Source organism: Stenotrophomonas rhizophila, from assembly GCF_007667275.1.
Classification (GTDB): domain Bacteria; phylum Pseudomonadota; class Gammaproteobacteria; order Xanthomonadales; family Xanthomonadaceae; genus Stenotrophomonas; species Stenotrophomonas maltophilia_AE.
Genome location: NZ_VDQT01000004.1, coordinates 114,433 through 170,529, shown reverse-complemented (window position 1 = coordinate 170,529; position 56,097 = coordinate 114,433). Strand labels below are relative to the sequence as shown.

Genomic DNA, 56,097 nt, shown 5'->3' with positions numbered 1-56,097 from the left:
AAGCAGCAGATCATTGCCGAGGTGGATTACTCCGCCGCCGCGCTGACCCTGTACGAAGGCGCCATCCACATGGTGCAGTCCACCCCGTACCAGGTGGAGCGGCTGGACTGGGAAGGCCGCAAGGCCTACGTCACCCGCACCCACGTGGACTACTACACCGACAGCATCGACTTCACCAAGCTCAAGGTGCTGGACCGCTTCGATGGCTGCATCGCCGGCCAGGGCGATTCGCACCATGGCGAAGTGCATGTGGTGCGGCGCGTGGCCGGCTACAAGAAGATCCGCTATTACACCCACGAAAACATCGGCTACGGCCCGGTCAACCTGCCCGACCAGGAACTGCACACCACTGCGGTGTGGTGGCAGCTGCCGCAGGGCCTGCTGCTGACTGCCTTCGACAGCAAACAGGAAGCGCTGGATGGTTTCCTTGGTGCAGCGTACGCGCTGCACATCGTGGCCACGGTGGCGGTGATGGCCGATGCGCGCGACCTGCAGAAGGCGGTGGGCAATGGCGACGGTGCATGGTTCGCGGTGGCCGACCAGAGCGGGCGTGGCCAGCTGCGTGGCGCCGAGTTCGATGCCAGCGCGATCGAGCTGCAGCAGCAGTTCGTGCCCACCGTGTACCTGTACGACAACTTCCCCGGTGGCGTGGGCCTGAGCGAGCCGCTGTGGCTGCGCCAGGCCGAACTGCTGCAGCGCGCGCAGGAACTGGTGCAGCGCTGCGACTGCAAGGCCGGCTGCCCGGCCTGCGTGGGTCCGGTGCTGGCCGGGCAGGAAGACGATGCCACCACGCCCAAGGCGCTGGCATTGAAGGTCCTGGCCCTGTTCGACGCGCATGCGTTGCCGGCGACCGCCGCTGCACCGCAGGATGCCGACGTGGTGCCGTTTTGAGCCTGAGCCTGGACAAGCTGCGCCTGCTGCGGCGCCAGGCCGGTGATGCCTCGCCGCCCCCGGCGGCGGCCGACGCGCCTGGTACGGCACCGGCACCGCCCGCGCCGGTGGCCGCCAACGACGCGCAGGCACGCCGGGCGGCACCGGACTCGGTGTTTGCCTGGGTGGAACAGGAAATCCGCCACAAGCCCACCGGCCCGGCAACGGCGGAACCCGCGCCGCCTGCGCCCGCATTGCGCAAGCCCGACGTGGGCGGCCTGCACCGGTTGCTGGGGCTGCGCGATCGTGGCGGCGCAGGTGCGCGGCCGCGCGCCAGCGCGCAGGACCGCCACGTCCCGGGCGAGGAGATCGCACCCGGGCTGTTCCTGATCGAATCCTTCCTGCCGCAGGCGATTCCGCTGCAGCCGTTGTCGCTGGCATTCGCCCGGCGCGAGGGCGAAGCGGTGGCGCCGCAGGACCTGATGTTCTTCGACACCGAGACCACCGGCCTGGCCGGCGGTACCGGCACCCGCGCGTTCATGATCGGCGCGGCCGACTGGCATGCCGATCCCGCGCGTGGCCAAGGGCTGCGCATCCGCCAGCTGTTGATGACCACGATGGCGGCCGAAACGGCCATGCTGCGCGAGTTTTCCAGCTGGCTGCGGCCCAGCACGGTGTTTTCCAGCTATAACGGCCGCTGCTATGACGCGCCGCTGCTGAAAACCCGCTACCGGTTGGCGCGGCAACGCTGTCCGATCACCCCGCTGGACCACGTCGATCTGCTCTTCCCCACCCGCCGCCGGTACCGCGGCACCTGGGAAAACTGCCGGCTGGCAACCATCGAACGCCAGCTGCTGCAGATCGTGCGCGAAGACGACCTGCCCGGCTCCGAAGCCCCGGCCGCATGGTTGAACTACCTGCGCGGCGGCAGCGCGGTGAACCTGCGCCGGGTGGCCGAGCACAATCACCAGGACGTGGTGACCCTGTCACTGCTGATGCTGCGGCTGGTGGCCGAGGAGCAGCGCGAGCGGGAAACGCTGGCACTGTCTGCGCTCTCGCCGAGCGGCTGACTGGCTGAGGGGCGCAGGCGGCGCGCGTATTCATCGCGTTGACGCCCCATGCAGGCGGGGCCGTGCAAGCTTGGCCCATATCCCGCGTAAGGAGTGCACCATGCGTCTGCCCCTGTTGATGTTGCTCGGTTGTGCCCTGCCGCTGGCCGCGTGCAGCAGCCCGCCACCGAAGACCGCCGACGAACCGCCGCAGGCGGTGGTGGACCCGGTGCCGGCCGGTTCCGAAGGCGTGACCCCGTGCCGTCAGGAAGCTTTCAACGGCCTGGTCGGCAAAGTCGCCGATGCAGCGACGGTAGAGAAGGCGGTCAAGGACAGCGGCGCCAAGCATGCCCGCATCGTGAAGCCCAACATGGCCGTCACCATGGATTTCCGCGAAGACCGAGTGACCATCCAGGTCGACGCGGATAACCGCATCACCGGCATCGGCTGCAACTGAGGTAGAGCCACGCCCTGCGTGGCTGCGCGCCCCCCCCGCCAAGGTGCGGCCACGCCCTGCGTGGCCACACCTGGACGCCTTACCGCACCCGCTGCGCCGTACCGTTGGCCAGGGCCTGGTCGATGGCACTGCGCACATCGCGCGCCACCTTCGCCGACGCCACACTCTGGCGTGCCGCCAACGCCTCCTGCTGGCGGGCCAAGCCCTCCTGCTGGAGCGCAAGCTGGGCCTGTTGTGCGGCAGCCTGCTCGATCTGCTGCTGGCGGGCCTGATCGTCGCGCGCCTGCGCGGGCTGCTGGCGGGCCTGCCCGCTGGCGCGACGTGCAACCGCCGCAGCGTCCACCGTGCTGCGCCCGGAGCGCGCTGCCTGGTTTGCCATTTCCGCAGCGTCGGCCGCCATGACCTCCCGGCTTGCGGCAAGCGCGTCCAGGCTGACCTGCTGCGCGATGGTCGAGATGCGCTCGCCCAGGCGACCCTGCTGCTCGCCCAGCCGGCCCTGCTGTTCACCCAGTTCGCCCTGCGCGCGGCCGAGCGCCGCGACCTCCTTCTGCGACTGGCTGAGCGAGCGGATCAGCGCCGGATCGCGGATCACGTAACGTTCGTTGCCGCGGCGCACCCACAGCACCGATTCACCCTTGCCGGTATCGCGCTGCGACTGCTTCAGGTCGGCCATCGACGCGTCCACGAAGTTGTCCTCGCCCATGCGCAACACGTAGGCCTGCGACGATTGGTGCGACAGATCGAGGCGACCATGGGTGACCAGCGTGGTGCTGCTGCCGGTGTGGTTGACCTGAGTGCTGCCCACTGGATCCGGATGCGGCGCTGCTGGCGCGCGGGGTGCAGCAGGTGCCGAAGGCACGGCCGGTGCAGCGGGTGCCGCTGCCGGGCGCGGGGCGGCGGCGGGGCGCGGTATCGGGGCCGGCGTGGGTGCCGCCGGTGCCTTGGGCGCGGTGGGCACCGGCGGCAGTGCCGGGGCGGCGGCCAGCGCGGGCGGTGCCGGCGGTACCGGCGGTACCGCCGCGACCAGCCGCAGCGGGGCGACACCGACCAGTACGAACACGGCCGTCACCGCCACCGATACCGCGCGCGGCAGCGAGCCGGTCTGTTGCAGGGTCAGCAGCCGACGCTTCAGGCTGCGGAAGTTCGGCGATGCACTGGCCACGCCTACCGCCGGACGCGGCGCCACGCCCAGCTGCACCAGCAGGCGGCCATAGTCATGGCGGCAGTGGCCATGCCCTGCCACCACGGCGCTGTCGCAGGCCTCTTCGCGCGCCAGCGCGTACTCGCGCGCCGCCAGGTGTATCAAGGGATGGAAGAACAGCAGGTGCTGCGCCAGCGCGGGCAGCAGCCCCCACCACAGGTCGCGGCGTTGCAGATGCACCAGTTCATGTGTCAGCGCCATGTCCAGATCATCCGCCGCCATCGCCGGCAGCTCACGTGCCGGCAGCAGCAACACCGGATTCCAGGGCCCGATCAGCTGCGGCGAGGTGATCTGCGCGGAAATCTTCAGCTGCGGCGGGCGTGCCAGTCCATGCGCTTCTGCAGCCAGCTGCAGCGCCTGCTGCAGGTTGGAATCCGTGCACGCCGCGGCACTGCGCACCAGCGCGCGGCTCTGCCGATACGCGCGCAGGCTGTGCAGCAGCATCACCAGCACACCGGCCGCCCACAGCGCGAGCAGCGCCGTTTGCCAGGACAGCGTGGGCACCAGCGCGGTCGTGGCCGCTGGCGGCGCCACGTCGACCATCGCCCCGGTCAGTTCCATCTGCACCGGCACCATCGGCTGCGCAGCCATCGTGGCGGTGTCGATGCCCGGCGCGGGCAGCACCGCCAGTTCCAGCGGACTGCTCCAGACCAGCCCCAGCACTGCCTGCAGCGCAACCAGCCACCACAGCCGGCAGCGCGTGGCTGCGGGCAGGCGCGGCAGCAGCCGGCACACGCCCCACACCAGTGCCACCAGCACCGCACTCTGCACGGAGGTCCAGGCCAGGCGGGTCAGCAGTTCCATCATCGTGGTATCCATGGCTCAGCCCTCCCGCTTGCGCGACTGCAGCTGCGCGACCAGCGCTTCCAGCTCGGCCAGTTCGCTGTCGCTGACGTCGGCCTTGTGCGACATGAACGCCACGAATGGCGACACCGACCCCTGCAGGGTCTTCTCCACGAAGCTGGCCACCGCCCCCTGGACCACGCTGTCCTGTTCGCCGGTGGCCGAGTAGCGGTACACGCCCTCGACCTGCTGGCGCTGCAGGTAAGACTTGCCGCGCAGGCGTTCCATCATGGTCAGCACGGTGGAGCGGGCCAGGCCACGCTCCTCGCCGAAGCCGGCCGCCACTTCCCCGACGCTGGCGTCGTCCTGTTCCGCTATGTACTGCAGCAGGGCCAGTTCCTGGTCCCCGATGGTCTTGCCGCGCATGGCACACTCCGTTGACTACACGTGTAGCCACGGTGCCAGTGACTACACGTGTCGTCAAGTGCCGGAGGGCGCGCGCCGACGAACGGTAGCGCGGCTCTGGATAGCCCGTTACGCCTGCAGGTCCTTTTCGACCGACGCTGCTGAGGCGTTCTCCGCCTTCGCCAACTGTTTGCCCCCGTGATAGCCGAAGACAAACAGGCCGAAAGCGATCGATAAGGCTGCAAGGATTACTTTGCCCTCTTTGCGGCTTGCCATTGACACTCTCCCTTTCCGTGTGAAGTCCTGGACCTGCCGGCGTTTACGCATGCATGGCAGTCGAGGCTATCGTATTCATCGATACGTTTGTATCAGGCAATTCCCATGCATGAGCCGATGGCCCCCAATAGCGCCACCGGTTGTCCTGCTCACCCTCGCGGGCCGCCCATGACGGGCAGTATCACGCCGCTGATGTAGCTGGCGGTGATCGGGGAGGCCAGGAACACATACGCCGGCGACAGTTCCTCCGGCTGCGCGGGGCGGCCCATGTCGCTGTCCTTGCCGAATTCGGCCACGTCCGGTGCCTGCTTGTCGGCCGGGTTGAGCGGCGTCCACACCGGTCCCGGCGCGACCGCGTTGACCCGGATGCCGCGTGGCAGCAGCTGGCTGGCCAGGGCCTTGGTAAAGGCGTGGATGGCGCCCTTGGTGGCGGAATAGTCGATCAGCGCCTTGCTCCCGAACAGGCCGGTCTCCGACCCGCTGTTGATGATGCAGCCGCCTTCCTGCAGGTGCGGCAGCACTGCACGCGCCATCTGGATGTAGCCGCCGATGTTGGTCTGCAAGGTTTCCTGCAGGTGCTCGTCTTCCAGGTCTTCCAGGCGCTCGCAGTGCAGCTGGAACGCCGCGTTGTTGACCAGGATGTCGATGCCGCCGAACGCCTTGGCTACCTGTTTGACCGCCTTGTTGCAGAATTTCGGATCGCGCACGTCGCCGGCGATGACCACGCAGCGGGTGCCTTCGGCTTCCACGTGCTGGCGCGTGACGTCGGCGTCCTCCTTTTCGTCCAGGTGCAACACCGCCACGTCCGCACCTTCGCGGGCGAACAGCACCGCTACCGCGCGGCCGATGCCGGAGTCGGCGCCGGTGATGATCGCGCGCTTGCCCTGCAGCTTGCCGCTGCCCACGTAGTCGGGCGCGAGGAAGCGCGGGGCGAGGTCCAGTTCGTGCTCGTTGCCGGGCTTGGCAATGTGCTGGGCCGGCATGGTCTCCGGCTGCTTGCGGCTACCGGCCTGGGTGGCCTTCTTCGCCGCCTTCTTGCTGGCCTTCTTCGCCGCAGCGCGCGCGTCCTTGGCCTTTTCCTGGTCCTGCAGGCGACGCTGGCGTGCCGCCACACGGGCCGCGCGCGGGTCGGTGGCGGCCGCCTTGCGGGTGGCGGTCTTGACCACCGGAGTGCGCTCGCGGACGGGCTTCGCATCCTGGGCGATGGGCTTGGAGGCGGCGGTTTTGCGGGTCTTTCTGGCGGTGGCCATGATGTGCTCCTTCAACGCGTGGCCCGTGCCGGGAGGAAGTGGCAGGGCACAGGCAGTGTGGCCAACCGCACCGTCGCAGCCGGTGAATGGCATGTCGCCACACTGTGTATGGCTTCATCCGCCGCATACGCGCGCGGCGGCATCGTGGGCACCAGAATCCCGCTGGAGTGCTGCCATGTTGCGTCCCCTGTTTGCCGTTGCCGCTTTGACCGTCCTGTCCGCCTGCAGCAGTACGCCGGTCGCGCAGGTGCAGCCCATTGATGGCGTCATTTCGGGCCAGTGCCACGTGGACAAGGTGCGCGGCGCCGTCGGCCTGGCCGCATCGGCCGCCACCGTCGAACGCGCGCGGGTGGACAGCGACAGCCTCGAGGTGGTGGTGGTGCGCGGGCAGCGCGCGGAGAGTGGTGCCACCGCGAGTGGTGCGGCGAGCGCTACGCCGGGTCCGGAAAGTGGGGGGGAGCGGCTGACCATCGAGACCGGGCGTACCAACAACATCACCGCCGTGTTCTGCGGTTGATCGAGGTTGATGGGCGCGGTTGGACCGCTTGGGCCGACCAACGGTCGGCGCTACCGCGGCGGTCGGGGACGTTTTCCCGTGACGGCGGTGGGCGTGTCCGGTGACGGTTGTGGACGTTATCGCGGTGGCCGTGGCCGCAGCGGGATCAGCGGGCCTTGCGGGTCTTTTTCCTTGCCATGCGCAGGAACTTGAGCGTGGCCTGCTCCCATTGGCGGTCGCCGCGCAGGGTGGCCAGCTTCACCAATGAGCCGGCGCGCCAGCCGTCGAACACGCTGGGGTCGATGTAGGCCTTGCGGCACACGGCCGGCGTGTTGCCGAGGCGTGCGGCCACCTGGCAGATGACCTCCTTCTGCAGCGCGGCCAGCGCGCGCTCGCTGGGCGACTCCGGCAGCGCGGTGGCCGCGAAATGGCGCAGCGCCGCCACGGTGCCGCCCCAGGTGCGGAAGTCCTTGGCACTGAAGTCCTCGCCCATCGCGTCGCGCAGGTAGGCGTTGACCTGGCCCGAGTCCACCGGCTGGATGGTGCCGTCGTCGTCGCGGTACTGGAACAGGGCCTGGCCCGGCAACTGCTGGCAGCGTCGGATCAGCTCGACCAGGCGCTGGTCGTTGATCTCCACCTCGTGCTCCTGGCCCGACTTGCCCCGGAAGCGCATGCGTGCGCGCCCGCCGCGCACCAGCTCCAGGTGGCGGTTGCGCAATGTGGTCAGCCCATACGAACGGTTGTCGCGGGCGTACTCGGGGTTGCCCACGCGGACCAGGGTCTCGGCCAGCAGCGCCACCACGATGGCCAGCACCTTGTCCTGCGGCAGCCCCGGCAGCTTGAGGTCGCGGCGCAGGCGCCGCCGCAGTGTTGGCAGCGCCTGGCCGAAGGCGATCACCCGGTCGAACTTGCCATCGCCGCGCACCCGCGCCCAGTCCGCGTGGTATCGGTACTGCTTGCGCCGCCGCGCGTCGCGCCCGGTAGCCTGCAGGTGGCCGTTGTCCAATGCGCAGATCCAGACCTCGGTGTAGGCCGGGGGGATGGCGAGTGCGCGGATCCGGGCCAGGGTGGCCGCGTCGCGCACTGCGTGCCCGTCCGCATCGCGGTAACTGAAACCTTTGCCGGCCTTGCGCCGGGCGATGCCGGGCTGGTCGTCGCTGACATAGCGCAGGCCGGCCTGGCGGGCGGCGGCGACTTCGGGGGTGGCAAGGCGTGCGGGCATGGAGGCAGCGGCGGGAACGGGCCTGCAGTGTGGTCGGTGGCGCGGCGATGCCGCGTCAATAACAGAAGACAAACACCTCACGCGGCGGCTCGGGATATGCTCTTGCCCTTCCTGGTTTCCAACCTTCCGGAGTCTCGATGTCGTCCTTGTCGTCCCGCCGCGTGCTGCCCTCCATCGCTCCCAGACTCCTGGGCGCTCTCCTGCTCCCGACCGTGCTGTTGCTGGGCGCCTGCAAGGCCCCGCCGATGGACGAACAGGACGCGGCAGGTGCCCACGCACAGAAGGCGGCAGAAGAAGCCGCCGCTCCCGCCGATGCCACCGCGGGCAAAGCCACTGAAGCGCCACCGGTCGGCAACTGCGACGCCAACCAGGTACAGAGCCTGATCGGCCAGGCCTATTCCGAGGAAATCGGTGGCCAGGCGCAGCAGGATGCCAATGCCCGCGAACTGCGCGTGCTCAAGCCCACCGATATGACCACCATGGAATTCGTGGGCGAACGCCTGAACGTTGAAGTGGACGAAAAGGGTGTTGTCACCGGCGTGCGCTGCGGCTGAATTGGCGGCACGGAAACCGGGCGGAACGCCCGGTTTCCAACGGGTTTGGTTGCGCCTGCAACGGTGTATTGCGGCGTTGCAGCAACTGTGCTCTAGTCGAAGCATCCGGTGCCTCCAGATGCGCTCGACGGATTGAGCGGGGACGAGTGTCGCCGCTCACCCGACTTAGAGGCAGAGATGGCCCCCCGCAACCGCCAAGGGCTTTACGACCCGCAAGACGAACGCGATGCCTGTGGTTTCGGCATGGTCGCGCAACTGGATGACCAGCCGTCCCGGCTGCTGGTCGACACCGCGATTGCCGCGCTTTCGCGCATGACCCATCGTGGCGGCGTCGCCGCCGACGGCATCACCGGTGACGGCTGCGGCCTGCTGCTGCGCCGCCCGGACGCCTTCCTGAAAGCCCTCGCTGCCGAAGCCGGCATCCAGCTCGGTACGCGCCATGCTGCCGGCGTGGTGTTCCTGCCGCACGATGCGGCCGCCGCGCAGGCCTGCCGCGACACCCTCGAACAGCAGCTGCGCGATGCCGGCTGCCAGCCGCTGGGTTGGCGCGTGGTGCCCACCGACCCCAGCGTGTGTGGCCAGCTTGCGCGCGACACCCTGCCGCAGATCGAACAGGTATTCGTCGACGCCGGCCACGGCCAGGACGAAGCCGCCTTCACCCTGGCCCTGTTCCTGGCCCGTCGCCGCAGCGAACAGCAGCTGCGCGAACACGCCGACTACTACGTCACCACGCTCAGCCCGAATGCGATCAGCTACAAGGGAATGGTGCTGCCGGACAAGCTGAGCCGGTTCTACCCGGACCTGCAGCGCAACGACCTGGCCTCCAGCGCGATCGTGTTCCACCAGCGCTTCTCCACCAACACGCTGCCGCGCTGGCCGCTGGCGCATCCGTTCCGCATGCTCGCCCACAACGGCGAGATCAACACCATCGAAGGCAACCGGCGCTGGGCGCAGGCGCGCAGCAAGGTGTGGAAGACCCCGCGTTTCGACATCGCCGAGTTCGACCCGGTGATCTCCATGCACGGCTCGGATTCGCAGAGCCTGGACAACATGCTGGAGCTGATGGTCAGCGCCGGCATGGACCTGATCCAGGCGCTGCGCATCCTGGTGCCGCCGGCGACCCAGTCGCTGGAGTTCAAGGACGCCGACCTGGCCGCGTTCTACGAGTTCTACGGCCTCAACAGCGAGCCGTGGGACGGGCCGGCCGGCATCGTCGCCTGCGATGGCCGCTATGCGGCCTGCACGCTGGACCGCAACGGACTGCGCCCGGCGCGCTGGATGCTCACCTCCGACCGCCACTTCCTGGTCGCCTCCGAAGCCGGCGTGTGGGAAGTCCCGGCCGAGCGCGTAGTGCGCAAGGGCAAGCTGGGCCCGGGTGAGATGATGGCCATCGACCTCAAACGCGGCGACCTGCTGGATTCGGATGCCATCGACCGCATCAACCGCGGCCGCGCGCCGTACAAGCAGTGGCTGCAGCAGGGCGTGACCTACCTGCAGACCGAGCTGATCGACCCGTCGCTGGTGGAGGAGCCGTTCGACGAGCGCACCCTGCGCAGCTACCACAAGCTGTTCCAGCTCAGCACCGAGGAAGTGGAGCAGATCCTGCGCCCGCTGGCCGAGACCGAGCAGGAAGCCACCGGTTCGATGGGCGATGACACCCCGATGGCGGTGCTCAGCCAGCAGAGCCGTCCGCTGTACGACTATTTCCGCCAGGCCTTCGCGCAGGTCACCAACCCGCCGATCGACCCGCTGCGGGAAGACTGCGTGATGTCGCTCACCACCCAGCTCGGCAAGGAGACCAACATCTTCCATGCCGGCGCGGAGACGGTGAACCACGTCATCCTCAATTCGCCGGTGCTCAGCCAGCGCAAGCTGCGCCAGCTGATCAAGATGCCGCAGTACGTGGACCGCAACCGGCTCATCGACCTGTCCTACAGCCTGGACGAAGGGCTGAAGGCCGGTATCGAACGCATCTGCGCCGAAGCCGAAGCGGCCGCGCGCGAAGGCATCGTCATGCTGCTGCTCAGCGACCGCTACCCGGTGGCCGACCGGCCGATGGTGCATGCGCTGCTGGCCACCAGTGCGGTGCACCACCACCTCTCCAACGCCGGGCTGCGTTGCGACGTCAACCTGATCCTGGAAACCGGCACCGCGCGCGACCCGCACCACATGGCCTGCCTGCTCGGCTTCGGCGCCACGGCGGTGTATCCGTACCTGGCCTACCAGACCCTGTTCGACCTGGGACGGCGCGGCATCCTGCAGCTGAAGAAGGGCGGCGAGCAGTCGCAGATCGGTCGCAGCTACCGCAAGGGCATCTACAAGGGCCTGTCCAAGATCATCTCCAAGATGGGCATTTGTACCGTGGCCAGTTACCGCGGCGCGCAGCTGTTCGAGATCGTCGGCCTGGATGACGAAGTGGTCGACCTGTGCTTCCCCGAGACCCCGTCGCGGGTGGCGGGCGTGGGCTTCGCACGGCTGGACGACGAGGCCCGCGAACTCACCGTGCGCGCCTGGAACGACCTGCTGCGCCCGGACGTGGGCGGCGTGCTGAAGTACGTGCACGGCGGCGAGTACCACATGTACAACCCGGACGTGGTCATGACCCTGCAGCGCGCCGCGCGCAGCGGGGAGGCGGCCGACTGGCAGCGCTACTGCGAAGCGGTGCACGGCCGGCCGGTCTCGGCCCTGCGCGACCTGCTGCAGCTCAAGGCGGCGCCGACGCCGACCCCGCTGGATGAAGTGGCCCCGGCCGAAGACCTGTTCCGCCGCTTCGATACCGCCGCGATCAGCCTCGGCGCGCTCTCGCCTGAAGCGCACGAAGCACTGGCCATCGCCATGAACCGGCTGGGCGGGCGCAGCAACTCCGGCGAAGGCGGCGAAGATCCGGTCCGCTACGGTACGAACAAGCGCAGCAAGATCAAGCAGGTGGCCTCGGGCCGCTTCGGCGTCACCGCCGAATACCTGGTGAATGCCGAAGTGCTGCAGATCAAGGTGGCCCAGGGCGCCAAGCCCGGCGAAGGCGGGCAGCTGCCCGGCCACAAGGTCAACGAGCTGATCGCGCGGCTGCGCTATGCCAAACCGGGCATCGGCCTGATCTCACCGCCGCCGCACCACGACATCTATTCGATCGAAGACCTGGCCCAGCTGATCTACGACCTCAAGCAGGTCAATCCGGATGCGCTGGTCTCGGTGAAACTGGTCTCGCATGCCGGCGTGGGCACCATTGCCGCGGGCGTGGTCAAGGCCGGTGCCGACCTGATCACCGTGTCCGGCCATGACGGCGGAACCGGTGCCAGCCCGGTCAGCTCGATCCGCTATGCGGGCGTGCCGTGGGAACTGGGCGTGGCCGAATCGCACCAGGCCCTGGTGGCCAACGACCTGCGTGGGCGCACCCTGCTGCAGACCGATGGCGGCCTGAAAACCGGGCTGGACGTGATCAAGGCGGCACTGCTGGGCGCGGACAGCTTCGGCTTCGGCACCGCGCCGATGATCGTGCTGGGCTGCAAGTACCTGCGCATCTGCCACCTCAACAACTGCGCCACCGGCGTGGCCACCCAGGACGAGCGCCTGCGCGCGCAGTACTTCACCGGCCTGCCCGAACGCGTGGAGAACTTCTTCCGGCTGCTGGCCGAGGAAGTGCGCGGCTGGCTGTCGTACCTCGGCGTGCGTTCGCTGGATGAAATCGTCGGCCGTACCGACCTGCTGCAGCAGCTGGAGGTGGCACCGCGCCCGGGGGTCAAGGTCGACCTGTCGCGCCTGCTCAACCCGGCGCAGTACGGCGGCAGCCACTGTGCCGCGCAGCGCCTGTACGAGTCGCCGGACAGCCTGGCCACGCAGATGGACGGCCTGTTGGCCCCGGCCATCGCCGGCAAGCTGGGCGGCGAACACCGCTTCCTGATCCACAACACCGACCGCTCGATCGGCACCCGCCTGTCCGGCGCGATCGCCCGCGCGCATGGCAACCAGGGCATGAGCGATGCACCGCTGACCCTGCGCTTCCGCGGTACGGCCGGGCAGAGCTTCGGCGCGTTCAATGTCGGCGGCCTGCAGCTGGAGGTCGAAGGCGAAGCCAACGACTACGTCGGCAAGGGCATGGCCGGCGGCCGCCTGGTCGTGCGCCCGCCGCGCGGTGCACGCTTCGAGGCACGCAATACGGCGATCATCGGCAACACCTGCCTGTACGGCGCCACCGGTGGCGAGCTGTTTGCTGCCGGTCGCGCCGGCGAGCGCTTCGGCGTGCGCAACTCCGGCGCGCTGGCGGTGATCGAGGGCGCCGGCGACCACTGCTGCGAGTACATGACCGACGGCATCGTGCTGGTGCTGGGCAAGGTGGGGTTGAACTTCGGTGCCGGCTTCACCGGCGGCCTGGCCTACGTGCTGGATATCGACCGCGACTTCGTGGACCGCTACAACCACGAACTGATCGACATCCACCGCATTTCCGCCGAAGGCTTCGAGAACCATCGCCAGCACCTGCACACGCTGATCAGCCGCCACCGCGAGCTCACCGGCAGCATCTGGGCGCAGCAGATCCTCGACGAGTTCCGCGACTACGTCGGCAAGTTCTGGCTGGTCAAACCCAAGGCCGCGAGCATCGAATCGCTCACCGATTCGCTGCGCCGCGCCGCGTGACGCCACGCCGGTTTCCGGACCGGCCCACTATTCGGTAGCGCCGGCCGTTGGCCGGCACCAGGAAATTCCAGGGCCTACACATGAGCCGCAAGCACGCTTTCCAGTTCCTCGACCTGCCCCGGACCATGCCGCAGCGCATCCCGGTGGAACTGCGCACCTCCGGCGACTGGGGCGAGCTGTACGGCAAGTTCGGCAAGGAAGACGCCCAGTACCAGTCCGGTCGCTGCCTGGACTGCGGCAACCCGTACTGCAGCTGGAAGTGCCCGGTACACAACGCCATTCCACAGTGGCTGCAGCTGGTGCAGGAAAACCGCATCCATGAAGCGGCCACGCTGTGCCATTCCACCAACCCGCTGCCGGAAGTGTGCGGCCGCGTGTGCCCGCAGGACCGCCTGTGCGAAGGCAGCTGCACGCTGGAGGAATTCGGCGCGGTCACCATCGGCGCGGTGGAGAAGTACATCGTCGACACCGCCCTGGCCACGGGTTGGCGCCCGGACATGACGGCGGTGGAAAGCACCGGCAAGCGGGTGGCGGTGATTGGTGCCGGCCCGGCCGGGCTGGCCTGCGCCGACCGGCTGGCGCACGCCGGCGTGCAGGCGGTCGTGTACGACCGCTACGAACAGATTGGCGGCCTGCTGCAGTTCGGCATTCCCAGCTTCAAGCTCGACAAGTCGGTGATCAGCCGCCGCCGCAACGTGCTCGAAGGCATGGGCGTGCAGTTCCGGCTGGGCGTGGAGATCGGCCGCGACGTCACCCTGGATACGCTGCTGGCCGACTACGACGCGGTGTTCGTCGGCACCGGTGCGTACCGTTACACCGATGGCGGCCTGCCCGGCCAGGACCTGAAGAACGTGCTGCCGGCGCTGCCGTTCCTGGTGCAGAACAGCCGCATCGTGAGCGGCAGCGACGCACACGGCCGGCCGATTGCCGGTTGGGAAGACACCCTGGCCCTGCCCGACCTGGAAGGCAAGCGCGTGGTGGTGCTGGGCGGCGGCGACACCGGCATGGACTGCGTGCGCAGCGCGGTGCGCCTGGGCGCGGCGCGGGTGACCTGCGCGTACCGCCGCGACGAGGCCAGCATGCCGGGCTCGGCGCGCGAAGTGGCCAATGCCCGCGAAGAAGGCGTGCGCTTCCTGTTCAACCGCCAGCCGCTGTCGATCGAGGCCGGTGCCGACGACGAAGCGATCGGCGTGACCGTGGTGGAAACCCATCTGGGCGAACCGGACGCGCAGGGCCGGCGCAGCGCGGTGCCGATCGAGGGCAGCGAATCGCTGCTGGAAGCGGACGTGGTGATCATCGCCTTCGGGTTCTCACCCACCGCACCGGAGTGGCTCACCGCGCAGGGCGTGGAAGCCGGCAGCAATGGCCGCATCCTCGCCGGCGGCGGCGGCCGCCTGCCGTTCCAGACCGCCCACCCGAAGCTGTTTGCCGGCGGCGACGCGGTACGCGGTGCGGACCTGGTGGTGACCGCCGTGGCCGAAGGCCGTGATGCGGCGGCAAGCATCGTGACGTTGATCAGCGCGTAGCGCCGGCGGATAGCCGTGGGCCGGCCAACGGCCGGCGCTACCGGTGAGTGCTGCCGGCGGGCAGACGCTACGGGTGATGACGACCAGGGCGGGTAGCGCCGGCCGTTGGCCGGCCCACGCAGCGCTGGAATCAGGCGGCTGCCCGCAAACCAGCGCGTTCGATCTCCAATGCCAACAGCAACTGGATCTCATCCAGCTGGCTGCGGATGCGGGCATTGCTGGCGGCATCGCCATGGTCGCATTCGATGTGCGCATCCAGCATGCGGGCCAGCCCCACCAGCAGCACATCGGCGTCGCCGCTGGCGGCATGGCGCAGCAGGCGCCCCAGCGCGCGGATGCGGGCACTGCGATCGTGGGCCAGCGTCTGCACCGGCGAAACGGTAGGGGAAGCGGTCAAGGGCATGTGGGGAAACCTGGGTGGCGTAGGGTGGACGCCAATGTCGGTTATGACCCCTATGGGCGCCCATGCAACTTTTACGAAAAGGTGTGAAGGCGGATGAGCGCTGGGTGGTCGGGCATTGCGTGGGACACGCGTGGCGTGTCCCACGTAGCGTTGGCGATCCAGGCAACCCAAAATGCGCCATAGAATGTCGCTTCCGGCTTAACCAAGGATCCCCATGCGCATCGGCCTGGCCGCCAATCGGCTGCACCACCACGACAAGCACGCCGCCCTGTTCCGCTGGCTGCGCGCCAGCGACAGCGGGCTGCGCGAGCTGGGCGTCGAGCTGCATGCGGTCGGGCGCACTTACGACGCGATCCAGCGGCTGGGCTTCCTGCCCGACTTCCCGACCCTGCGCCGCTATCCCAACGGCCGCGAAGGCGGGCTGATGAAGCTGGTCGCCGAAGTGGTCGGCATGGGCACGCCCGAGCGCACCCTCGACGGCGCGATCTACCTGATGGATCCGGTCGACCCCTCCTCGGTGTTCCCCGAAGCCACCGCGCTCAAGCGCCAGTGCGTCATCCACGGCAAGCCGTTCATTTCCACCGTGGCCACCGCGCGCGACTGGGTGGAGGTAGAGCGCGTGCACGCCGGCTTGTCCGCTGACCCGGGCGCCCATGACCTGCATGCCTTCGAACAGCACACGCTGGCGCTGATTGCCCACGATGCGATGAAGCCCGCCATGCTGGCCTTCGCCGACGAGCATTTCGACCTGCTGTCGCGGTTCCGCAGCCGCGTCGGTACCGGCACCACCGGCCAGCGCCTGAACGAACTTGCCTGGAGCCGCGGCTGGGCCCGGGACCAGGAATGGGTCACCCGCTATCAAAGCGGGCCGATGGGCGGCGACGCGCAGATCGCCGACCAGGTGCTCGAGGGTCGCTGCCAGCGCGCGATCTTCTTCGAAGACCCGCACGTGGCGCGCCAGCACGAGGCCGACATCCAGCTGCTGGAGCGCGCGGTCACCACCGTGACCGATCAGGCGGTCTGCATCACCGCACCGCGCGTGGCGGCGCGTTGGGCGCAGGCGGCCGCGCTGCGCGCGCAGCCGTCGCGCTGATCGCGCGGCTCCCCGCGCGCCGCATCGTCTGATTCCCGGCAGGCGCCCACCGTCGCTGGCTGCGTGTCGCCGGGGGCGGCGAAACCGTGCACGCCCTGTCCCCGTCGCCAGTCGCTGTGGCCACTGCTGCCATCGGCACTGGCGATATAGCTGCCGCGCCAATGGTCATCGCTTTCGCGTCGATCCATCCCGTGCGTGGCGATGCTGCCCTGGCGCCGCCCGGTTTCGCGGAACAGCAGGCGGAAGCGCTTGCGGTGGAACACGCTGCCATACAACCCGCCGCTGACCTCCACCCGTGTGCGTTCGCGCGCTGGCAGCGGCCGCAGGGGCCCTTGGCCGGTACGCCACTGCACGCATTCGGCCACGCCCTCCACGCGCGTGCCACTCTGCGACAGCATCACCAGGTACACCGCGTCGGCCGCGCCCCCCGGCGCAAGGCGGGTCAGGGTCCAGACCCCGGACACATCCGGCACGCGCGTCCGCAGCAGCGCTACCGTGCCAAGCACGGCCGCGGCAAGCACATTGGTAAGCACGTCGAAGGCAACCGATGCCATCGTCGACATGGGCGTTCCGGGTGGCGGCAGAAGCCGCCAGATTCCCGCGCGTCAGGCAGCGATCCCATGCAACAAGGTCGAAAGCAGCCACGCAGGGCGTGGCTCTACGACCGGGTGCGCGTAGTGCCACGCCCTGCGTGGCAAACCCCACCGAAGCAGGCTTACAGCAGCTGCCGCAGCATCGCCTTGAGCCGGCGACCTTCCAGCTGGAAGTAATCCCGCTCGGCACGCCAGGCTGGGAAACGCTGCTCCACTTCGGCCCAGAACGCCGGCGAGTGATTGGCCTGGATCAGGTGGCAGAGCTCGTGCACCAGCACGTATTCGAACGCCGACGGCCGCCCCAGCACCAGCGCAAGGTCCAGTGCCATGCTGCCGTCCGGCGCCAGCGAACCCCACTGCGAGGACATCACCTTCAGCCGCAACCGCGCCGGCGCGCGTGGCAGGCTGGGCAGGTAACGCGGCAGCCACTGGCCCACGTCGGCGCGGGTCTGCGCTTCGTAGAAGTCGCGCAGGGTGCGCTTCACCGTGGCATCGGTGCCCCGTGCGGGCAGGTGCATGCAGGCCCCGTCGTCGTCGAGCAGCAGGCGCGCATAGCGCCCGGTTTCCCAGCGCAGCGGCAACAGCTCGCCACGCAGGGGCAGCAGTCCCGATTCCCCGATCACCAGCGGCGGCGGCAGGTTCTGTGCCTGGTAGTTGCGCAGCTGGGTGGACAACCAGTCGCGGTGCTGCTGCAGGAACCGTTCGCCCATCGCCAGGCTGGCGCGTGGCGGCAGGGTCAGGCGCACGCCGCGTTCGTCCACGCTGAGCTTGATCCGGCGCGCGCGCGGGTCGCGAACGCGCAGCACGTCGATCTCCGCGTCGTCCTCCAGGCGCAGGCGCACGGTGTCGCGCTGCAGGGTCGGGGCGGCAGCCGGGGAGATCAGGCGGCGGAGGAATCCGGGCATGGGTACAGCATAGCGCTCGTGCTGGCGGGCAGATGACTGGGGACCCATCTGCGTAGAGCGGGGCTCTGCCCCGCTGACCGGATGACGTGCAGCGGGGCAGAGCCCCGCTCTACGGCGTGGGGGATGGTCAATCCGCCTTGCTGAGCTTGAAGGCTTCTTCCAGCAGCAGGAACAGGCGGCGCACCTCGCCGCTCTGCAGGGCGAAGCGGGCGTCCAGTTCAGCGCGGCGTCCGTCTTCGTCGGCGTGCTCGAGCTGGTCCAGGGCACCGTCGAGGAACTTCAGCTTGCGCACGATCAGGTCGTCGCCGAGCACGAACGACAGGTTGTCCTCGAACACCAGGGCCAGTTTGGTGACCTGCTTGCCGGCGTCCAGGTGCTTGTCGATCTCGTCGCAGCGCAGTTCCTGGTGCTGGCACTTGACCACCGCCCCGCCCTCGGCCGGGTCCTTCATTTCGCACTCTTCGCCCAGGCTCAGCCCGGTCGGCAGCGGCTCGCCGGCAATCCACCCGGTCAGGATCGAGCGCGGCGCCACTTCGGCGTTCAGCGGCATGGCCGGGAAACTGCCGAGCAGCCCGCGGATGTCGGACATCATGTTCTCGCCCTTCTTGCTGCTCGAGCAGTCCACCGCCACGAAGCCGTGGGTCAGGTCGACCAGGGCGTCGGTACGCGAGCTCTTCACGAAGGCGCGCGGCATCAGTTCGTGCAGCAGGTCGTCCTTCATGCGCTTGCGCTCGCGGCCACCCGGCTTGCGTCCTTCTTTTTCCTCGATTTCCTCCAGCTTGCGCGCCAGCAGGTCGTTGACCACCGCACCCGGCAGGATCTTGTCCTCACCGCCCACGGTCAGCCACAGCGCGTCGCCGACGCGGTGCGAGAACACGGCCTTTTCCTCCCGGCCGAACGGGGAAATGAAACCGCGCGACGACATTTCAAGCGGTCCCACCGGCTTGAGCAGGACCTGCGGCAGCAGGGTGTCGACCTCGGAAAAATCGGTGGCGGCGGGGAAGCGGAACAGCGTCAGGTTGCGAAAGAACATGGAGATCCGGAATGAAGTCGTGAAGGGAAGTGGCGACGGCAGCCGCGTGGCGCTCAGGCCAGGGCGCGGGCCTCGCCAGGGTCGGAAGCCGCGTCGGTCCAGGCCGACGCGGCACTGGGCGCGGGCGGGGTGCGGCCCAACGCCATGAAATCGAACAGGGCCGGGTCGGCCAGCTGCGAGGGATGGATGTTGCCCAGCGCACGCGCGATCTGGTCGATGCGCCCGGGGTGCTGCTGCTCCCACTGCTGCAGCATCTGCGCCACCTGTCGGCGTTGCAGGGTGTCCTGGCTGCCGCACAGCGTACACGGGATGATCGGAAACGCGCGCGCGTCGGCGTAGGCCTGGATGTCGCTCTCGCTGACATACGCCAGCGGGCGGATCACCACGTGACGGCCATCGTCGCTGCGCAGTTTCGGCGGCATCGCCGACAGCTTGGCGTGGTGGAACAGGTTGAGGAAGAAGGTGGCCACGCTGTCGTCACGGTGGTGGCCGAGCGCGATCTTGCTGAAGCCGTTTTCGGCCGCGTGCCGGTACAGCGCGCCACGGCGCAGGCGCGAGCACAGCGAACACATCGTGCGCCCTTCCGGGATCACCCGGCTGACCACCGAATAGGTGTCCTGTTCGATGATCTGGTACGCCACGCCGATCGAGGCCAGGTAGTCGGGCAACACCTGCGCGGGGAAGCCGGGTTGCTTCTGGTCCAGGTTCACCGCCACCAGTTCGAATGCCACCGGCGCCTTCTTCTGCAGCTGCAGCAGCACGTCCAGCAGGGTGTAGCTGTCCTTGCCGCCGGACAGGCAGACCATGATGCGGTCGCCGTCCTCGATCATGCCGAAGTCGGCGATCGCCTGGCCTACCTGGCGGCGCAGCCGACGCGCCAGCCTGTCCTGCGCGGCCGCGTCCACGCGCGGCGCGCGGGGGGCGGGATCGGGCAGCGGCAGGACGACGGACATCCCTGCATTCTACCGGCTCGCGGCCACGGCCATCGGTGCCTGGACGTGACTGCGTTCACTCCCGGTCGCCGTGCCGGGTGTGTATGCTCCGTCTCTGTGGATACCTATACGCCCGAGCAGATCACCCAGCGACTTGTCGTGCTCCGGCAGGAGCACCGCGAGCTGGACGTCACCATCGAGCGCATGGCCGCCAATGGCCATGACGAGTTCGAAGCCAAGCGCCTGAAGCGGCGCAAGCTGCAGTTGAAGGACTGCATCGCCAAGCTGGAAGACATGCTGATCCCGGACGAGCCGGCGTAAACAGGCAATCAGGCGTTCACGCGGACACGCATGGCGTGTCGCTACGCCGCTGTCGGCCCGTGCGGATGCGCCACGCATGTCCGTGCAGGGACGGCGACCAACGCCCAGCGTAGGGACACGCCATGCGTGTCCACGCGGCATGTGGCGACCGGTAACGGTCGCCACCTCCTTCAATCCTGGGTAACAGGTTCCTCGGGTTTTGCCGCTTCCGGGCTGACCCGCTCGATGGTGTGGCGCAGCTCGCGACCGAGGATGAACTTCGCATCCTTGGCCCAGCCATCCAGGCGCTCGTCGAACATCAACTTGCTGTTTTCGTCCGGCCACACCAGGCGCAGCTCGCGCATCTTCTGGATGAAGCCACGGAACAGGGTGCGGTCGAAGAACTCCGGCGCGGCCGGTGCGTACAACAGGCTCAAGCGCTGCGCGGCCTGCTGGCACAGGCTTTCCAGCTCGGCCGCGCCCAGCGTACCCGGGCCGTTCTTCACCAGCACCGAAATGGCGATGTAATAGCGCTCGAATGCCTGCTGCAGCGAATGGCCGATGGCACGCAGGCGGAACACTTCGTCGGTCTGCCCCGTGTTACGCGCCAGGATGCCGCCGTCGTCGTCGTTCACGTTCTGCAGCAGGCCTTCGCGCACGAATACCGCGATGGTCTGTTCGATGCGCTGGGCGAACTGGTCCTCGGTCCACGGCAGGAACAGCTCGGCCTGCAGGAACGGGTACACCGTACGACCCAGCTGCACCAGCCCGGTGCGGCTCATGCGGCGGTTGTTCTGGAAGCAGCACGCCACCCACGACGATGCGGTGAACAGGTGGATGACGTTGTTGCGGAAGTAGCTCAACAGCACCGCGGTGTCGCCGCTCACGCTGAGCACATCGCCCAGCGGGTGCTTGACCCGGGTCAGGACGTTGATTTCCTCGGCATGCGCGATGATCCGTTCCGGCGAATGCGGGGTCACGGTGACCCGGTCCGAGTACGGCATTTCGGCCAGCAGGGTCTTGCACAGTTCGATCTGCGCGATGAGGTCGGCTTCGCCCATCGCATGCTTGGGCGTGGACAGCAGCGCCAGCGCCAGCAGGTTGATCGGATTGACGTCGGCCGCGCCGTTGATGTGCACCTGGATGCGTTCGGCCAGATGGTCCACCGTGCCCGACAGCCACGCCGGCTTCTCGTCTTCGCCGACCGGCGCGCCGTCCCATTCCGGTGCCTGGCGGGCCAGCACGTCGTTGAGCGCGATCGGCTCGCCGAAGTTCACCACCACCTGCCCGTAGTTCTGCTTGAGCACCTTGGGAATGGACCACAGCAGCTGCCAGATCGATTCCTTTTCCTTCGGCCGCCCGGACAGTTCGTCCAGGTAGCTGCCGCCTTCCATCAGCTTTTCGTAGCCGATGTACACCGGCTGGAACAGCACCGGCTTGCGCGGCTGGCGCAGGAACGCACGCAGCGTCATCGAGATCATGCCGCCCTTGGGCTGCAGCAGGCGCCCGGTGCGCGAGCGCCCGCCTTCGACGAAGTACTCGATCGAGTAGCCACCGGCCACCAGCTGCGCCACGTATTCGCTCAGCACCGCCGAGTACAGCGCATTGCCGCGGATCGAGCGGCGGATGAAGAACGCGCCGCCCTTGCGCAGCAGCGTGCCCACCACCGGCAGGTTCAGGTTGATGCCGGCCACGATGTGCGGCGGCACGATGCCACGGTCGTACAGCAGGTAGGACAGCAGCAGGTAGTCCATGTGGCTGCGGTGGCTGGGCACGTAGACCACTTCATGGCCCGGTGCGGCGGCCTTGAACTTGTCCAGGTGGTGCACCAGCACGCCGGCGTAGATCCGGTTCCAGACATGGCTGAGCATGAAGCTGGCCGAACGCACCACCGGGCTGGAATAGTCGGCGGCGATTTCCCAGGCGTAGGCGTGGGCCTTCTTCCAGGCATCGGCCGGCTTGGAGTTGTCCCGCTTGGCCTGCGACGCGATGGCCTCGCGCACCGTGTCCGCTTCCAGCACCTTGTCCACCAGCAGGCGGCGGGTGGACAGGTCCGGCCCGATCACCGATTCGCGGATGCGGCGGAAGTGGGTGCGCAGGACGCGCTGGAGCTTGCGCACCGTGCGTTCGGGGTCCAGCCCCTCGTCCACGGTGGCGCGCAGCGAGATCGGCGGCGCGAAGCGCACGATGGTGCTGCGGCCGTTGAGCAGCACCGCCAGCAGGCGGCGGAAGCGGCCCACCAGCGCCCAGTTTTCCGAGAACAGCACTGCGAACCAGCCGCTCTGCTTGTCCGGCGCACGGCCGACGAAGATCGACACCGGGACCAGGTTCACGTCCAGCTCGCCGCGGGCGCGGTGGGCCTGCAGCACCTTGGCCAGGGAATCGGAGTGGGTCTTGGCGCCCCGCTGTTCAGGGATCAGCGAGTTGCTGCTGCTCCGCCGCGACAGCGCCAGGTAGGCGCGCCTGCGCCCGGTCGGGTCGCCAGCGATGGGCACCAGCGGTGACGGCAGGCCAGCCTCGCGGCAGGCCTTGTCCAGGATCAGCGCGTTGGAGAGGCCGTAGTCTTCCAGCACGTACACCACCGGGCGGCCGTCATCGTACTGGCCGGGGTGTTCGGGTTCGATCTTCAGCGCCAGCCACGGTTCGACCAGCCGGCCGAGCAGGCGCGCCCACCAGGGGCGGCGGCCGGACGGGGTGCGGGCGACCGCGGCGACCGGGCTGGGAACGATCGCCGCGGGATCGGCAGGGTCCACCGACGCGCTCACGGCGTCGGGCGACGCGGACGGGGCGTCCGGCGTCCTGGGCGGCTCTTCGCCGGGAAAAGGCAGGGGATTCTGGTTCGGCATCGGCTTCATTATGGCTTAGCCGGTGCGGAAGCACCGTCCTTGACGTCCGCGTCGCCCTCTGCTTCGGCAGCATTCCGCGCGTCTTGTTCAGCTTTCGCGGCCTCGGCGGAGGCTGCGTCGGCCGCAGCCAGCAGCGCGTCGGTCTCTTCCAGGGTGCGCGACAGATACCAGTGGCCGTCGCGGCGGGTCATGCGCACCTGGGCTTCGATCTGTTCGCCGGCCAACGGGTACTGGATCCGCAGCACGGCGGTGTCGCCCTGCTGCGACACCACTTCGCCACGCAGTCCCGTCATGGCCTCGTCGAGCGACAGCCCGTAGCTGGCCAAGGCGGTCTTGAAGGCCTTGGCGAACGGCGCCAGCCGGCGCAGGCTGTCTTCCATGCCGGCCGCCTGCAGCTGGGCGTCGGTGGACAGCCCGGCGGTGCGTGCGGTGGCGGTCAGCAGGGTGATCGTGGTCCGGGCGCGCTGCTTGTCGGTCAGCGGCGCGGCGGCGGCCCAGCGGCTCAGCGCGTCCACCACCTGGCTGTAGTGGGCGCGTTCGGTGTCGCTGTAGTCGGTCTGGTTGCGCAGGTACTGCACGCCGAACAACCCCATCGAGTGGGCGGCCTGGCGCACCCCGGTGGCCTGCCCGGCAATCTGCGCGTCGAACGAGCGCTGCAGGCGCTGCGCTGCGTCCGGCGCGGACAGCGCGGCCAGCATCGGCAGCAGTTGTCCGTCCAGCGGCAGGTCGGTCAGCGGCCAGCGGCTGTGGCCGTTGGCCCAGGCGGCCTGCAGGCGGGTGTACTGGGCCGGCGGCACCGATGCGCGGGCATAGCCGATCAGGTCGTTGTCGGCGACGTGGCGGGCGATCTGCTGCAGCGCCGCGACCGGTTCGGCCGCCGGCGCGTCCGGATCGATCGCATCGCGCTTGCACGCCCCCAGGGCCAGCAGGCCACACAGCGACAGTGACATCACCCAGGGTCGGTAGCGCCCTGTCATCAATGGCATGGACATGAATTCGGACTTCCCCGGACCGGTCCGCATCTTGCGGCCTGCGCCCCCGCAGCGGCAAGCCACCCTGCCCGCCGCGGCAGGCAGGGTGGCTACAACCGCTTGTTTTCATTGAGGTTCAGTCACGCATCCAGGTGGCCTGGAGGAAATCGCGCACATAGCCCTGCGACAACCGCGCATAGACACCGGGCAGGCCCGGCAGCGCACAGCCTTCACCCCAGCTCACCGTGCCCATGACCGTCCAGCGACCCTTGCGCTGCACCAGCAACGGCCCACCGGAGTCGCCCTGGCAGCTGTCGATGCCCTCCGCGCCGGCACAGATCACCGTGCCTGCCTGCAGGTCGGGGTAGGCCTCGCGACAGGCATTGAAGGGGACGAACGGGGTCTGCACGGTCTGCAGCACGGTGGGCCGGGCGTCGCCGGGAAACTCGGTCACGCCCCAGCCGATCACGGTGAAGTCGCGCCCCGGGCGCAGGTAGGCGCTGTCCCGCCCGAGCATCGGTTCAGCCGGTTCCACGCCCTTGACCGGCCGTTTGAGCTGGACCAGCGCCACGTCGTTGAGCAGGTCACGGGCGTCGAACGCCGGGTGGACATGGATCGCCTTGATGTTGGACACGCGGCGGCGCGGCGTGGTCTTCAGGGTGTGCTCCCCGACCAGCACCGCCAGCTGCGGCGGCAGCAGGCCGTCCACGCAGTGCGCGGCGGTCAGCACCCAGGAGGGCGAGATCAGGGTGGCCCCGCAGCGATGGCGCTCGCGGTCGTTGTCGCCGCGCTGCAGCGACTGCAGGCTGGCCATGAACGGGTATTGGCCGGGTTCGGCGTCGGTGCCGCCGATGATGCGCGGGGTGGCCTCCGGCACGGGTGCGGCGAGTGCGGGAAGGGAAACAGCGGAGAACATCAGGCCGAACATCCAGGCCGGCCGGTAACAGGTACGCATGCAGCAACTCCTTTGCGGAAAATGGAAACGACAGGCACGACGCCAGGGCGCGTGCCAGTTCGATTCGACGGCAAAGGAGCGGGCAGGACTGCGTGGTCTGTCCCGTTTCCGCGGCAGCGCACACGCGCTGGCGATTGATGGATCCTTTTCTGCAAACCAGCGCACTACTGAACCGGGATGGCGTTCCATCCCGGCGCGCGCAGGACGCGCAGGTCAGCGCCGCGCGCTGCGGATCTCGTCCTGGATGGCCAGGGCGGCGGAACGCGGGTCGCCGGCGAGCCGGATCGGGCGGCCGACCACGATCGCATCGGCGCCGTCGGCGAACGCCTGGGCCACGCCCACGGTGCGCTTCTGGTCGTCGCCGACCGGGCCGCCGGGGCGGATGCCCGGGCACACGATGGAGAAGCCGGTGCCGGTGGCGGCGCGGATCGGGCCGGCTTCCTGGCCCGAGGCGATCACCCCGTCGATGCCCGCGGCCTGGGCGGCCAGCGCGCGCTCGACCACCACCTCCACCGGTTCACGGTCGATGCCCATGCCGCGCAGGTCGTCACGGCCCATCGAGGTCAGCACGGTCACCGCCAGCAGGCGCATGTCGCTGCCGTTGGCGGCGGCGCAGGCCTCCATCATCGCCGGGTGCCAGCCGTGGATGGTGGCGTAGCTCACCGGCCACTGCGACAGGCGCTTGATCACCGCCGCGGCGGTGGCCGGGATGTCGAAGAACTTCAGGTCGACGAACACGCGCTTGTCGCGTGCGGCGAGCGCGTCGAGCACCTGGAAGTACTCGCCCGAGGCCAGCAGTTCCATGCCGATCTTGTAGAACGACACCGCATCGCCCAACCGGTCGACCCAGGCCAGCGCCTGGTCGCGGTCGGGCACATCGAGGGCGAAGATCAGGCGCTCGTCGTCGCGCAGCGGCAGCGGGGCGCGGCTCACGGGGCGACGTCCAGGGCGGCGCGCTTGGCTTCGTGGCGGGCCTGGCGCGACTGCGAATAGTCGTTGTTGAACTGCGCCGGTTCGAAGCCGCCGTAGGTCGGGTTGGGCAGCATCCACCAGCGCTCGCCGAACCAGTCGTGGTACTGCTGCTGCAGGGCGTCGCGCGCGTCGTTGGTGTTGGCGGTGACTTCGACGAAGTCGCCGAGCTGGTCGCCGAACTGCATCAGCACACGGTACTGCTGGCCCGCCAGGCGGCGGCGGCAGTTCTTTTCGCTGCCGGCCTGCTCGCAGTCCTTGACCACCGTGCCCAGCCCCAGGAACACGCTGTCATCGGCCACCGGCAGGCCTTCGGCACGCAGGTTGGCCAGGGTGGCGTCCTTGAGGTGCACGGCGCGGTTGGAGATGTACAGCAGGGTCACGCCTTTGGCATTGGCCGCTTTGGCGAAATCGACCACGCCGGGGATGGCCTTGGCCTTCTTTTCGGCCACCCACTGGTCCCAGCTCATTTCGTCGTACTCGCCACCGTCGCGGACCAGGCGCGCCTGGTACGGCGAGTTGTCCAGCACGGTTTCGTCCACGTCCAGCACCACCGCCGGCTTCAGGCCCTTGGCCGGGTTGCCGCGCTCTTCCGGCACCAGCGCGTCCCAGTGGGCTTCCTTCAGCGCCTTGTCCAGGTGATCGGCGGCGGCGCGGTAGGTCTGCTCGGTGATCGCCCGGTATTCCTGCGAACGCTGCATCCACAGCACCGCGTTGAGGTTGTCGTTGCCGGCCACGGCGGTATCGGCCTGGGCGGCGGGGGCGGTGGCAGCGGCTGCCGGGGCCGGCGCGGCGGCTTCAGCGGGGGTTTCGGTGCGCTTGCATGCACCCAGCGCCATCACGGCACAGGCAAGCACGGACAGGGAAACGGCGGTACGACGCATGGGAATCACCAGAACTGAGTGGCGCCAGTTTACCGGCTTGGCCTGCTGCGTTCATGCCGGTGGCGGGGCTCGGCTATGCTGCTGGCCCCTGAAACACCCCGGAGCCCGCCATGACCGACGACACCCAGACCCCCGCCCTGCCCGTGCTGACCGCGGCCCAGGCCCGCGCCCTGGGCTGCCTGATCGAGAAGGAGGCCACCACCCCGGACGCCTACCCGCTCACCGTGAACGCCACCCAGGTGGCGGCAAACCAGAAGACCGCGCGCGAACCGGTGCTGCAGCTGTCGGCCGGCGACGTCCACCATGCGCTGCGCCAGCTGGAGACGCTGGGGCTGGCCCGGCAACAGTTTTCCTCGCGCGCCGAGCGCTACGAGCACCGCGCCGGCAGCGCGCTGGACCTGACCCGGCAGCAGCTGGCGATCCTGGGCCTGCTGCTGCTGCGCGGCCCGCAGACGGTGAACGAACTGCTCACCCGCGCCGAACGCCTGTTCCAGTTCCAGGATGCGGACGAAGTGCGCCATCACGTGGAGCGGATGATCCAGCGTGGACTGGCGGTGCAGGTTCCGCGTGCGGGTGGGCAGCGCGAAGATCGCTACATGCACCTGCTGGCCGGACCGGTGGACGTGCAGGCGCTGGCGGAGCAGTACCGGTCGACGCCGTCAGCCGGTGGTGGCAATGCGGGGCTCGAAGCACGCGTGCAGGAGCTGGAAACCACGGTGGCTGCGCTGCAGGAACAGTTGGCCGAGTTGCGCGGGCAACTGGGCGGGTGAGATTGCGTGGGACACGCATGGCGTGTCCCACGCAATTGGTGGACAACCGTCAAACCTGCGGCGCCCCCGGTGTGGCAAACAGGAGCAGCACTTCTTCATCGCGCGGCGCCGGCAGGCGCACATCGCCACGGTCTTCCATGCCCAGCTTGCGCAGCAGCGCGGCCGAACGCAGGTTTTCCGGCGCGACGATGCCATACAGGTCCGGGTAGCCGAGCATGTCGCGCGCGTAATGCATCACCCCGCGTGCGGCCTCGAACGCGTAGCCATGGCCTTCGTACTGCGACAGCAGCGCATAGCCCACGTCCGGCGCGGGCAGCCCGTCGCGGCGCACCAACCCGGCGTTGCCCATCCACGCACCATCGCTGCGGCGGATGATCGCGTACATGCCGAACCCGTTGAGCGTGTAACTGCCCAGCACCCGCTCGGCGGTGTAATCGCGCGCCTGCGCCAGCGTGCGCACGCCCCGGTCGGCGATATGCCGGATGAAGCCAGGCTCGTTGAGCAGCGCCAGCATGTCCGCCGCGTCATGGTCGGGATCGATCAGGCGCAGGTGCAGGCGTTCGGTCTGGATCACGGCGGACATGGAAAGCCTCGGCTAGTCGAACAATGCTTCAATCGCCGCCAGGCCGGCGCTGGCGCGCTCCTTCTTGCGCGCCGCATCGGCCACCGGATCGGCACCGTCGCGCTGCATTTCCTCGGCCGGAATCTCGTCGAAGAAACGGCTCGGCTTGAGCCGCACGTGTTCACCGAACTTGCGGGTCAGCTTGCTGTGGCTCATCCACAACTGCACCTTGGCCCGGGTGATGCCCACGTACAGCAGGCGCCGTTCTTCCTGCAGGTTGCCTTCGTCCAGGCTGACCTGGTGCGGCAGCACGCCGTCTTCGCAGCCGACGATGAACACATACGGGAACTCCAGGCCCTTGGACGCATGCAGGGTCATCATCCGCACCTGGTTGCCGCCGTCGTCCTTGTCGTTGCGCGACAACAGCGCCAGCTGCGCGGCGAGGTCGGCGGTGGACGCGCCGCGCGGGCCGCCTTCGAACCACTGCGCCAGTTCTTCCAGGTTGGCCAGGCGGCGCTGGTAGACCGATTCTTCCTTGCAGGTGCTGCGCAGTTCGGACACCAGGCCGGAGTCCTTGACCAGCTTGCGCACCAGGTCGCCCGAGCTCAGCTTGGGCATCTCCGCGCGCAGGTCGCGCAGGATGTCGGTGAAGCGGCTGAGGCTGTTGGCCGCGCGCGGCGGCAGCTGCGACAGCGCGCCGATCGCTTCGGCGGCATGCGCCATCGGCAGCTCCTTGTCCGACGCCAGCTCGGCCAGCTTGGCCAGCGTACCGGCGCCCACTTCTCGCTTGGGCGACTGCACCGCGCGCATGAACGCGGTGTCGTCGTCGGGATTCACCAGCAGGCGCAGCCACGACAGCGTGTCCTTGACCTCCTGCCGCTCCAGGAACGCGGTGCCGCCGGTGATGTGGTACGGCGCGCGCACCAGCTGAAGCGCCTTTTCCAGCGGCCGCGACTGGAAGTTGCCGCGGAACAGGATGCAGAAATCGCTCCACGGAACCTGTTTGGAGGTGGCCAGGTAGGAGATCTCGGCCGCGACCTTCTCCGCCTCGTGTTCGCTGTTGCGGCACTCCCACACCCGGATGCGCTCGCCGTCGGCCTGGTCGCTCCACAGCTTCTTGAGATGTTCGTGCGGATTGTTGGCGATCAGGGCGTTGGCCGCGCGCAGCACGCGGTTGGAGCAGCGGTAGTTCTGTTCCAGCTTGATGATTTCCAGCGCCGGGTAATCGCGCGCCATCTGCTGCAGGTTTTCCGGGTTGGCACCGCGCCAGGCATAGATCGACTGGTCGTCGTCGCCCACACAGGTGAAGTTGCCGGCGCTGCCGGCCAGCTGCTTGAGCAGCCGGTACTGCGCATCGTTGGTGTCCTGGCATTCGTCGACCAGCAGGTAGCCGATCCGCTCGCGCCAGGCCAGCGCGATCTCCGGGTTTTCTTCCAGCACCTGCACCGGCAGCCGGATCAGGTCGTCGAAATCCACCGCGTTGAAGGCGGTCAGGCGCAGCTGGTAGCGCTCGTACACGCTGGCCGCTTCCTTCTCGCGGTTGCTGCGTGCCGCCGCCATGGCCTGCTCGGGCGAAAGACCGGCGTTCTTGGCCCGCGAGATCAGGTTCTTCACGTCCTCGATGTCGTCCGGCTTGGCCCCGTACATCAGGTCTTTCACCTGCGCGGTGGCATCGTCGGCGTCGAAGATCGAGAAGCCGCGCTTGAGCCCCACCGCCGCATGTTCGATCTGCAGGAACTTCAGGCCCAGCGCATGGAACGTGCAGATGGTGACGTCTTCGGCGTCGCCGCCGTGCAGGCGCTTGGCCACGCGCTCGCGCATTTCCTTGGCGGATTTGTTGGTGAAGGTGATCGCCGCGATGCGCTTGGCCGGGTATCGCCGGGTGCTGATCAGCTGGGCAATCTTTTCCACGATCACGCGGGTCTTGCCACTGCCCGCACCAGCCAGTACCAGCAGGGGACCTTCGCAGTGCAGCACTGCCGCGCGTTGGGGGGGATTGAGACCGTGCATGCCTGCTCCGTGGATGCGGCATTGTAACGGGCGGCGGCCAGCACCGGGTCGTCGCGGACTCCCCTTCCCGGGACAGGACTTGACCCACCCCGCTGGCTGCGCTATTCAGCGGTGACTCGACGCATGGGAAGCAGTCGCATGACCCGAATCCGGAATCTCCTTGCCGTTGCCATCGCCGCCGCGGCGCTGGTCACCACCGCGGCCGGCGCCGCACCAGCGCACGATGTCGATCCCCGCGCCCAGGAAGTGATCAGTTCCCCGGGCTTCCTCACCGCCCACCCCGACCTGCGCTTCCGCCTGCTCGGCCAGGAAGCGCAGAAACGCGGTCGCCTGGGCGAAGCCCGTGGCTATTACCAGCAGGCTGCCCGCTACGCCGACAAGCCGTCGCAGGCGGCGCTGGCCGAGCTGGTCTGGGCGGGGCAGGACGAGGGTCCCGACCACGCGCTGGGCTACGTATGGATGGACCTGGCCGCCGAGCGTGGCGGCGAGTTCCTGCTGGCCCGGCGCGAGGCCTACTGGAATGCGCTGACGCCGGAAGAGCGCGAGCGCGCCGTGCGCGAAGGCCGCGTCCTGTACGCCGAATACGGTGATCCAGCGGCGCGCCCGCGGCAGGAACGCGAGATGCGCGCGGTGCGCCAGAACGTGACCGGCAGCCGCACCGGCGATGCGGGACTGCTGCGCACCCAGGCCAAGGGCAACATCGGCATGCGCCAGATGGACCCGGCAATCTACTGGCAGGACCGGTTCTGGGAACCGGCCGCGTACTGGCAGTGGCAGCAGGAGGTCATCGAGGCAATCGGCCCCTAGGGCGGGCAGGCGTCTAGAATTGGCGCATGGCCAAGCTCTATTTCTACTATTCGGCGATGAACGCCGGCAAGACCACCACGCTGCTGCAGTCGGCGCACAACTACCGCGAGCGCGGCATGCGCGTGGCGATCCTGACCCCGCGCCTGGACGACCGCGCCGGGCGTGGCGTGGTGGCGTCGCGGATCGGGCTGAAGGCCGACGGCGTGGCCTTCGACCGCGACACCGACCTGGAGCGGCTGATCCGCGACGACCTGGCCGCGCACGGGCCGCTCGGCTGCGTGCTCGTGGACGAGGCGCAGTTCCTCAGCCGCAGCCAGGTCTGGCAGCTCAGCGAGGTGGTCGACCAGCTGCGCATTCCGGTGCTCTGCTATGGGCTGCGTACCGACTTCCGCGGCGAGCTGTTCGAAGGCAGCCAGTACCTGCTGGCCTGGGCCGACGAGATGCAGGAGATCAAGACCATCTGCCACAGCGGCAAGAAGGCCACCATGACCGTGCGCGTGGACGAACACGGCCACGCGGTACAGGACGGCCCGCAGGTGGAGATCGGCGGCAACGAACGCTACGTGTCGGTCAGCCGCGCCGAGTTCAAGAAGATCACCCGCGGCGAAGGCAGGATCGACCCTGCCCAGGCGCGTCTACCCTTGTAGACGCGCCGGTAGGTACCGACCGTTGGTCGGTACACCTTTTCAATACAACGTCCGCTCCGGCGCCCCCGCCGGCGGCGGGCTGTACTGGTAAAGCCAGGTTTCGGTCAGGGTCTTGCCACCGCTGCGCAGATACAGGCGGATGTCGATCTGGTCGGTGCTGTTGTCGGGCGGCACCAGGTCGAACATGGCGCGGTAACCCTTGATCTCGCGCAGGGGGCGGGCCGAAACGGTCTCGGTGCGGCCGCGGCTGGCCTGGACCACGGCCTCCACCTCGCCCTTGTCGATCAGCGCGGCCAGCTCGCCGCCGGCGAAATCCACCGCGAAGCGCCACGAGAAATACTCGCGCTTCTTGCCGATCACCCCGCCCAGGCCGGTGCGGGTGGCCACGGCCTGGGCCAGCGGTGGGCGTGCCGGCGGTTCGGCGCCCCAGTACAGGCGATAGCCCAGCAGCATTTCCTGGCCCGGCTGCGGTTTCGCTTCCGGATTCCAGAACGCCACGATGTTGTCGAAGGTCTCGTCCACGGTGGGGATCTCCACCAGCTGCACCGAGCCCTTGCCCCACTGGCCCTTCGGCTCCACCCACAGGCACGGGCGCTTCTCGTAGAACACGCCGTCGTCCTGGTAATGGTCGAAATTGCGGTCGCGCTGCAGCAGGCCGAACCCACGCGGGTTGCTGTCAACGAACATGTTGAAGCGCAGCTGGCGCGGGTTGGACAGCGGGCGCCAGATCCATTCGCCCGAACCGGTCCACATCGAAAGGCCGTCGGTGTCGTGGATCTCCGGGCGCCAGTCCCAGGCCATGCGGCGGTCGTTCTCGCCCACCTGGTACATGCTGGTGCACGGCGCGATGCCGAGCCGTTCGATGGCCTTGCGCGGGTACAGCGCCACGTCCACGTCCATCAGCAGAACGTCACCGTTGGTGATGGCGAAGCGGTAGGCGCCGGCGACGCTGGGCGAATCCAGCAGCGCGTACACCACCAGCGTATTGGAGTCCTTGGCGGGCTGCTCCAGGAAGTAGGCGATGAAATCCGGGAATTCTTCCGGGCGGTCCATGCCGGTATCGATCGCCAGTCCGCGCGCGGACTGGCCGTACTGGCCTTCCTTGCCCACCGCGCGGAAATAGCTGGCGCCCAGGAACGCGGCGAAGTCGCGGTCGGTGTCCTGGCGGGTATTGAGGCGGAAGCCGGCAAAGCCCAGGTCGGCCGGCAGCTGCCCGTCCTTCAGGCCGCTCTTGCCGTAGTTGAAGGCCGCCGGGTCGTAGGCCAGTTCCTGTGCCATGCCATCGACCACGTCGAACATGCGCACCGGCGAGTGGAAGTACAGGCCGAGGTGGAAGAACTTGGCCTGGAAGCGGCCGGGCTGGTCGGCCCACAGCGCGTGGTCCTGGCGGTAGCTGATCGACTGGTACTGGTCCCAGTCCAGCGCCTCCAGCGGCCCCGGCAGGGTGCGCCGGTGGGTCTTGTAGGCGGCCTCGGACAGCGCGCGCGCCTGGCCTTTGAGCACGGCGAAGTCGAACGGCTGCGGCTGGCCGAGCCGGCGCAGGCCCACCTGGCTGCCCTGCGCGGCGCAGGCCGGCAGCGCGGGGAAACCGATGGCGGCCAGGGCCAGGGAGGCGTTGCGGAGGAAGTCGCGTCGTTGCATGCGGGCAGCGATGGCAGGAAAGGGCCGGCCATCATAGGCATGACCACGTTAATTCGCCGCTGTCGCGCGCGGTGGTCGTTCAGCCGGACGCCGGGCGCCGCGCGCCACGCCCGGCGTACAGGCCTGCAGCAGCTGTTCGATCTGCCGGGCCACGCAACCGCCCTGCGGCCGCTGCGCGCGTACCTCGGCCTGCAGCGCCAGCAGCGCCGCACGCCCGCGCGCGGGGGACTGCGCGCAGTCCAGCTGGCCCAGCGATGCGCGCGCCAACCAGCGCAGCTGCACGCTGCGCGGGTCCATCGCATCGCCGTCGCGGAGGGGCTGCAGTGCGCGCCGGGCCTCCACCGGCTGGTCCATGCGCAGCAGGTTGCGCCCCCATGCCAGCTGCACCGCCTGCTGCTGCAGGCGCGCGTCCGGGCCGTTGCGGGTGGTCTGCCGCATCAATGCCGCCAGGCGGTCGCCGGCCTGCCAAGGGTCGACATGCTCGCCGACGATCTCGGCCATGCGACGGTCTGCGCGCAGCACCTCCAGGTCACCGTCGCCGCGCTGGGCGGCCTGCCATTGCCGCCCTTCGCGCAGGGCGGCCAGGCCGTCCTGCCAGCGCCCGCCGTCGGCCAGCGCGCTGCCGTAGTCGTACAGCCCCTGCGGGAGCAACCCGATGGCGTCCGGCTGCCGCCAGATCGCCACTGCGCGCCCGAACGCATCCACCGCCGCAGCGGTATCGCCGCGTTCCAGCGCTGCACGTCCCAAGGCGTGCCAGGTCTGCCCGGTGTCGCGGTGCTGCTCGCCCAGCGCCTTGCGGGTGAGCTGGTGGACCTGCAGCATTGCCTGCCGGGCCTGCGCCAGGTCGCCCCGCTGCAGCGCCAGGCTGGCGCGCAGGCGGCGGATGGTCAGCGTCTCCGGGTGATCCTCGCCATACAGCGCCACTGCGTCGGCCCAGGCCTCGCCCAAGCTGCGTTCGGCACCGTCCAGGTCGCCCTGCGCGGCCAGGGTCTCGCCCAGGTGGCGATGCAGCGTGACCCGCTGCGGGTGGCGGTCGCTGGTCCGCTCCTGCAGCAGTTGCAGGGCCTGGCGGTAGCCGGCCAGCGCAGCCGGCGCGTTGCCGACGTCGTTTTCCAGCGCGGCCAGATCGGCCAGGCTTTCGGCGGTGCCGGTGGTGTCGTGCGCTACTTCGCGGCGCAGCGACAACGCCCGCTCGAACGCCGCGCGTGCCTCGTCACGGTAGCCCAGCAGTTGCTGGCAGCGGCCCAGCTGTGCGTGGAACTCGGCCACCAGCGAGGGCAGTGCCTGCTGCTGTTCGCCGGCCAGCGCCTGCAGCGGCGTCATGTGCCCCACGCACTCGCGCGACCGCCCCAGCATGCGCAGCGCGCGACCGCGCTGGGTCACGGCCTCCAGCTGCATGTCCGGCGGAACGTCTTTCACCTGCTCCAGCAGCGCGCGCTGCCGGTCCAGGGTTTCCAGCGCCAGTGCGTAGTCGCCCATGCCGATCCGCAGCCGTCCGATCACGCCTTCCAGGTTGGCCAGCGGCAGGGGCTGGTCGGCCAGTTCGGCCTCGCCGCGCTGCTGCCCGGTCGCCAGCAGCTGGCGTACGTCGAAGCTGCCATGGCGCACGCCGGCGGCGCGGTCGAACAGGCCGATGGTGAAATCCTGCATGGCCTGGGCGCGCGCGATCTCGCGCCGGGCCTGTTGCATCTGCCACAACGCCAGCGCCGCCAGCGCCACCAGGACCACCGCGACCACGGCCGCAAGCGCCACGCCCCAGCGGTGCCGGCCCAGGTACTTGCGCAGCCGGTACAGCGCGCGCTGCGGGCGCGCCTGGATCGGACGGCCCTCGAGGAAGCGCTGCAGGTCCTGGGCCAGCGCCTCCACCGAGGCATAGCGCTGCGCCGGCTCCTTCTGCAGGGCCTTCAGCAGGACCGTGTCCAGGTCGCCGCGCAGGCGCCGGGCCAGTCGCCGCGCCGCCGGCGTGACCGCCGCATCGGTGATGTCGCCGCGCAGCAGCACGCTGGACGCGCGGGGCGCATCAACTTCCAGGATCGACCGCTCCCATTCGGCGTCGCTGACCCGGCGCAGGCGGTATGGCTTGCGCCCGGTGATCACCTCGAACAGCACCACGCCGAGCGAGTACACGTCGGTCAGCGTGGTCACCGGGGCGCCCCGCACCTGCTCCGGTGCGGCGTAGTGCAGGGTGAAGGCACGCGCTTCGGTGGGCGGGTGCGCGGCGTTGGCGCGCGCCTGCTCGTCGTCGAGCAGTTTGGCGATGCCGAAATCCAGCAGCTTCACTTCGCCCGCGGTGGTGACCAGGATGTTGGACGGCTTCAGGTCGCGGTGCACGATCAGGTTGGCGTGCGCGTGGCTGACCACCGCGCACACCTGCAGCATCAGCTGCAGGCGGCGTTCCAGCGGCAGCTGCAGGCGCTGGCAGTAGTCGGTGATCGGTTCGCCTTCCACGTAGGCCAGGGCCAGGTAAGGCTGGCCCTGCAGGTCCACGCCGGCGTCGAGCAGCTGCGCCAGGTGCGGGTGCTGCAGGCGCGCCAGGATCTCGCGTTCGCGGCTGAAGCGCTGGCGCAGCCCGGGATCGGCATAGCCGCTGCGCAGCAGCTTCAGCGCCACCTGGCGCTGGTACAGGCCATCGGCGCGTTCGGCCAGCCACACTTCGCCCATGCCGCCTTCGCCCAGTTGCCGCAGCAGCCGGTACGGGCCGATATGGGTGCCGGCGCGACTGTCCTCGGGGGCGGCGGTCCACAGCGGCTGGGCCATGAAGTCCTGGCTTTCCTGCTCGTGCGCCAGCAGCCGCTCCAGGTCATCGGCCAGCGTGGCATCGGCCGCACGCAGTTGCGCCAGGCGCGCGCTGCGCTGGTCGGAGGGCATTTCCAGCAACTGATCCAGCAGCGAGGAGAGCTGCCGCCAGCGCACTGCATCCATCGTCCCTTCCCCGGGCCTCGTGTTACCGCGCTGCCTATTCGACCGCCGTGCTCAGTCCTCGCGGACCGAGGCCAACAGGAACATCCGCGCCTTCTGCCAGTCGCGGCGGATGCTGCGCTCTGAACGCTGGCACAGGTCGGCGATTTCCTGCTCGGACAGCCCGGCGAAGTACCGCAGCTCCACCACCTTGGCCAGGTGGTTGTCCACCGCCTGCAGGCGCGCCAACGCGACGTCCAGCGCCAGCAGGTCTTCGTCCAGGCGCACGCCGCTGCTGCTGTTTTCGGGAATCTCCGCAACCCGCTTGAGGTCGCCGCCGCGCTTGCGCGCCAGCCGGTTGCGCGCGTAATCGACCACCACGCTGCGCATCGCCGAGGCGGCATAGGCGAAGAAGTGTGCCCGGTCCTCGAACCGCGCCGCGCCACGTGCGCCCAGCAGTTTGAGGTAGGACTCATGCACTAGCGAGGTCGCATCCAGGGTCCGACCCTGCTGCCCGGCCAGCTGGCGCCGGGCCATGCTGTGCAGTTCCTGGTACAGCAGGGTGAGCACCCGGTCCAGCGAGGCGCGGTCGCCCGCCCGGGCTGAATCCAGCCATACGGTGATATCCGGGCTTTCGTCCATCGCACACCCCCGCCGGTGACGTTGGGCCGACTATAGCGCCGGTTTCCGTCCGTGCGTATGCCGGTTCAGCGCTGGCAGTGGCCGCACCAGACGCTGGCGCGCTGGCCGATGGTCGCGTGGCGCAGCAGCCGCCCGCATTGCCGGCAGGGTTCGCCTTCGCGCCCATAGACCAGCAGTTCCTGCTCGAAATAGCCCGGCGCGCCATCGGGATTGATGAAATCGCGCAGGGTGGTGCCGCCGCGGGTGATGGCGTACGCCAGGATCTGCTTCACCGCCGTGGCCAGGCGCTGGTAGCGCTCCCGCGAAATCTTCCCTGCCTCGCGCAGCGGGTTGATCCCGGCCATGAACAGGCTTTCGGCCGCGTAGATGTTGCCCACGCCGACCACGATGCCCTGGTCCATCAGGAAGGTCTTCACCGGCGCCCGGCGGCCCCGGCTGCGCTGGAACAGGTACTCGCCGTCGAACGCGTCGTCCAGCGGTTCCGGGCCCAGACCGGCCAGCAGATCGTGGGTTGCTCCCGCCGGCTGCCACAACAGGCTGCCGAACCGGCGCGGGTCGTTGAAGCGCAGCAGGCGGCCGTTGTCCAGGCTGATGTCGACATGGTCGTGCGCCCGCACCGGGGTGTCGCCGGGCAGCACGCGGAGGCTGCCGGACATCCCCAGGTGCAGCACCGCACTGCCGATGGCGGTATCCAGCAGCAGGTATTTGGCGCGGCGGCGCACGCCTTCGATGGCCTGCCCGGGGAGCAGCTGGCTGATTTCGCCGGGGATCGGCCAGCGCAGGTCGGGCCGGCGCAGGATCACGCCGTGGATGCTGCGGCCTTCCAGGTGCGGGGCCAGGCCGCGGCGGGTGGTTTCTACTTCGGGAAGTTCGGGCATGGGGAAAGGAAAGGCAGGGTCGGTTGCCGCAGCGGGGCAGAGCCCCGCTCTACCCGATTGGCGGGCATGTGCGCGGCGTCATCGGGGTGGGGCGGACAGTTCCTTCGCGCTCAGGGAGCCGTCGCGGTTGGCGTCCTGTTTGTGGAAGCGGTCGATGATGGTCTGGCGCTGCTGCTCGCGGGTGATCGGCCTGCCCTTGCCGCCCGGCAGTTCGTCGGCGCTGAGCACGCCATCGCCATTCCGGTCCATGCGGTCGAAGGCGTACATCATCCAGGCGACGTACTCGTCGACGCTGACCTTGCCGTCGCCGTCGCTGTCCATGCGCTGCAGGTAGGTGCCGGTGTCGGCTACCTGCGCCTGCGCGCCCAGCGCGAACAGCAGCAGCGCGGCGCAGGAAAAACGCCGCGCAGGGCGGCGTTTTCCGGAAACGGTGGACGGGCGCACCGCTCAGTGCGCCGTCAGCGCGTAGCCCTTCAGGCGCGCTGCGTAATTCTGCAGCGCGGCGATGCCGCTGGCCTCGGCTTCGTGGCACCAGGCCTGCAACAGCTTCAGGCGTTCGGCGGCATCGTTGCCGCGGGCTTCGAGCAGGGCCGCCAGGCGCGCGCGGTGTTCGACCAGCACGCGGATGCGCGGGCGCTGTTCCACCCAGCTGCTGAGCTCGGCACGGCAATCGGGCTTGAGCCAGCGGCCATCGTTGACCAGGCCACGGCGCATGCGGCGCGGCAGCAGCTGGCGCAGCTTGGCACCGGCCATCGCCGCTTCCTCGCGCAGCGCCGGCACGAACACGTTGCGCTGGTAATCGGTCATCGCCTGGAAGCGGTGCGAGAGCAGTGCCTTGAGGGTTTCGGCATCGGGCACGGCAATGTTCGGGCGCACGTCCATGCTCGGCGCCACGCGCAGCACCTTGGCCAGGCCCACGGCCTGCAGGCCGCGGATGGCTGCCCAGCCGATGTCGAATTCCCAGCGGCGCATCGAGAAGCGCGCCGAGCTGGGGAAGGCATGGTGGTTGTTGTGCAGTTCTTCGCCGCCGATCCAGAACGCCCACGGGGTGAGGTTGGTCGAGGTGTCGGCCGATTCGAAATTGCGATAGCCCCACCAGTGACCCAGTCCATTGACCACGCCGGCGGCCCAGAACGGGATCCACGCCATCTGGATTGCCCACAGCGCAACGCCCGGCAGGCCGAACAGCAGCAGGTTCAACGCGAACAGCGCGACCGGGCCCAGGTTGGCGTGCGGGGTGTAGAGGTGGCGCTCGATCCAGTCTTCCGGGGCGCCACGGCCGTACTGCTCGATGTCCGCGCGCATGCCGCGGGCTTCGCGGTACAGCTCCACGCCGCGCCAGAACACGGTGCCGATGCCCTTGGTGACCGGGCTGTGCGGATCTTCCTCGGTTTCCACCTTGGCGTGGTGCTTGCGGTGGATGGCCACCCACTCCTTGGTGATCATGGAGGTGGTGAGCCAGGTCCAGAAGCGGAAGAAGTGCGCGATGACCGGGTGGAAGTCCACGCCACGGTGGGCCTGGCTGCGATGCAGGTACAGCGTGACGGCAAAGATGGTGAGCTGGGTGAACACCAGCAGCACCAGGCCCATGCCCCACCAGCCGAGGCCGACGACACCGCCGGTCAGGAAGTTGAGGAGGGTATCGAGCATCGCAGGACTCCGGGCCGCAACGGCCAGCAGGGAAACGGGTTTACAGGTAGGTCCATCATGGGGCCAGACGTTGCAAACTTCATCCGTCTGATGCGATTTTTGCGCAGTCATTCAGTTGATTTCCCCCTTCGTGAGCATTGCCCCCGCATTCATGACCGTCGCTACCCCTCCCCCGGCCGCTGCGTCCGCCGCCCCGTTGATTGAACTGGACCGGGCCTGCGTCATCCGCGGCCAGGTCCGGGTCCTGCACGACCTCAGCCTGCGTATCGCACAGGGCCAGCACACGGCGCTGCTGGGCCCGAACGGCTGCGGCAAATCCTCTTTCATCAAGCTGATCACCCGTGAGCTGTACCCGCTGGCGCACGCCGACGGCACGGTGGCGGTGCGCGTGCTGGGCCAGAACCGCTGGCAGGTGGACCGGCTGCGTTCGCAGCTGGGTATCGTCACCGGCGACCTGAGCAGCAACCTGGCCGACATGCCGGGCCTGACCGTGGAAGAAGCGGTGCTGTCCGGGTTCTTCGCCAGCTTCGTGGTGCCGGCATTCCGCGAGGTGACCGACGACATGCGCGCGCGGGTGCGTGAAACCCTGGCCCTCACCGGCGCACTGCCGTTGCTGCAGCGCGGCTACGCCGAGCTGTCCGCCGGCGAAACCCGTCGCGTGCTGATCGCGCGTGCGCTGGTCAACCGCCCGCAGGCGCTGCTGCTGGACGAACCCTCCACCGGGCTGGACCTGGTGGCCCGCCAGCACCTGGTGGCCACCATGCGCACGTTGGCCGCGCAGGGCATCACCCTGGTGCTGGTGACCCACCACATCGAAGAAGTGATTCCGGAAATCGAACGCGTAGTGCTGCTGCGCGGTGGCCGGATCGCCGCCGACGGCACGCGCGCGGAGCTGCTGCGCGATGGGCCGCTGTCCGAGGTGTTTGGTGGCCCCATCCAGGTGCTGGAGCACGAAGGCCGGCTGACCGCGTTCGCCGGGTAAAACAGCCACGCAGGGCGTGGCGCTACACGCCCTGCGCTGCTTCCCTGCCTAGAACCGCACCGCTACCGCGCGGCGTTCGATCGGCGCCATCCGGCCCTGGTCCTGCAGCTGCAGGTCACGCAACTCGAAAGGCGCGCCGTAGCCATTGGGCAGCGCGACCTCGTCGAAGGCCAGCAGCAGCTCACCGCTGCCGGCAGCGTCGAACCACGCAGCGCTGTGTGCCTGCGCCACCGGGCGCAGGCTGCCGCCCGGGGCGGTGGCGTACAGGGTGCCGCGGGCTTCGTACCGGCCCGGCGCGCCTATCTGCAGCGGCAACCGCACCTGGCGCTGCGCCGCGTCCACCTCGGCCTGGCCGCTGAAGCGCGCGGTCGCCCGCGCCACCGCGAACGCCACCTTGGCGTCGCGCTGCACGCCCTGCGCGCTCACGAAGGCCTGCAGCTCCCACAATCCCTCGGTGGTGCCGATGTCCTCCGGAACGGTCACCTGCGCGCGCAGGCCGTCCCTGGCGGCCACCAGCGGCACCGGCCAGCTGCGGCCGTCCGGCGCCACCAGCAGCGCCTCGCCGGCGGCCGGCAGCGCGCGCGGCACCGGGCGCCCGGCCGCGCGTGCCGCATTGCCGCCGTCGTTCTGCAGCCGCGCGGTCACCCCCACACGGCCGCCGGCCAGCACCTGCTGGCGGTCGGCCTGCAGCTGCAGCGCGATCGGGCTGTTGGGCTCAAGCACCTGCACCACATAGCGGCCCTGGGCCTGCGCCGCCTGCAGGCGGTAGCTGCCCACCGCCTTACTGGCGCCGGTACGCGCCATCGCGCTGCCCTCGTTTACGCCCATGCCCGCCGCGCGCAGCTGCTGCGCGTCGGCCACCGCGTCCAACGCCAGGGCGCCATCGGGGGCGCGCACCTGCAGCTGCTCCACCTCCAGCGCGCGGGCGCCCTGCACCGGGCTGACCTGGATCACCGCGTCGGGGGCGGTCAGCGGCAACTCCAGGCCACGTTGCAGGGTGGCCGCATCCACGGTGTCCCAGTAGCTGCGGCTGAGCGCGGCCTGGGGTGCCGGCGCCTCCAGCGCCTGCTCCGGGTCCAGCGCCCAGGCAAAGCGCACCGGGGCGCGTTCAACGGTGGTATCGGGCATCGGCGCGCGTTCCACGCGCGGGGCGACCTGGTCGGTGCCGCGCGCCGCCTGCAGGGGTTGTGCGGCCTGCAGCGGCAGCGCGAACAGCGCCGAGGCCACGGCCATGGCAAGCATCAATCGAGACGTCATGGGGTGCTCCTCAGAGGGTCAGGTCGTTGCGCAGGATCGCGCCCAGGCCGAAGCAGTCGCGCCGGCTCTGGTTGTGGCTGAGCGGTTCGGCGCCCTTGGTACGCGCCTTGTCGGTGAACAGCAGCGTGCCGGCGGCCTTCTGGCTGCTGCATTCGAGGAAGCCGTCGGAACAGCTGTCGAGCCAGTTCTGGGTGAGTTCCAGCCCAACGTTCTGCGCGTAACCGCCGCAGTAGCTGTTGCTGTCCCACACCGCCGACTCCACGTCCGAGCCGACCACCGCGCGGAACGGCTTGGGCAGCGCCGGGCGCCCCACCGTGCCGTAGAGGTTCTGCGCGTTGTAGGTGGCCATCCAGCCCACCTGCTGCATGCGCACCGCGTCGTTCTGGTAGCCCAGCAGCCAGCCCACCGAGGCTTCGAACACGTTGCCGTTGAGCACTGCGTCGGCCAGCGGCGTCCCGGCCGACGAGGGCGCCAGCGCGGTGACCTTGCTGATGGTCTGGATCAGCTTCGGGTAGCGGCTGTCGTAGGTCGGGTTGGACAGGATCCAGCGCACTACGTTGCCGCCGTTGGAATGGGTGATCACCACCAGCCGGGTGATGCCCTTGTTGTTGATGAAGGTGGTCAGCTGGCCGGCCAGGCAACCAGCTGCTTCCGGCTTCCACATGTACTGTTCGAAATCGCAGTTGACCACGGTGTAATTGGCGCTGTTGGGCAGCCCTTGGCGCACCGTGTCGATGATGCCCGGCTGCCAGTACTCGGCGCGGGCATCGGTCTGCTTGCCGGTACCGTGCACGAAGGCCACGCCGACCACGTCGGCCGCCTGTGCGCCGCCACTGGCCAGCATGACTCCCAGGGCCAGGCCGATGGCCTTCCCTACTGCATTGCTCTGCATTCTGCGTCTCCGTTCAGGCAGGTAGCGGGGCCACGCTCCGCGCTGCCGGGTGATCCCCCTGGGCGTTGGCACTGCTCCGCCATCGACTCGGCCTATCCATATCCGGATGACGGCGGGTAGCGCCGATGCAGAAGCTATGCCGGCTGACGCTCGCAGTCCGTGACCCAGTACCGGGTTCGTGGCATTTGAAACCAATCCCACCGGTGCGCCGCAGTGCGCCATGCCGGGTCTGGCGGCATGACCTGCGGCCGCTGGCAGGCGACCGCGAAGCTGCGATCATGCGGGCGTCACATTCCTGGGATCCACCGATGCACGCTGCCGCTTCCGCCTCCTTCCTGCGCCCCCTGCTGGCCACCGCCGTGCTGGCGGCCCTTGTCGGCTGTAGCAGCGTGGCCGCGCCGACGACGCCGGTGGAGGCCTCGGTGGTGACCAAGGCGGTGGGCTACCTGCCGGCCGACGCGGTCCCCGGCAGCCTGGCGCTGGTGCCGGCACCGCCAGCGGCCGGCTCGGCAGGATTCGCGCTGGACGAACAGGTCAGCCGCGAGGCGCGCGCCCTGCGCGGCAGCCCTCGCTTCGCGCAGGCGCACCGCGATGCCGAACTCGGGTTTCCGGACGGCGCGAACCAGTTCGCCTGCGCGATCGGGCTGGACGTGGATGCGCATAAGACGCCGGCGCTGTACCGCCTGCTCGAGCGCAGCCGCATTGATGCCAGCGCCGCCACCCGCGCCGCCAAGCACCACTACCAGCGCCCTCGCCCGTTCATGGTCAACGGCGAGCCGACCTGCACGCCGGAGGATGAGGACGGGCTGCGGAAGAATGGTTCGTACCCGTCCGGGCACACCTCGATCGGCTGGGCCTGGGCCCTGATCCTGTCGGAGATCGTGCCCGAGCGTGCCGATGCCATCCAGGCGCGCGGCCGCAATTACGGCGAAAGCCGCCTGGTGTGCAACGTGCACTGGCAGAGCGACATCCTCGAAGGCCGCTTCATGGGCGCGGCCGCGGTGGCACGCCTGCACGACAACGCCGAGTTCAACCGCGACCTGCTGGCGGCGCGGAAGGAGATCGCGACGGCGAGAAAGGCGGGGGCGAGTGTCGGCCGTGACTGCGCGGCGGAAGAGACGGTGCTGAAGATCCGACCTGCCAGCGCGTTGTGATGTTGGGTAACCCGGTAATGATGTATCCGGGTCTTATCCCGTTCGCCAGCAATCCGTAGTGCCACGCCATGCGTGGCAACCGCGCAACGCGCGGCTCACGTATCCGAACCCATATCAACGCGGCGTGGGTGGACTTACCGACGCTTACTTCCGTCCGAAGCCGTCCTTCAGGTGTACAGGAGGTCGGAACGGAGTGCCTTTCTGCGTTTCAGGTCATGCGTTACCGGGCGTTGCACCGTTATCGGCGGTCGTTTGGGAACCGACCCTACCGCGCAGGCAACACGTCGAAATGGAATGAAAAACGGCGCGGATTTCTCCGCGCCGTTTCCCTTTCATCCCATCAACCGCATCATCAGAACTTCGCGGTGAACTCCACGCCGAAGGTGCGCGGCTCGTTGAGGAAGCCGGTCAGGTTGTTGAAGTCGATCGCACCCACCACGCGGGTCTGGTTGGTCAGGTTGCGACCGAACACGGCGACGTCGTACTGGCCGTAGTCCCAGTTGTAGCCCAGGCGCAGGCCACCTTCCAGCGACGAGCGGCTGCGGAACTCCGGCGACTCGTACAGGAAGAAGTTCACCGCGCTGCGGTAGGCCCAGTCGGTGTACACGTACAGCTCGCTGGCATCGGTGACCGGGAAACCGGCACGCAGGGTCAGGTTGTGGATCCACTTCGGTGCCTGCGGCAGCGGATTGCCATTGACCAGCGCGTAGGTGCCGCCGTTGATCACCGTGGTCGGATCGGTGATGGTGCAGCCGCCACCGCAGATCGCCACCGCCAGGTCGCGGTCCTTGATCTCGGTGTCGTTGTAGCTGCTGCCCAGGGTGAGCAGGACGTGGTCGGTGAGGTAGGCCTCGAAGTCCAGCTCGGCGCCCTGGCCGATGGTCTTGTCGGCATTGAGCAGGGTGGCAGTGTTGTTGCTGCCGCCCACCGCGATCAGCTGCTGGCCGTCGACGTTGTAGCGGAAGATGTTGAAGCCCAGGCGCGCGCGACGGTCGAACAGGTCGGCCTTGACGCCCACCTCATACGAAATCACCTTCTCCGAGTCGGCCTGCGACACGCCACCGAAGGCCAGGCGGCCCTGGATGGACGGCGCGCGGAAGCCCTTGGCCACGCGGGCGTAGGTGTTGACGTTGTCGGTGATCTGGTAGACACCGCTCAGGTCCCAGCTGACATCGTCGACATCGGTGTTGGCGACGTACGGACCGCTCACCGGCGTGCCGCCCGGAACCGCCTGCAGCACGCTGGCGGTGAAGTCCTTCTCGTCCTGCGTGTAACGCACGCCACCGCGCAGCTTGAACTTGTCGGTCACGTCGAAGTCGCCGGACGCGAAGACCGCCCACGCCTTGTTGCGCTGGCTCTGCACGGCGTGGCCGGTCTGCGGGTTGCCCGGGGTCAGCGAGTCGTAGTTGAAGCTGTCGATGGTGACGTCTTCATCGAAGTAGAACACGCCGGCCTGCCAATCGAAGCGACCCCATTCGTTGGATTCCACGCGGAATTCCTGGGTCCACTGGCGGTGGTGCGGCAGGCCGTCGGCCGATTCGGACGGGAACGGGATGAAGCCCGGGCCGTAGTTGCCCGCGCCCAGGAAGCTGGCGCCGTAGCCGCCGTCGATATCGCCATGGTTGAGCGACTCGGCGGTTTCATAGCCGGTGATCGAGTGCAGGGTGACCCGGCCCAGGTTCCACTGCAGGCGCGCGCTGCTGCCCCAGGTTTCGAGCTCGGAGAAGTTCACGCCGTCGTTGGAGACCTTGTCGCGGTCGAAGTTTTCCACCAGCGCATTGCTGCCCGGCTGGATGATGTTGGCGCGGAACAGGCGCGCGGTGCCGTTGAGCTTGCGCTTGTGCAGGTTGAGCAGCGCTTCGAAATCGTCGCCTTCGTACAGGAACTGCACGCGGCCGGCGAACTCGTCATAGCCCTCGAAGCCTTCGGCCGGTGCATTGGCGCGGGTGTTGTCGACGTAGTTGTCGCGGCGCTGGTACAGGCCCGACACACGTGCGGACCAGCGGTCGGTCAGAGGACCACCGTAGGCGGCCTGGGTGTTCCAGGTGTCGTAGGTGCCGTAGGACACCTTCACGTAGCCATCGGCGTCCTGCGAGGGACGGGCCGAATCGAACTTGACCACGCCGGCCGGGGTATTGCGCCCGAACAGGGTGCCCTGCGGGCCGCGCAGCACTTCCACGCCGGCCAGGTCGAACAGCGGGAAGCCCTTCAGCAGCGGGCTTTCCTGCACCACGTCGTCATACACCAGCGACACCGGCTGCGAGGCATTGAGATCGAAGTCGGTATTGCCCAGGCCGCGGATGTAGAAGCGCGGGAAGGCACGACCGTAGGACGATTCGATGTTCAGGCTCGGCACGCGCGCCGACAGGAAGCGGATGTCGTCGCCGGCCGAACCGAGCACGTCGAGCTTTTCGCCCTGGATGGCCGAGATCGACACCGGCACGTCCTTGGCGTTTTCGACACGGCGCTGGGCGGTGACCTGCAGGGTGTCGAGTGCGACCGGATCCTTGGTGGCAGGAGCGTCCTGGGCTGCGGCCGTCAACGGCAGCAGGGCGGCAAGAGCGACAACGAGGGGGTGCACGGACGGAAGACGGCCGTGGGCAGTGCGGTTCGGGAACATGGCGATTAGGCTGTGTTGGGAGGGGTGGTGGACCGGCGCTACCAGACAATTGTTGCAGTACAACAACAGCGTCGCAAATACGGATCCTTCATTACCAAGATCCGCGCCCCGAGATGTGAAGGCATGGCCCCGGGCATCGCGTCGTGGATCCCGCCCGATATGGCACGATGAACGTCTTCAGCCAAAGCCTGCTGGCGCCACGCGGATGATGCAATGCTGTCAGGGGACACCAGAGGGAAACCCATGGACGATGACGCCGTGTCCGTAAGCGGGTGGCGGGTCTGGATGACGGTGTTGGCCTGGGTTCTTTGTCTCCCGGGCTTGCTTTACCACGTGGTGGTCTTTGGGTCGGTCGCGCTGGTGGGTCTGCTTTCGGGCGAATGGCTGGCTCCCTTGGACCTGCCGGAACTGGGGGTGATGCTGCTCATCCTGGTCAGCACGTTGTCCTGGCTCGCCCTGGCCTGGATGAGCCTCGCGTGGATCCAGGACCGACCGGTGCACTGGGCATGGCCGTTGGGAGGTACCGCGGTGACACTGCCGATACTGCTGGGAACCCATTTCGTTGCGGCGCTGTTCGTCCTGCCCGGCGTTCTTCTGGCGCTCTACCTGTGTGTCTGGCACCTCCGCCAGGCGCGACGACCGACGGGCAACCCTGCATGACCACGCAATGCGCACTGCCGGCCATGGGCCGGTACTACCGGTATGCTATCGCCCATTCACATTTCGCCACGCCCATGACCGCCTTCCGCCGCACCCGTCTCACGCTGTCCGTTGCCCTGCTCGGCCTGCTGGCTGGCTGCGGCGGTGAAGCCGTTCGCCCGACCCCGCCGCCGGTGGCCACCACGGTGGTGCCGGCCAAGCCGGTGAAGATCGGCATCGCGCTGGGCGGCGGTGCGGCCAAGGGCTTCGCGCATATTGGCGTGATCAAGATGCTGGAAGCCAATGGCTTCGAACCGGTCGTGGTGTCCGGCACCAGCGCCGGCAGCGTGGTCGGCGCGCTGTACGCCAGCGGCATGGATGCCTTCCAGATGCAGACCAAGGCGGTGGCGCTGGATGAAACCAGCATCCGCGACGTGCGCCTGTTCTCCGGTGGCCTGGTGCAGGGCCAGAAGCTGCAGGACTACGTCAACGCGCAGGTCAACAACCGCCCGGCGGAGAAGCTCAAGAAGCCGTTCGCCGCCGTGGCCACCAACCTCGATACCGGCGACCGCGCCGTGTTCGTGCGCGGCAACGTGGGCCAGGCGGTGCGTGCCTCCAGCAGCATCCCGGGTGTGTTCGAGCCGGTGAAGATCGGCAGCAACCTGTTCGTGGATGGCGGCGTGGTCAGCCCGGTGCCGGTGGACGCCGCGCGCCAGCTGGGCGCGGATTTCGTCATCGCCGTGGATATCTCCAGCAAGGCCAGCGGCAAGTCGCCGACCGGCATGCTGGGCATCGTCAACCAGTCGATCTCGATCATGGGCCAGCGCCTGGGCGAGCAGGAACTGGCGCGCGCCGACATCATCATCCGGCCCAAGGTGCTGGACATCGGCGCAGCCGATTTCAGCCAGCGCGGCTTTGCGATCCTGGAAGGCGAGAAGGCCGCGATGGCGGCGATGCCGCAGATCCGGGCGAAGATCCAGCAGCTGCAGAAGGCGCGTGCGGCCGCAGTGGCGCCGCCGCCGGCCAAGCCTAAGTGCGAAGCACCCTCGCGCGTGGGCAAGCTGATGGGCCGCAAGGAAAAGTGCGAGGGGTAACCCCGCGTCATCTCTGGACGCCGCCCGCGGTAGAGCCGACTGTCAGTCGGCTGCTCTCCGCACGGGCGGCGGAGTCTGCGCGAAGGGCAGCCGACTAACAGTCGGCCCTACCGTTGGAATGACGCGTGGCGTCATTCCAGCTGCGACAACGGCAGCGCCCGGAAGTCCTTCACCGTGCGCAGCACGAAGCTGGAATTCACATCCGCCACGCCGGCTGCATTGAGCAGCTTGTCCAGCAGGAAGCTGGAGAAATGCTCCAGGTCGCGCACGTAGATATGCAGCAGGTAATCCATGTCGCCGGTCAGCGCATGGCAGGCCACCACTTCATCCCACTCCACCACGTTGTCGGCGAACACGCCGATGGCGTGCTGGTCGTGCTTCTCCAGCTGTACGCGCACGAACGCCTGCAGGCCCAGGCCGATGCGGCGCGGTTCCAGCCGCGCGCCGTAGCCGGCGATCACCCCTTCGCTCTCCAGCCGCTGCACCCGGCGCAGGCAGGCCGACGGGGACAGGTTCACCCGCGCCGCCAACTCAGCGTTGGTGGCGCGCCCGTGCTGCTGGATTTCCGCCAACAGACGCAGGTCCGTGCGGTCGAACGGGGCATCTCCGGACATTGCTGCTCCGCAACATTGAATGGACGCAATGATATTGCGCCAAGACGGCATATCCGCGCAACTTTGCAATCCTCTTGCGCGCGCCCTGCCCTACCCTCTATGGATGACCTCCCAGGAGCCTGCCTCGATGGAAACCGCCACCGCCCCCCGCCGCGTCGAACACCAGCAGACCGACAAGGGCTACGTGCCGGTCTACACCACCGCCGTGGTGGAGCAGCCGTGGGAAAGCTACACCGCTGACGATCACGCCACCTGGAGCACCCTGTACCAGCGCCAGCGCGAGCTGCTGGTCGGCCGCGCCAGCAGGGAGTTCCTGCAGGCGCAGGACGAGATGGGCATGAACGCGCACATGATTCCGCGCTTCGACCAGCTCAACGAAGTGCTGGGCGCGGCCACCGGCTGGACCTTGGTGGGCGTGGAAGGGCTGCTGCCGGAACTGGATTTCTTCGACCACCTGGCCAACCGCCGTTTCCCGGTCACCTGGTGGATCCGGCGCCCGGACCAGATCGACTACATCGCCGAACCGGACATGTTCCACGACCTGTTCGGGCACGTGCCGCTGCTGATGAACCCGGTGTTCGCCGATTACATGGCTGCCTACGGCCGGGGTGGCGTCAAGGCGCACGCGATCGGCCCCGAAGCGCTGCAGCACCTCACCCGCCTGTATTGGTACACGGTGGAATTCGGCCTGATCAACACGCCCGAAGGGCTGCGCATCTACGGCGCGGGCATCGTCTCGTCGAAGGGGGAATCGCTGTACTCGCTGGAATCGGCCGCGCCGAACCGGATCGGGTTCGACCTGGAGCGGATCATGCGCACGAAGTACCGCATCGATACGTTCCAGAAGACCTACTTCGTCATCGACAGCTACGAGCAGCTGATGGAAGCGACCGCGCCGGACTTCACCCCGATCTACGCCGCGCTGGAAACGCAGGAGCACCTGCCGGCCGGTGATGTGCAGGAAGGCGACCGCGTGTTCCAGAAGGGCACCGGCGAAGGCTGGGCGGAAGGCGGCGACGTGTGAGGTAGAAGCGTCACGACCAACGGTCGTGACCTACCGCGGGGCGCGGCGGCGGTAGCGCACGACCGTTGGTCGTGCGGCAGCATGATCGCCGGGGAGCCGTCAGCAGCCAAACGGCCGGGCCCTGCCCGGCTGCGCCTTCACCGCGGATACGCCAGCAGCACGACCAGATCCTGCTCCCCGCGCTGCTGCAGCGCGTGCAGGCTGCCCACCCGGGTCAGCAGCGCGTCGCCGGCCGCCACGTCGTACTGCTTCCCATCCAGCACGTAGCTGCCCTGCCCGCTGACGATGTAATAGATCTCGTCCTTGTGCTGCGGGTGCAGGCCAATCCCCGCGCCCTTGTGCAGCACGCGCTTGCGCAGCACGAAGGGCAGGTCCCTGTCGTCGGCGAAGAACGGATACGCCGTGGTCGGGCCGGCACCGCCATGCGGACCGGGCTGGGTGATGGCGATATCGCGTTCGTGCACCACCCGCGACGGCTTGGCCGGATCAGCGCCCTGCCCTGCGGATCGGCTCACGTCGCAATCGATATCCCGCTTCAACGCGGGCTTGAGGTCCGGCTTCAGCGCCACCCAGTCACGCATCACCAGGCAGGCCACGGCAGTGGCGCCGGCCAGGCTGAAGTGGGTGCCATCGGCCTTGTTCTGTTCGGGCACGAACAGGAAGTACGGCTTGGCGCCCTGCTCGCCCAGCGCGCGGATCCAGCGCGTGGAGCTGGCATTGAGGTCGATCAGCGCCACCTGCTCGCGCTCGGCCAGCTGCTTTACGGTCTGGGTGTACAACCCATGCGTGTCGAGCAGCGAACCGAAGTCGTACAGCAACCGCGCCACCGGAGTGATGAGCACCGGCGTAGCGCGCTTGTCGCGGGCCAGCTGCACGTAGCGCATCAGGTATTGCGGGTAGGCAGTGACCGGATCGTTGTAACGGGTGGGGTCTTCGAACTTGGCGTCGTTGTGGCCGAACTGGATCAGCAGCACATCGCCGGGCTGGATCTCGGCCGCGATCGCATCGAGGCGTTTTTCCTCGATGAAGCTGCGCGCGCTGCGGCCACCCTTGGCGTGGTTGCGGACTTCCCACGACGCCGGGTCGAGGTAGCTCTGCAACGCCTGTCCCCAACCGGCCTGCGGAGCGCGTTCCGGGCCGTATTCGGCGGCAGTGGAATCACCGGCGATGAAAATACGGTGCGGCGCCGCGTGTGTGGTGACCGCCGCGAACAAAAAAAGCATCGGGAGCAGGAAGCGGTGCATGTTCGGGCTCCAGGAGGGCCGGCCAACGGCCGGCGCTACCGTCAGGACGTTTGGCGGGGGTACCGACCAACGGTCGGTACCTACGGTCTTGCGCCGCAGGTTCGCGGCCGACGATCTGATCCCGGTAGGTATCGACCGTTGGTCGATACAGCTACATCACCGGGCCAGCCAACCCCCATCCACGGGAATCACCGAACCATTGACGTAATCCGAAGCGCTGGACGCCAGGAACACCGCCGTACCGGCCAGGTCCTCCGGGGTGCCCCAACGACCCGCCGGAATGCGGTCGAGGATGGACTTGTTGCGGTCCTGGTCGGCGCGCAGTGCGGCGGTGTTGTCGGTCGCCATGTAGCCGGGGGCGATCGCGTTGACGTTGATGCCCTTGTTGGCCCACTCGTTGGCCAGCAGGCGGGTGATGCCGGCGATGCCGCTCTTGCTGGCGGTGTACGACGGCACCCGGATCCCGCCCTGGAAGGACAGCATCGAGGCGATGTTGATGATCTTGCCGCGGCCCTGCGCGATGAAGTGACGCCCGGCAGCCTGCGAGATGAAGAATGCGGACTTGATGTTGACGTTCATCACGTCGTCCCAGTCCTGCTCGCTGAAGTCCACTGCATCGGCGCGACGGATCAGGCCGGCGTTGTTGACCAGGATATCCAGGCCACCCAGGCCTTCGACGGTTTCGCGGATGACGCGCTCGACCGGTTCGATACTGATCAGGTTCGCTTCCACTGCCAGGCAGCGGCGACCCAGCGCGGTGATCCTGGCGATGGTCTCGGTGGGCGGCGCGATGCCGGCCACGGCGACGTCGGCGCCGGCCTCTGCCAGCGCCACGGCGATGCCCTGCCCCAGGCCGGTATTGCCACCGGTGACGAGGGCGATCTTGCCTTCCAGACTGAACGGATTAGCCATTGCGGTTACGGTCCTTATCCAATGCGGGACGCGCGCCGCCAGCCCGTGGCCGGCGGCGCGGTGTGGGTCACTTGAGCTGGCAGATGTCCAGCACGTGCATGTCGGTGTAATCCAGGTTTTCGCCGCCCATCGCCCAGATGAAGGCGTAGTTGCTGGTGCCGGCACCCATGTGGATCGACCACGGCGGCGACACCACCGCTTCGTTGTTCTGGATCACGATGTGGCGCTGCGCGTCCGGCTCGCCCATGAAGTGGTACACGCGGTCGTTCTGGCCCAGGTCGAAGTAGAAATACACTTCGCTGCGGCGGTCGTGCAGGTGCGGCGGCATGGTGTTCCATACGCTGCCCGGCTTGAGCACGGTCAGGCCCAGCAGCAGCTGCGAGGACTGGCAGGTGGCCGGCACGATGTACTGGTAGATGGTGCGCTCGTTGCTGGTTTCCAGCGCGCCGCGCTCCAGTGCCACCGCGTCCTTGATCGACAGCTGCTTGGTCTCGAAGCGCGCGTGCGCCGGGGTCGAGGCCAGGTAGAACTGCGCCGGGTTGGCCGCGTCGTCGGAGGCGAACACCACGTCTTCGCTGCCCATGGCCACGTACAGGCCGTCCTTCGGGCCCAGCGTGAACACGGTGCCGTCGACGGTGACGGTGCCGCTGCCGCCGCCGACATTGATGATGCCGAGCTCGCGGCGTTCCAGGAACGCATGGCCGGCGGCCGACGCCGGTTCGGTCTGCTTCGGCAGGGCCACCGGGCCCTTCACCGGCGCCGCACCGCCGAGCACGAAGCGCTCGTAGTGGGTGTACTTCAGGGTCACCGTATCGGCATTGAACAGGCCGTCGAGCAGGTAAAGCTCGCGCAGGTCGTCGTTGCTGGCGCCCTTGATGGCGTCGGGATGGGTGGCGTAGTGGGTCTTGCAGTACATGGCGTCTCCAGAGCAGGGGTGGGCCGCAGGGGCGGCCCCGGCGCGATTTCCGTCCATTCTAGCCGGAGGTGGAAACCGGTGTCATTTTGCATTGCGGGATCGGTGGGAAGTCACGACCAACGGTCGTGACCTGCCGGGTGGAATCATCTCGCGGGTCTTTCGGCCGGCTGGGCTGTCTTGCCGGTAGGTGACGACCGTTGGTCGTGACCGGCATCGTTCGCTCAATCTTCAGGCGGCTGGCACGAATCGCGGACGATCAGGTGCGGGCGCACACTGGCCATCTGCAGGGCGGCCTGGCCTTCGGGCTGGATCAGCATGGCCGCGGCGGTGCGCCCGGTGTCGCGGGTATGTCGGCGCACCGAGGTCAGCGACGGCCACAGGCGCGAGGCCAGCGGGCTGTCGTCGTAGCCGATGATGGACAGCTGGCGCGGAATGCTGATGCCCGTGCGCAGTGCCACCTTGTAGATACCGGCAGCCATTTCGTCGTTACCGGTGAAGATGGCGGTCGGGCGCTGCTTGCCCAGCAGCAGCTTTTCGGCCGCCGCCACGCCGGATTCGAAGGTGTAGCCGGCCTCGATGATGCGGCCCGGCGGCAGTTCGATCCCGCGTTGCGCCAGCGCGGCGAGGAAACCGGCGGTGCGGTCGTGCGCCGAGCGGTAGGCACTGGGGCCGGTCACCAGCGCGATATCGCGGTGGCCCAGCGACAGCAGGTAGTCGGCCGCTTCGGCAGCGCCGTCGCGGTCGTGGGTGACCACCATCTGCGAGGTTTCATCCAGCGCCGCCGAGGCGATGCGGGTGAAGCGGCAGCCGATCTCATCCAGCATGTCCACCAGCGCCTGGTCTTCCGATGCGCGTGGTACCAGGATCACCGCGTGCAGCTTCTGCTGCTGCACGAAGCGGCGCACGCCTTCGATGTAGCCGGGGCTGCGCGAATCGCAGGGATGCACCACCAGTTCGAAACTGGAACCGCGCAGCGCATCCAGCGCGCCGTACTGCATGTCCACGATGTACTGCGCGGTGGGGTTGTCGTAGACCATGCCGATCAGGAACGAGCGCCGGAAGGCCAGGCCGCGAGCCAGCGGGTCGGGCGTATAGCCGACCTCGCGCATCAGCGTTTCCACCTTCTCGCGGGTGTCCTTACGCACCAGGGGCGAGTTGTTGATGATCCGCGAAACCGTTTTCTTGGACACCCCCGACAGCCGCGCGATGTCGTTGATCGTGGCGGCCTTGCCCTTGGTCAACCCGTTCGTTGCCGGGTCGGTCTTGCTGCGCAGTGACATGTGTTCAAACCGAGAGAGGTCGAAGGAGTCTACCGGGCCACTCAGTCGAGGGCGCGGTAGCGGAACTGGCGGAACTGGACCTTGCCGTCGCCGGCGGCGTACAGGGCCGGCTTCAGGGCGAGGAACTTCCCGGCCACATTGTGATGGTAGCCGGAGACTTCCATCTGAACCGGGTACTTCTGCCAGGTTTTGCCATCGGTGCTGGAATGGATGGTCACGATGTGCCGGTTGTTGGTCACCCGCAGCCACAGCTTGCCGCCTTTGGCACTCCGGTCCAGCCGGGTGGGGCGCTCCTCGCCGTAGCGGTGCATGATGAACTTCTCGCCGTTGCTGCCCACGCCCACGTAGAGCCTGTCGCTGTAGAAGAGCAGGGCACCGCCCACCGCACCGGGTTCGATGTCCATTTCGACCTCGAACTGGTAGGCCTGGTCGCCGGCGATGGCGGTCAGCGGCGAACTGTCGCGCGGGGTGTCGCCCTTGCCCTGCACGGTCAGCCCGTTGGCGCTGAAGCCCAGGCGCTTGTACTCGTCCTGGGCAGGGTTGAAGAACGACCACTGCGCGCCCAGCCGCTCGCCCTTGAAGTCATCCGACAGCGCCATGCCGTGCTGGCCCACTGACTCCCCCGAGGGCTTGGCAAGCGGCTGGCCGAGATCCCCGCCCTTGGCCACGAACCAGCCATCGTCGGTCCACTCGATCGGCTCCAGCAGCGCCTGCCGACCCAGCGTCCAGTAGCCGTTTTCGTAACCGTGGTAGATCATCCACCAGCGCCCGTCGGTGCCTTCCACCACGGTGGCGTGGCCACGCGACCACCACGGCTCTGCGGCCGACTTCGTGCGGGTGATCGGGTTGTTCGGCGCGTTCACCCACGGCCCATGGATCGAGCGCGAGCGCGCGGTGATCACCATGTGCCCGGTCGGGGGACCGGCGGTGCCGCCCACGGCGGTGGTCATGTAGTACCAGCCGTTGTGGAAATTGATCTTCGGGCCTTCCTGCGCGTAGGCCTCCACGTCCCAGCTTTCCGGGTACTTCCAGCCGTCGTAGACGTGCTTCGGCTTGCCCACCACGCTCAGGCCATCGTCGGCCAGCTGCACGTAGGCGCCGCCGCTGAGGAACAGGTAGCGCTTGCCGTCTTCGCCCACCGCGTGGCCAGGGTCGATGTAGCCACCCAACCCGATGTCGATCGGTTCGCTCCATGGCCCGCGGATGTTGTCCGACCAGACCACGAAGTTGCTGCGCGCCTCGGCGGTGCGTGCCGGGAAATAGATGTAGTAGCGGCCTTCATGCTTGACGATGTCCGGCGCCCAGATCGCACCGACATTCTTGGTGATCGCATGGCCCAGCGGCTGCCAGTTCACCAGGTCGCGCGAATGCCAGATCGGCAGGCCGGGGTAGGCGTCGAACGAGGACAGGGTGAGATAGTAGTCGTCGCCGTCCTTCAGCACCGACGGGTCCGGGCGGTCGCCGGCGAACACCGGGTTGAGGAAGGTGCCGTTGCCCAGGTCGGCCTGGCGCTGGTTCTCGATGCCGCGCTTCCAGGTGGGGGACGTGGTGTCGGCGGCCTGTCCGGCGCCGGCCCACAGCAGGCTGGCGGTGGCCAGCCCGGCCAGCAGGGTGCTCATCAAACGCATGCGGTATCTCCGATGTGTTGAACCGGGCCCGCCGCAGCACGGCGGGCCCCTGCGATCAGGCGCGCAGCAGCGCCGGCAGCCACAGCGAGAGCTGCGGGAAGAAGGTCACGATCAGCAGCACGCCCAGTGCGGCGAACCAGAACGGCCAGATCGAACGCATGCTTTCGCCCACGCTGATCTTGCCGATGGCGGTGCCGATGAACAGCACCGAGCCCACCGGCGGCGTCACCAGGCCGAGGCCGCCGGTCAGCACCAGCACCAGGCCGAAGTGGATCGGGTCGATCCCGTAGGCCTTGGCCACTGGCAGGAAGATCGGCGTGCAGATCAGGATCATCGGTGCCAGGTCCATGAAGGTACCCAGCAGCAGCAGCATCACCACGATCATCAGCAGCACCATGAACTGGCTGTGCGCGAACGACTGCAGGAAGTCGACGGCCGCGGCGGGAACCTGCAGGAACGCCAGCAGCCAGCCGAACACCGCAGCGGTGGCGATAACGAACAGGATCACGCCGGTACTGCGCGCGGCATGGGTCACCGTGCCGAGGAACTCGCGCCAGTTGAGCTGGCGGTACAGCACCGTGGTTACCAACAGCGCATAGACCACCGCGATGGCCGCGCTTTCCACGGCAGTGAAGATGCCGGCGCGGATACCGATGAAGATCAGTGCCACCAGGCCCAGGCCGGGCAGGGCGGACACCATGCGCAGCAGCACCGCGCGCCAACCCGGGAAC

General features: G+C 68.4%; 50 protein-coding genes (2 of these 50 cut by a window edge). 17 read left to right on the top strand and 33 right to left on the bottom strand.

Going from position 1 to position 56,097, the window contains the following annotated elements:
* The 3 genes from FSZ13_RS13755 to FSZ13_RS13745 form a co-directional block, all read left to right on the top strand.
* On the top strand, positions 1-891 hold the 3' portion of the coding sequence (locus FSZ13_RS13755; RefSeq protein WP_145480644.1) for a DEAD/DEAH box helicase. 1,587 nt of this gene lie to the left of the window's left edge; only the last 891 of its 2,478 coding nucleotides appear in the window; the start codon falls outside the window, past its left edge; its stop codon occupies positions 889-891.
* Positions 888-1,940 carry a ribonuclease H-like domain-containing protein gene (locus FSZ13_RS13750; protein ID WP_145480642.1) on the top strand — a complete coding sequence of 351 codons (1,053 nt, stop codon included), beginning with the start codon at positions 888-890 and terminating at the stop codon, positions 1,938-1,940. The genes FSZ13_RS13755 and FSZ13_RS13750 overlap by 4 nt, the downstream gene beginning before the upstream one ends.
* Before the next feature lie 100 nt (positions 1,941-2,040).
* Positions 2,041-2,376 (top strand): I78 family peptidase inhibitor, encoded by a 336-nt coding sequence (locus FSZ13_RS13745; protein ID WP_145480640.1) that lies wholly within the window; start codon positions 2,041-2,043, stop codon positions 2,374-2,376.
* A gap of 79 nt (positions 2,377-2,455) precedes the next feature.
* On the opposite strand, the gene FSZ13_RS13740 is transcribed toward FSZ13_RS13745, so the two are convergent.
* From FSZ13_RS13740 to FSZ13_RS13730, 4 genes are all read right to left on the bottom strand, one after another.
* Positions 2,456-4,396: a M56 family metallopeptidase gene (locus FSZ13_RS13740; protein ID WP_145480638.1), complete on the bottom strand. Its 1,941-nt coding sequence runs from the start codon at positions 4,394-4,396 to the stop codon at positions 2,456-2,458.
* Positions 4,397-4,399: 3 nt separating this feature from the next.
* Positions 4,400-4,786 (bottom strand): BlaI/MecI/CopY family transcriptional regulator, encoded by a 387-nt coding sequence (locus FSZ13_RS13735; protein WP_145480636.1) that lies wholly within the window; start codon positions 4,784-4,786, stop codon positions 4,400-4,402.
* A 108-nt stretch (positions 4,787-4,894) separates the two neighbouring features.
* Positions 4,895-5,041: a hypothetical protein gene (locus FSZ13_RS18495; protein ID WP_186308948.1), complete on the bottom strand. Its 147-nt coding sequence runs from the start codon at positions 5,039-5,041 to the stop codon at positions 4,895-4,897.
* Positions 5,042-5,190: 149 nt separating this feature from the next.
* Positions 5,191-6,291: an SDR family oxidoreductase gene (locus FSZ13_RS13730; protein ID WP_145480634.1), complete on the bottom strand. Its 1,101-nt coding sequence runs from the start codon at positions 6,289-6,291 to the stop codon at positions 5,191-5,193.
* A 175-nt stretch (positions 6,292-6,466) separates the two neighbouring features.
* Here FSZ13_RS13730 and FSZ13_RS13725 point away from each other — a divergent pair, with 175 nt between their 5' ends.
* Entirely contained in the window at positions 6,467-6,808 is a 342-nt protein-coding gene (locus FSZ13_RS13725) for a hypothetical protein (protein ID WP_145480632.1), read from the top strand.
* Positions 6,809-6,953: 145 nt separating this feature from the next.
* Here FSZ13_RS13725 and FSZ13_RS13720 read toward each other — a convergent pair whose 3' ends face one another.
* The gene (locus FSZ13_RS13720; protein WP_145480630.1) at positions 6,954-8,009 is read right to left on the bottom strand and encodes a DNA topoisomerase IB; all 1,056 of its coding nucleotides are present in this window, start codon (positions 8,007-8,009) and stop codon (positions 6,954-6,956) included.
* A 137-nt stretch (positions 8,010-8,146) separates the two neighbouring features.
* Here FSZ13_RS13720 and FSZ13_RS13715 point away from each other — a divergent pair, with 137 nt between their 5' ends.
* From FSZ13_RS13715 to FSZ13_RS13705, 3 genes are all read left to right on the top strand, one after another.
* The gene (locus FSZ13_RS13715) at positions 8,147-8,563 is read left to right on the top strand and encodes an I78 family peptidase inhibitor (protein ID WP_145480628.1); all 417 of its coding nucleotides are present in this window, start codon (positions 8,147-8,149) and stop codon (positions 8,561-8,563) included.
* Positions 8,564-8,740: 177 nt separating this feature from the next.
* Positions 8,741-13,195, top strand: coding sequence for a glutamate synthase large subunit (gene gltB, locus FSZ13_RS13710; RefSeq protein ID WP_145480626.1), 4,455 nt, complete (start codon positions 8,741-8,743; stop codon positions 13,193-13,195).
* Positions 13,196-13,275: 80 nt separating this feature from the next.
* A complete protein-coding gene (locus tag FSZ13_RS13705; protein WP_145480624.1) occupies positions 13,276-14,721 on the top strand; it encodes an FAD-dependent oxidoreductase in 1,446 nt (481 codons plus the stop codon).
* A gap of 130 nt (positions 14,722-14,851) precedes the next feature.
* Here the strand turns inward: FSZ13_RS13705 and FSZ13_RS13700 are convergent, their stop codons facing one another.
* On the bottom strand, positions 14,852-15,124 hold the full coding sequence (locus FSZ13_RS13700; protein ID WP_145480622.1) for a hypothetical protein: 273 nt from the start codon (positions 15,122-15,124) through the stop codon (positions 14,852-14,854).
* Between the two features lie 214 nt (positions 15,125-15,338).
* On the opposite strand from FSZ13_RS13700, the gene FSZ13_RS13695 reads away from it, so the two are divergent.
* Positions 15,339-16,217, top strand: coding sequence for a methylglyoxal synthase (locus FSZ13_RS13695; RefSeq protein WP_145480620.1), 879 nt, complete (start codon positions 15,339-15,341; stop codon positions 16,215-16,217).
* On the opposite strand, the gene FSZ13_RS13690 is transcribed toward FSZ13_RS13695, so the two are convergent.
* The 4 genes from FSZ13_RS13690 to ttcA all read right to left on the bottom strand — a co-directional run bounded on the left by FSZ13_RS13690 (position 16,136) and on the right by ttcA (position 19,701).
* Positions 16,136-16,780, bottom strand: a complete 645-nt coding sequence (locus tag FSZ13_RS13690) for a hypothetical protein (RefSeq protein WP_145480618.1) — start codon at positions 16,778-16,780, stop codon at positions 16,136-16,138. The genes FSZ13_RS13695 and FSZ13_RS13690 overlap by 82 nt on opposite strands.
* A 152-nt stretch (positions 16,781-16,932) precedes the next feature.
* Positions 16,933-17,715 carry a M48 family metallopeptidase gene (locus FSZ13_RS13685; protein WP_145480615.1) on the bottom strand — a complete coding sequence of 261 codons (783 nt, stop codon included), beginning with the start codon at positions 17,713-17,715 and terminating at the stop codon, positions 16,933-16,935.
* Between the two features lie 127 nt (positions 17,716-17,842).
* Positions 17,843-18,748, bottom strand: coding sequence for a recombination-associated protein RdgC (locus FSZ13_RS13680; RefSeq protein ID WP_145480613.1), 906 nt, complete (start codon positions 18,746-18,748; stop codon positions 17,843-17,845).
* 53 nt (positions 18,749-18,801) lie between these two features.
* On the bottom strand, positions 18,802-19,701 hold the full coding sequence (gene ttcA, locus FSZ13_RS13675) for a tRNA 2-thiocytidine(32) synthetase TtcA (RefSeq protein WP_145480611.1): 900 nt from the start codon (positions 19,699-19,701) through the stop codon (positions 18,802-18,804).
* A gap of 96 nt (positions 19,702-19,797) precedes the next feature.
* Between ttcA and FSZ13_RS13670 the strand changes: the two genes are divergently transcribed.
* A complete protein-coding gene (locus tag FSZ13_RS13670) occupies positions 19,798-20,001 on the top strand; it encodes a YdcH family protein (RefSeq protein WP_145480609.1) in 204 nt (67 codons plus the stop codon).
* 170 nt (positions 20,002-20,171) lie between these two features.
* Here FSZ13_RS13670 and plsB read toward each other — a convergent pair whose 3' ends face one another.
* The 5 genes from plsB to FSZ13_RS13645 form a co-directional block, all read right to left on the bottom strand.
* Positions 20,172-22,835, bottom strand: coding sequence for a glycerol-3-phosphate 1-O-acyltransferase PlsB (gene plsB / locus FSZ13_RS13665; protein WP_145480607.1), 2,664 nt, complete (start codon positions 22,833-22,835; stop codon positions 20,172-20,174).
* Positions 22,835-23,818: a hypothetical protein gene (locus FSZ13_RS13660; protein WP_186308947.1), complete on the bottom strand. Its 984-nt coding sequence runs from the start codon at positions 23,816-23,818 to the stop codon at positions 22,835-22,837. Before FSZ13_RS13660 ends, plsB begins: the two co-directional genes overlap by 1 nt.
* A gap of 115 nt (positions 23,819-23,933) precedes the next feature.
* Positions 23,934-24,752 (bottom strand): S1 family peptidase, encoded by an 819-nt coding sequence (locus FSZ13_RS13655; RefSeq protein WP_145480602.1) that lies wholly within the window; start codon positions 24,750-24,752, stop codon positions 23,934-23,936.
* Positions 24,753-24,965: 213 nt separating this feature from the next.
* Positions 24,966-25,685, bottom strand: a complete 720-nt coding sequence (gene pyrF, locus FSZ13_RS13650; protein WP_145480600.1) for an orotidine-5'-phosphate decarboxylase — start codon at positions 25,683-25,685, stop codon at positions 24,966-24,968.
* Positions 25,682-26,605: a 5'-nucleotidase, lipoprotein e(P4) family gene (locus FSZ13_RS13645; protein WP_145480598.1), complete on the bottom strand. Its 924-nt coding sequence runs from the start codon at positions 26,603-26,605 to the stop codon at positions 25,682-25,684. Before FSZ13_RS13645 ends, pyrF begins: the two co-directional genes overlap by 4 nt.
* 110 nt (positions 26,606-26,715) lie before the next feature.
* Here FSZ13_RS13645 and FSZ13_RS13640 point away from each other — a divergent pair, with 110 nt between their 5' ends.
* Entirely contained in the window at positions 26,716-27,375 is a 660-nt protein-coding gene (locus FSZ13_RS13640; protein ID WP_145480596.1) for a YceH family protein, read from the top strand.
* 49 nt (positions 27,376-27,424) lie between these two features.
* On the opposite strand, the gene FSZ13_RS13635 is transcribed toward FSZ13_RS13640, so the two are convergent.
* Together FSZ13_RS13635 and FSZ13_RS13630 are read right to left on the bottom strand one after the other, a co-directional pair.
* Positions 27,425-27,958 carry a GNAT family N-acetyltransferase gene (locus FSZ13_RS13635; RefSeq protein WP_145480594.1) on the bottom strand — a complete coding sequence of 178 codons (534 nt, stop codon included), beginning with the start codon at positions 27,956-27,958 and terminating at the stop codon, positions 27,425-27,427.
* Positions 27,959-27,970: 12 nt separating this feature from the next.
* Complete coding sequence (locus FSZ13_RS13630) at positions 27,971-29,947, bottom strand: UvrD-helicase domain-containing protein (RefSeq protein WP_145480593.1); 1,977 nt, start codon at positions 29,945-29,947, stop codon at positions 27,971-27,973.
* Between the two features lie 138 nt (positions 29,948-30,085).
* Here FSZ13_RS13630 and FSZ13_RS13625 point away from each other — a divergent pair, with 138 nt between their 5' ends.
* Positions 30,086-30,754, top strand: coding sequence for a hypothetical protein (locus FSZ13_RS13625; protein ID WP_145480591.1), 669 nt, complete (start codon positions 30,086-30,088; stop codon positions 30,752-30,754).
* 26 nt (positions 30,755-30,780) lie between these two features.
* Positions 30,781-31,401 carry a thymidine kinase gene (locus FSZ13_RS13620; RefSeq protein WP_145480589.1) on the top strand — a complete coding sequence of 207 codons (621 nt, stop codon included), beginning with the start codon at positions 30,781-30,783 and terminating at the stop codon, positions 31,399-31,401.
* A 39-nt stretch (positions 31,402-31,440) separates the two neighbouring features.
* Here FSZ13_RS13620 and FSZ13_RS13615 read toward each other — a convergent pair whose 3' ends face one another.
* From FSZ13_RS13615 to FSZ13_RS13590, 6 genes are all read right to left on the bottom strand, one after another.
* Positions 31,441-33,042 (bottom strand): glucan biosynthesis protein, encoded by a 1,602-nt coding sequence (locus FSZ13_RS13615; protein ID WP_145480587.1) that lies wholly within the window; start codon positions 33,040-33,042, stop codon positions 31,441-31,443.
* Positions 33,043-33,090: 48 nt separating this feature from the next.
* Positions 33,091-35,964 (bottom strand): serine/threonine-protein kinase, encoded by a 2,874-nt coding sequence (locus FSZ13_RS13610; RefSeq protein ID WP_145480585.1) that lies wholly within the window; start codon positions 35,962-35,964, stop codon positions 33,091-33,093.
* A gap of 51 nt (positions 35,965-36,015) precedes the next feature.
* Positions 36,016-36,582 carry an ECF-type sigma factor gene (locus FSZ13_RS13605; protein WP_145480584.1) on the bottom strand — a complete coding sequence of 189 codons (567 nt, stop codon included), beginning with the start codon at positions 36,580-36,582 and terminating at the stop codon, positions 36,016-36,018.
* Between the two features lie 65 nt (positions 36,583-36,647).
* Positions 36,648-37,460, bottom strand: coding sequence for a bifunctional DNA-formamidopyrimidine glycosylase/DNA-(apurinic or apyrimidinic site) lyase (gene mutM / locus FSZ13_RS13600; RefSeq protein ID WP_145480582.1), 813 nt, complete (start codon positions 37,458-37,460; stop codon positions 36,648-36,650).
* Between the two features lie 78 nt (positions 37,461-37,538).
* Entirely contained in the window at positions 37,539-37,844 is a 306-nt protein-coding gene (locus FSZ13_RS13595) for an EF-hand domain-containing protein (RefSeq protein WP_260844199.1), read from the bottom strand.
* A 63-nt stretch (positions 37,845-37,907) separates the two neighbouring features.
* Entirely contained in the window at positions 37,908-39,110 is a 1,203-nt protein-coding gene (locus FSZ13_RS13590) for a DesA family fatty acid desaturase (RefSeq protein WP_145480580.1), read from the bottom strand.
* Positions 39,111-39,261: 151 nt separating this feature from the next.
* Between FSZ13_RS13590 and FSZ13_RS13585 the strand changes: the two genes are divergently transcribed.
* Positions 39,262-40,092 carry an ABC transporter ATP-binding protein gene (locus FSZ13_RS13585; protein WP_145481180.1) on the top strand — a complete coding sequence of 277 codons (831 nt, stop codon included), beginning with the start codon at positions 39,262-39,264 and terminating at the stop codon, positions 40,090-40,092.
* 48 nt (positions 40,093-40,140) lie between these two features.
* Here the strand turns inward: FSZ13_RS13585 and FSZ13_RS13580 are convergent, their stop codons facing one another.
* Positions 40,141-41,349 (bottom strand): DUF4785 domain-containing protein, encoded by a 1,209-nt coding sequence (locus FSZ13_RS13580; RefSeq protein WP_145480578.1) that lies wholly within the window; start codon positions 41,347-41,349, stop codon positions 40,141-40,143.
* Between the two features lie 10 nt (positions 41,350-41,359).
* Complete coding sequence (locus tag FSZ13_RS13575; RefSeq protein ID WP_145480576.1) at positions 41,360-42,241, bottom strand: hypothetical protein; 882 nt, start codon at positions 42,239-42,241, stop codon at positions 41,360-41,362.
* A gap of 308 nt (positions 42,242-42,549) precedes the next feature.
* Here FSZ13_RS13575 and FSZ13_RS13570 point away from each other — a divergent pair, with 308 nt between their 5' ends.
* Positions 42,550-43,395: an acid phosphatase gene (locus tag FSZ13_RS13570; RefSeq protein WP_145480573.1), complete on the top strand. Its 846-nt coding sequence runs from the start codon at positions 42,550-42,552 to the stop codon at positions 43,393-43,395.
* 352 nt (positions 43,396-43,747) lie between these two features.
* On the opposite strand, the gene FSZ13_RS13565 is transcribed toward FSZ13_RS13570, so the two are convergent.
* Positions 43,748-46,015, bottom strand: coding sequence for a TonB-dependent receptor (locus tag FSZ13_RS13565; protein ID WP_145480571.1), 2,268 nt, complete (start codon positions 46,013-46,015; stop codon positions 43,748-43,750).
* A 243-nt stretch (positions 46,016-46,258) separates the two neighbouring features.
* Between FSZ13_RS13565 and FSZ13_RS13560 the strand changes: the two genes are divergently transcribed.
* Together FSZ13_RS13560 and FSZ13_RS13555 are read left to right on the top strand one after the other, a co-directional pair.
* The gene (locus FSZ13_RS13560; protein WP_145480569.1) at positions 46,259-46,675 is read left to right on the top strand and encodes a hypothetical protein; all 417 of its coding nucleotides are present in this window, start codon (positions 46,259-46,261) and stop codon (positions 46,673-46,675) included.
* A gap of 74 nt (positions 46,676-46,749) precedes the next feature.
* Complete coding sequence (locus tag FSZ13_RS13555; protein WP_145481178.1) at positions 46,750-47,748, top strand: patatin-like phospholipase family protein; 999 nt, start codon at positions 46,750-46,752, stop codon at positions 47,746-47,748.
* Between the two features lie 131 nt (positions 47,749-47,879).
* Here FSZ13_RS13555 and FSZ13_RS13550 read toward each other — a convergent pair whose 3' ends face one another.
* Positions 47,880-48,362 (bottom strand): Lrp/AsnC family transcriptional regulator, encoded by a 483-nt coding sequence (locus FSZ13_RS13550; protein ID WP_145480567.1) that lies wholly within the window; start codon positions 48,360-48,362, stop codon positions 47,880-47,882.
* Positions 48,363-48,489: 127 nt separating this feature from the next.
* On the opposite strand from FSZ13_RS13550, the gene phhA reads away from it, so the two are divergent.
* The gene (gene phhA, locus FSZ13_RS13545; protein ID WP_145480565.1) at positions 48,490-49,386 is read left to right on the top strand and encodes a phenylalanine 4-monooxygenase; all 897 of its coding nucleotides are present in this window, start codon (positions 48,490-48,492) and stop codon (positions 49,384-49,386) included.
* Positions 49,387-49,523: 137 nt separating this feature from the next.
* On the opposite strand, the gene FSZ13_RS13540 is transcribed toward phhA, so the two are convergent.
* The 6 genes from FSZ13_RS13540 to FSZ13_RS13515 form a co-directional block, all read right to left on the bottom strand.
* A complete protein-coding gene (locus FSZ13_RS13540; RefSeq protein WP_145480564.1) occupies positions 49,524-50,630 on the bottom strand; it encodes a GDSL-type esterase/lipase family protein in 1,107 nt (368 codons plus the stop codon).
* A 156-nt stretch (positions 50,631-50,786) separates the two neighbouring features.
* Positions 50,787-51,542 (bottom strand): 2-dehydro-3-deoxy-D-gluconate 5-dehydrogenase KduD, encoded by a 756-nt coding sequence (gene kduD, locus FSZ13_RS13535; protein WP_145480562.1) that lies wholly within the window; start codon positions 51,540-51,542, stop codon positions 50,787-50,789.
* 67 nt (positions 51,543-51,609) lie between these two features.
* On the bottom strand, positions 51,610-52,458 hold the full coding sequence (kduI, locus tag FSZ13_RS13530) for a 5-dehydro-4-deoxy-D-glucuronate isomerase (protein WP_145480560.1): 849 nt from the start codon (positions 52,456-52,458) through the stop codon (positions 51,610-51,612).
* Between the two features lie 221 nt (positions 52,459-52,679).
* On the bottom strand, positions 52,680-53,738 hold the full coding sequence (locus tag FSZ13_RS13525; RefSeq protein WP_145480558.1) for a LacI family DNA-binding transcriptional regulator: 1,059 nt from the start codon (positions 53,736-53,738) through the stop codon (positions 52,680-52,682).
* A 41-nt stretch (positions 53,739-53,779) separates the two neighbouring features.
* On the bottom strand, positions 53,780-55,366 hold the full coding sequence (locus FSZ13_RS13520; RefSeq protein WP_260844185.1) for a family 43 glycosylhydrolase: 1,587 nt from the start codon (positions 55,364-55,366) through the stop codon (positions 53,780-53,782).
* 55 nt (positions 55,367-55,421) lie between these two features.
* A protein-coding gene (locus FSZ13_RS13515; RefSeq protein WP_145480557.1) for a TRAP transporter large permease crosses the window boundary here: on the bottom strand, positions 55,422-56,097 show its 3' portion. The gene runs 608 nt beyond the window's last position; 676 of the gene's 1,284 nt are visible here — the last part of the coding sequence; its start codon lies off the right edge, out of view; it ends in the stop codon at positions 55,422-55,424.

Coding starts and splice junctions, on each gene's coding strand:
- FSZ13_RS13660 (WP_186308947.1), bottom strand. CDS start 23,818: ATGTCCATGCCATTGATGACAGGGCGCTACCGACCCTGGGTGATGTCA.
- FSZ13_RS13700 (WP_145480622.1), bottom strand. CDS start 15,124: ATGCCCTTGACCGCTTCCCCTACCGTTTCGCCGGTGCAGACGCTGGCC.
- FSZ13_RS13560 (WP_145480569.1), top strand. CDS start 46,259: ATGGACGATGACGCCGTGTCCGTAAGCGGGTGGCGGGTCTGGATGACG.
- ttcA (WP_145480611.1), bottom strand. CDS start 19,701: ATGTCCGTCGTCCTGCCGCTGCCCGATCCCGCCCCCCGCGCGCCGCGC.
- FSZ13_RS13725 (WP_145480632.1), top strand. CDS start 6,467: ATGTTGCGTCCCCTGTTTGCCGTTGCCGCTTTGACCGTCCTGTCCGCC.
- FSZ13_RS13680 (WP_145480613.1), bottom strand. CDS start 18,748: ATGTTCTTTCGCAACCTGACGCTGTTCCGCTTCCCCGCCGCCACCGAT.
- FSZ13_RS13705 (WP_145480624.1), top strand. CDS start 13,276: ATGAGCCGCAAGCACGCTTTCCAGTTCCTCGACCTGCCCCGGACCATG.
- FSZ13_RS13645 (WP_145480598.1), bottom strand. CDS start 26,605: ATGCGTCGTACCGCCGTTTCCCTGTCCGTGCTTGCCTGTGCCGTGATG.
- plsB (WP_145480607.1), bottom strand. CDS start 22,835: ATGAAGCCGATGCCGAACCAGAATCCCCTGCCTTTTCCCGGCGAAGAG.
- FSZ13_RS13580 (WP_145480578.1), bottom strand. CDS start 41,349: ATGACGTCTCGATTGATGCTTGCCATGGCCGTGGCCTCGGCGCTGTTC.
- FSZ13_RS13690 (WP_145480618.1), bottom strand. CDS start 16,780: ATGTCGACGATGGCATCGGTTGCCTTCGACGTGCTTACCAATGTGCTT.
- FSZ13_RS13520 (WP_260844185.1), bottom strand. CDS start 55,366: ATGCGTTTGATGAGCACCCTGCTGGCCGGGCTGGCCACCGCCAGCCTG.
- kduD (WP_145480562.1), bottom strand. CDS start 51,542: ATGGCTAATCCGTTCAGTCTGGAAGGCAAGATCGCCCTCGTCACCGGT.
- kduI (WP_145480560.1), bottom strand. CDS start 52,458: ATGTACTGCAAGACCCACTACGCCACCCATCCCGACGCCATCAAGGGC.
- FSZ13_RS13635 (WP_145480594.1), bottom strand. CDS start 27,958: ATGTCCGCCGTGATCCAGACCGAACGCCTGCACCTGCGCCTGATCGAT.
- FSZ13_RS13565 (WP_145480571.1), bottom strand. CDS start 46,015: ATGTTCCCGAACCGCACTGCCCACGGCCGTCTTCCGTCCGTGCACCCC.
- FSZ13_RS13590 (WP_145480580.1), bottom strand. CDS start 39,110: ATGCTCGATACCCTCCTCAACTTCCTGACCGGCGGTGTCGTCGGCCTC.
- phhA (WP_145480565.1), top strand. CDS start 48,490: ATGGAAACCGCCACCGCCCCCCGCCGCGTCGAACACCAGCAGACCGAC.
- FSZ13_RS18495 (WP_186308948.1), bottom strand. CDS start 5,041: ATGGCAAGCCGCAAAGAGGGCAAAGTAATCCTTGCAGCCTTATCGATC.
- FSZ13_RS13715 (WP_145480628.1), top strand. CDS start 8,147: ATGTCGTCCTTGTCGTCCCGCCGCGTGCTGCCCTCCATCGCTCCCAGA.
- FSZ13_RS13740 (WP_145480638.1), bottom strand. CDS start 4,396: ATGGATACCACGATGATGGAACTGCTGACCCGCCTGGCCTGGACCTCC.
- gltB (WP_145480626.1), top strand. CDS start 8,741: ATGGCCCCCCGCAACCGCCAAGGGCTTTACGACCCGCAAGACGAACGC.
- FSZ13_RS13655 (WP_145480602.1), bottom strand. CDS start 24,752: ATGCGTACCTGTTACCGGCCGGCCTGGATGTTCGGCCTGATGTTCTCC.
- FSZ13_RS13525 (WP_145480558.1), bottom strand. CDS start 53,738: ATGTCACTGCGCAGCAAGACCGACCCGGCAACGAACGGGTTGACCAAG.
- mutM (WP_145480582.1), bottom strand. CDS start 37,460: ATGCCCGAACTTCCCGAAGTAGAAACCACCCGCCGCGGCCTGGCCCCG.
- FSZ13_RS13625 (WP_145480591.1), top strand. CDS start 30,086: ATGACCCGAATCCGGAATCTCCTTGCCGTTGCCATCGCCGCCGCGGCG.
- FSZ13_RS13605 (WP_145480584.1), bottom strand. CDS start 36,582: ATGGACGAAAGCCCGGATATCACCGTATGGCTGGATTCAGCCCGGGCG.
- FSZ13_RS13630 (WP_145480593.1), bottom strand. CDS start 29,947: ATGCACGGTCTCAATCCCCCCCAACGCGCGGCAGTGCTGCACTGCGAA.
- FSZ13_RS13730 (WP_145480634.1), bottom strand. CDS start 6,291: ATGGCCACCGCCAGAAAGACCCGCAAAACCGCCGCCTCCAAGCCCATC.
- FSZ13_RS13720 (WP_145480630.1), bottom strand. CDS start 8,009: ATGCCCGCACGCCTTGCCACCCCCGAAGTCGCCGCCGCCCGCCAGGCC.
- FSZ13_RS13575 (WP_145480576.1), bottom strand. CDS start 42,241: ATGCAGAGCAATGCAGTAGGGAAGGCCATCGGCCTGGCCCTGGGAGTC.
- FSZ13_RS13615 (WP_145480587.1), bottom strand. CDS start 33,042: ATGCAACGACGCGACTTCCTCCGCAACGCCTCCCTGGCCCTGGCCGCC.
- FSZ13_RS13585 (WP_145481180.1), top strand. CDS start 39,262: ATGACCGTCGCTACCCCTCCCCCGGCCGCTGCGTCCGCCGCCCCGTTG.
- FSZ13_RS13570 (WP_145480573.1), top strand. CDS start 42,550: ATGCACGCTGCCGCTTCCGCCTCCTTCCTGCGCCCCCTGCTGGCCACC.
- FSZ13_RS13550 (WP_145480567.1), bottom strand. CDS start 48,362: ATGTCCGGAGATGCCCCGTTCGACCGCACGGACCTGCGTCTGTTGGCG.
- FSZ13_RS13685 (WP_145480615.1), bottom strand. CDS start 17,715: ATGCCCGGATTCCTCCGCCGCCTGATCTCCCCGGCTGCCGCCCCGACC.
- FSZ13_RS13555 (WP_145481178.1), top strand. CDS start 46,750: ATGACCGCCTTCCGCCGCACCCGTCTCACGCTGTCCGTTGCCCTGCTC.
- FSZ13_RS13640 (WP_145480596.1), top strand. CDS start 26,716: ATGACCGACGACACCCAGACCCCCGCCCTGCCCGTGCTGACCGCGGCC.
- FSZ13_RS13540 (WP_145480564.1), bottom strand. CDS start 50,630: ATGCACCGCTTCCTGCTCCCGATGCTTTTTTTGTTCGCGGCGGTCACC.
- FSZ13_RS13695 (WP_145480620.1), top strand. CDS start 15,339: ATGCGCATCGGCCTGGCCGCCAATCGGCTGCACCACCACGACAAGCAC.
- FSZ13_RS13610 (WP_145480585.1), bottom strand. CDS start 35,964: ATGGATGCAGTGCGCTGGCGGCAGCTCTCCTCGCTGCTGGATCAGTTG.
- FSZ13_RS13620 (WP_145480589.1), top strand. CDS start 30,781: ATGGCCAAGCTCTATTTCTACTATTCGGCGATGAACGCCGGCAAGACC.
- FSZ13_RS13745 (WP_145480640.1), top strand. CDS start 2,041: ATGCGTCTGCCCCTGTTGATGTTGCTCGGTTGTGCCCTGCCGCTGGCC.
- FSZ13_RS13735 (WP_145480636.1), bottom strand. CDS start 4,786: ATGCGCGGCAAGACCATCGGGGACCAGGAACTGGCCCTGCTGCAGTAC.